The organism is Orenia metallireducens (assembly GCF_003001995.1).
Lineage (GTDB): Bacteria > Bacillota > Halanaerobiia > Halobacteroidales > Halobacteroidaceae > Orenia > Orenia metallireducens_B.
In genome coordinates, this window is record NZ_PVNB01000029.1 from 1 (window position 1) to 45,788 (window position 45,788).

Here is a 45,788-nt window from a genome sequence, read left to right on the forward strand (position 1 = left end):
TTGACTATATGACTCCTAATGAATATGAAAAACAATTATTAGCTGCTTAATTTGTTCAATTTTTTGTGTCCAAGATATTGACTTAAGTCCAATTCAAAAGTGTCGTAATATCTCTATATAACGTCATATTTCAATTTCATTCTAAAGTTTGGTGGCTATAATTTAAGTTGTTCGAGATTGATGATAATCAGACTATATTTACAATTAATTCCTTTATTAAAAAATTAAATTAAATTTTACATTATATTAATATGAAGTTAATAGTTGTTGAGTATAATTATCGATATACTTTTAAAGCAGAAGGATAATTTATTGATCTATAATGATTTATTGTATAATATCTTTGTTTGGTGATTTTTTATTCTAATCTATGATAAGTATTTAATTTTATAATAATTAAAGTGGATAAATTTCAGTCGATATGATTTCAAGGAATAAGTATATTTTTTTCCTTAACAAAAGGGAAAAAGCTTGAAAGAGAAAGTAGATTTTGTTATAATATCCATAAATAGATTTTATTTAGTAAAATAGGCTAGTATATATTACTGGCTTATAATTATATTTTTAAGTACATAACCTATAATGATTATTAGGGAAGGGTATAAGTTAATAAGAGTCTGCTTTATTTAATAAGTTCAATATAGTAATTATATTTATTAGCTTTTATAAGAGTTCTATTAGTTTTCTTATACACTAGACCCCTAATAGAGTGTCCTTGATGCACACTAAGAGACTTCTCCGGTGACACCTCCCTCAGGACGTAAATTAATCAAAGTTATTACCTATGAACTTTTATTTAAAAGACCAATCTATTAACTCCAAAGAAAAAGATTTTGTATTATTAATTATTTTTAAAATTTTAAAATTATGAACTTGATTTAAGATTTTACATCCTTCATTTTCCAGATGATTAAAAGATTGATATTATTTCTGTTAAGTAAAATTATAATAATTATAATAATAACATCTTATTAATATTAATAAGATGTTATCGAGAATTTTTGCATAGATTCTTCTGTTTTTGATATTTAAATTACTTGTTTAATAAAATTATCAAGTTAAAGAGTATCGCCAAATTTTTAATTATGAATCAATATGTAGAAATTCTTTTTGTTGAATCTTATTAGGAAAAATTATCAATTTAAGGATATGATAACCTAAAAGTAATCAAAGAAAGTTAAATTATCATGAGTTTTACTTTAGAGTTTTTTCTATTATGCTAGCTTAATTAAGGAGGAATTATAGTGACAGAAAAATTAAAAGTATTATTCGTATCTTCAGAGGTAGCTCCCTTTGCTAAAACAGGTGGTCTTGCTGATGTAGTAGGTTCTTTACCACAAGCTATTAAAGAATTAGGGCATGATGTAAGAGTGGTTATGCCTCAATATAGCAAGATAGATAGTAAATACCTAAGCCAAATAGAGCCTGTACTCTATTTTAGAACAAGAGTTGTTTGGAGAGATGACTATGTAGGAGTCAATAAATTAGAGAGGGATGGAATAATAAATTATTTTATAGACAATAAGAGTTATTTTGATCGAACGACCTTATATGAAAATGATGATAAGCATGTACAGTTTGCTTATTTTTGTCGGGCGGTTTTAGAGATGCTACCAAAGGTAGACTTTAAACCAGATATTATTCATTGTAATGATTGGCAGACAGGTCCTTTGAGCATTATGTTAAAAGAAGATTATCAGATTTATGATTTTTATAAAGATATTAAGACTGTCTATACAATTCATAATCTACGTTATCAAGGTGTCTTTGGTAAAGAGATTCTTGAGGATACTTTAGGACTGCCTTATAAATATTGGAATTGGGGAGTAGTCTGCCATGATGATTGTGTTAATTATATGAAGATGGGAATTGAAATGTCAGATATGATCACTACAGTAAGTAAGACCTATGCTGAGGAGATTAAAACTGCTGAATTTGGTGAGGGATTGGACTATGTAATGAGAATGAATGGTGATGATTTGTATGGTATTGTTAATGGAATCAGTTATAAGGACAATGATCCTGAGACTGATGAGAGAATTTATGCTAATTATAATTCAGGAGATTTAACAGGAAAGTCTGAGAATAAAAGAGGCTTACAAGAAGAGCTGGGGCTACCCCAAGCTGCTGAGATTCCTATGATTGGTCTGATTTCAAGGCTGGTAGATCAAAAAGGATTAGATTTGATTGCTAGTGTTATTGATGAATTGATGGAAGAAGAGGTCCAACTGGTTATATTAGGTACTGGAAATAATCAATATGAAAAACTTTTTAGAGAGATAGCAAGGCGTTATCCTCAGAAGGTATCTGCTAACATCAAATATGATGCTACTTTAGCCCAGAAGATATATGCAGGTAGTGATATCTTCTTAATGCCATCAAAATATGAGCCTTGTGGCTTAAGTCAGTTATTTAGCTTAAGGTATGGTACTATACCTATTGTTAGGGAGACTGGTGGCTTAAATGATACTATTCAATCCTATAATGAAGTAACTGGAGAAGGAAATGGGTTCAGCTTTACATATTATGATGCTCAGGATATGTTATATACAATTAAGAGGACAATTAGCTTTTATCAGCAGAAAGAGATATGGACTAAACTGGTCAAAAGAGGAATGGAAAGTGACTTTAGCTGGAAGAGTTCAGCAAAAGAGTATCTTAAATTATATTCTAAATTAGTAGATAAAAAGAGTAATTGAAATTAGAGGAGGGTAAATATGATAAATTATAAGGAAGAATATAATAAATGGTTAGAGAATAATTACTTTGACCAAGAAACCAAAGAAGAATTAAAGGCAATAGCTGGTGATGAGAAGGAGATTGAGGAGAGATTTTATACTAGCTTAGATTTTGGGACTGGTGGTTTGAGAGGTATTATTGGAGCAGGTACTAATAGAATCAATAAGTATACTATTAGAAAGGCTACTCAAGGTCTGGCCAACTATATCGAGAAGAATGGTGACAAATCTAAAGGTGTAGTGATTTCCCATGATTCTAGGCACAAATCAAGGGAGTTTTCAGTAGAGGCAGCTTTGGTCTTAGCAGCAAGTGGAATCAAAGCCTATTTATTTGATGATTTAAGACCTACTCCAGAGCTCTCTTTTGCGGTTAGAGAGTTGGGAGCAACTGCAGGAATTATGGTAACAGCAAGCCATAACCCACCAGAGTATAATGGTTACAAAGTGTATTGGGAAGATGGGGCCCAAGTTGTTCCGCCCCATGATAAAGGGATTATTGCAGAAGTTAATGCTATTGAAAGCTTTGACAATGTCAAGACTATCTCTGAAGAAGAGGCGCGTGAACAAGGTCTATTTGAAATTATCGATCCTGAAATGGATGACAAATATATCAAGATTTTAAAGGACTTATCTTTAAATCATGAGGCTATTAAAGAGGTGGCTGATGACTTACATATCGTTTATACCCCATTACATGGGACAGGAAATATGCCTGTACAGAGAGTTTTAGGTGAATTAGGATTTAAGAATTTACATGTAGTAGCTAAGCAAGAAAAACCTGATCCTAACTTCTCTACAGTATCTTATCCTAATCCAGAGGAGCCAGCAGTATTTGAGTTAGGGATTGAATTGGCTGAAGAGAAGGGTGCAGAATTGATTATGGCCAATGATCCTGATGCAGACCGTGTAGGTATTGCTGTTAAGGATACTAAGGGAGAATGGGTATTCTTAAATGGAAATCAAGTAGGAGTTCTATTAACTGAGTATATTGTTAACTCTTTAGCAGAGGTGCCTAAGAATGGTGTAGTTATTAAGACTGTTGTAACTACAGAGATGATTAAACCAATCGCTAAGAAGTATGGTTTTGATGTAATGGATACTTTAACTGGATTTAAGTATATTGGTGAGAAGATTAGAGAATTTGAAGAAGGAAAATATGATAAGGAGTATATCTTTGGATTTGAAGAGAGCTATGGATACTTATATGGAATCCATGCCCGTGATAAGGATGCAATAGTAGCTACTATGCTAATTGCAGAGATGGCAGCTTATTATAAGGCTAAAGAGAGCTCAATCTATGAGGAATTAATGAGAATGTATGAAGAGTATGGTTACTATAAAGCAGATATAGAAGCAATTAAGATGCCAGGAAAAGAAGGAAAAGAGAAGATTGCTGCCTTACTTAAATCTTTAAGAGAGGATAGTCCAACAGAGATTAATAAAGAGAAGGTAGTTGTTATCAAGGATTACTTAGTCAGTAAGGAATATAATGTGGCTAGTGGAGAAGAGCAGTCTATCGATTTACCAGAATCTAATGTGCTACAGTTTTTATTAGAGGATGATAGTTTAGTAACAGTAAGACCATCTGGAACAGAGCCAAAGGTTAAGTTTTATTTCTCAGTTACAGCAGAGAGTAATCAAGCAGCAGATGAGAAATTGGTTAAGTTAAAAGAAGCTGTAATGGAGTTAATTGATTAATATAGTTATTTATAATTATTTTATAATTAAATAATTTGACTGTACTTTAAATTTTATTCTGACGTTAGATGACTATTGGAAGGTGGTGATTTAGAAGAAATAAAGTTTATTTGTTTAGAGTTAAATTTATAAATAATTATATTAACTTTCAAATTATTAAGATAAACTAGGGGGGATTATTTGATGAAGACATTAGCATTAGTTTTAGCAGGTGGTAGAGGAACGAGATTGGATATTTTATCGGAGCATAGAGCAAAGCCAAGTGTTCCTTTTGGAGGAAAGTTTAGACTAATAGATTTTGCTTTAAGTAATTGTGTTAATTCAGGAATTTATAATGTAGGTGTTTTGACCCAGTATTTACCGCTATCATTAAATGACCATATAGGTATTGGAAAGCCATGGGATTTAGATAGAAGAATAGGTGGTGTAACCATACTGCAGCCTTATACTGGAAAGCAAGGTGGTTGGTATAAAGGGACTGCTCATGCCGTTTATCAGAATCTCTCTTATATTAAAAGTCATAATCCTAAGTATGTAGTTGTACTTTCTGGAGACCACGTTTATAAGATGAATTATGATGAGATGATTTCTCAACATATAGAAAAAGGGGCTGATTTAACTATTGCTACTCAGAGAGTAGCTTGGGAGGATGCTCATCAATTTGGAATTTTAGAGCCAAATGATAATATGCAGATTGTAGATTTTGTTGAAAAACCTGAAGAACCAAAAAGTAATTTAGCTTCAATGGGGATCTATGTCTTTACAGCTGATATTTTAATTGAAAAGCTAAAAGCTTTCTGTAATCAAGAGAACTCTGATTTTGGTCATCATATTATTCCAGAAATGATTGATAATAATAATGTTTTTGCTTATGAGTACGGCGGTTATTGGAGAGATGTGGGTACTCTTAAGGCTCTTTGGGAAGCGAACTTAGCTTTAACAGAGCCTTTGCCAGAGTTAAATCTGTATGATTCCAATTGGAATTTACACACTAGAAGTGAAGAGAAGCCACCAGTTAAATTTGGTGCAAAGGGTCAAGCAATAAAGAGTCTAGTTTCCAATGGTTGTATAATTAATGGTGTAGTAGAGAATTCTGTTCTTTCTCCTGGAGTAGTAATAGAAGAGGGAGCAGTAGTTAGAGATTCAGTTATTTTAAATAATACTATAATAAAGAAGGATTCTATAATCTGTAAATGCATAATTGATAAAGATACAGTTATTGGCACTAACTCTCATATTGGCTTTGGTAATGATATGACTCCTAATGATGAGAAGCCAGAACTGTTAGAGAATGGATTGAATGTAATCGGAAAAGGAGTTAGAGTACCAGATAATATTCAGATTGGTCGTAATTGTAGGATTCTGCCTGCTGTTGTAGAAGAGGATTTTGCAGATAAACATATCCCAAGTGGGAGTACTGTTAGATCACAAACAATTAGCTCTGAAGAGTATATAATGGACTTGGCTAGATAATAGTTAGTAAGCTTAGATATTTTACTGGCACAAAAGCTGAGACAACTGCATTAATAGATAGAATTACTGTTAATTGTGAAAGTTATTACTTTTGCTCTTCTATTTTAACCAAAAGAGCTTAGGGTAATATTTATAGATCAATGATGGGCTACTAGCTAGTGGAGAATAGTTAGTAGCCTTATTTATATGTGGGTTTACTATAAAAAGAATAGCAAGAAGAACCACTAAATAGAGGTTATAATCAACTTATAGGTTTAACATTATGGAGTTAATAGCATCTCAGAGATAAATTTGACAAAGACTAATCTAACCTATATAATTACTTCCAAAATGTTTATCTGATTTGTAAAGATCTAAATTATAAAGAATTCAGATGGTAATGATTTATAGAGAATATTTTTTGCTCACTGATCATTGAATTTAGGTAATATCACCATAAATAGGTGGTTAAACTATAAAAATAATATAAAAGAGGTGACTATTTATGAAAGGAATTATAACATTAGGGGAGGCATTGATTGATTTTATACCCTTGGATCAAAATAATATGAGTTTTAAGAAGAACCCAGGAGGAGCTCCAGCCAATGTGGCAGTAGGTCTTAGTAATTTAGGGGCAAAAACAACCTTTGTGGGTAAAGTAGGTAATGATCTATTAGGTCATTTCTTAAAAGAGACTCTGGATGAAAAAGGTGTCAATACAGAAAGTATGATTTTAACTGATGAAGCTAGAACAGGTCTAGTCTTTGTTACTTTAGATGAAAGTGGTGAGAGAAGTTTTAGCTTTTATATCAATCCTAGTGCTGATACTTTCTTAAGAAAAGAAGATATTGACAATGAAATATTTAAAGAGCATAAGATTTTACACTTTGGTTCTATCTCTTTAATTAATGAGCCAGCTTGTAGTGCTACTAAATATGCTGTACAACAGGCCAAAGAGCAGGGAATGCTAATCTCTTATGACCCTAACTTACGTCTGAATTTATGGAAAAGTAGTGAAGCTGCTAAAGAAGGCATTGTTTCTATGTTAGGTGAAGCAGATATACTTAAGATCTCTGATGAGGAGTTAGAGTTTATTACTGGAAATGATGATGTAGAATCAGGGGTCAAGCAATTAGAAGAAGAGTATAATATTTCATTAATTTATATTACCTTTGGTAGTAAAGGTTCTTATTATTATTACAAAGGTGAATTAGAATTTGTACCTGCTATTAAAGTTGAGACCGTTGATACAACAGGAGCAGGTGATGCTTTTGTCTCAGGAATTTTATATAATTTGAATGAAACAGATAAGCAGATAAATAAATTGGATAAGGAATTTTTAAATACTACTACTAAATTTGCTAGTGTTTCTGGAGCTTTAGCTGCTTCCCAAAAAGGTGCTATGTCTGCCTTACCTACCTTGGAGCAAGTTAAGGAGCTATTAAAAAATTCTTAGAAGAGTATTGACTTTCAGATCAATTTGAGGTATAATTTTTATAAGAAAACTTGGGAACGTTCCCAAGAAAAAGGGGTTTAATACTATGGGAATGACAATCAAAGAGATAGCTAAATTGGCTGGTGTTTCTAAATCTACAGTCTCAAGGGTGATCAATGATGCTGAACATGTCAGTGATAAAGCTAGAAAGAAGGTTCAGCAGGTGATAGAGGAGACGGGATATATACCCAACTCTATAGCTAAGGATTTAAAGAGAAATAGTACCAATAGTATTGGGGTGATAGTTCCTAGAATCAATACAAGTACTATCTCCTCAGCAGTAGAGGGTATAAGTAATATTATGTATGATAATGGCTACAACCTTCTATTAACAAATACTAGATTGGATATTAAAGAAGAGATTAAGTATTTAGAGCTCTTAAAGGAGAAGAGGGTAAGTGGTATCTTATTCTTTGCTACTGAACTTACATCAAAACACCTTGAGACCTTAAATAAGATTGATTTACCAGTAGTAGTATTAGGTCAAGATATTAGTGAGATTGTCGATTTCCCATGTGTAATTCATGATGATTTTAATTCAGCTAAAGATATAGCTAAGTATTTAGTTAAGCAAGGGCATCAGCGGATTGCCTATATTGGTGTCCAAGAGTATGATATAGCTGTTGGACAGTTAAGAAAGAAGGGTTATGCAGAAGCTTTAACAGAGAATAACCTTGAAGTTCCAGAAGAATATCTTTATAAAGGTGACTTTTCTATTAACTCAGGTTATGAGGGGATGAAAGAGATAATTGAGAGTTCTCGACAGCTACCAACAGCAGTATTTGCAGTAACTGATAGTTTAGCCCTTGGAGCAATTAAATATCTTAAAGAGCGAGACTATCAGGTACCAGAAGATATATCTGTAGTAGGAATTGGTAACTCTGATATAAGCTCTTGGATTACTCCAGAGTTGACAACAGTCGATTATGATCATCTTAAGGCTGGAGAAGAAGCATCTAAGATTCTATTAAAGTATATCACTGGAGATAAATTCAAAGGAAAATTACTGATGGATTACCATATAATAGAGAGAGAAAGTGTTAAAAAAATATAGGTATACTATGCTTATATTTTTTAGAACTTTTGGGAACGTTCCCAAAATATTTATAAGATAATTTTAGCTGTGGGGATATTCCTAAAAGCATAAATTAAGATAAGATTATAATTTATATAAGCTTTATTTTGTAATTGTTTGAATGCTTTGATTAAAGAAGAGGAGATAATAAGAGTAACTTTCTATAAGCTGATATTAATATAAGACTATAAGCTCCTCTTTCCTATTACTTCTGCTGATTTTTAGTATCTTAAAAACAGAATTAACTAAGGGGGAGAAAGAATGAATTATAGTGAAATAGCAAAACAGATTTTAGAAGCTATTGGTGGAGAAGAGAACATTGATAGTGCAGCACATTGTGCGACAAGATTACGTTTAGTATTAAAAGATAATGATAAGGCTGATAAAGCTAAGGTAGAGAGTATCTCTGCAGTAAAAGGAGCTTTTATCAATTCAGGGCAGTTTCAGATTATTATTGGGCAAGGGACAGTCAATAAAGTCTATGCAGAGTTGACTAAAGATAGTGGAGTTTCTGAGGTAAGTACTAGTGAAGCTAAAAAAGCAGCTATGCAGAATCTAAATCCATTACAGCGTTTTGCCAGAATGTTGTCAAATATCTTTGTACCAATTATTCCCGCTATTGTAGCTAGTGGATTATTAATGGGACTGTTGGGTATGGCTAACAGATTTAACTGGGTTGATTCTAGTAGTTCATTATATACTTTATTAGACATGTTCTCAAATGCAGCTTTTATCTTCTTACCGGTAATTATTGCTTTTAGTGCAGCTAAAGAGTTTGGAGCCAATCCTTACTTAGCGGCAGCCTTAGGTGGTATCTTAATTCACCCTGCATTACAGAATGCTTGGACGATGGCTGGGGGAATAGAGAAGACTTTAGACTTATTTGGGATGAAGGTAGGAATGGTCGGTTATCAAGGTACAGTCTTACCTATCTTAATGGCTGTCTGGGTAATGGGATACATTGAAAGAGGTTTAAGAAAAGTTGTACCAAATGCTTTAGATATTATTGTAACCCCTTTTATAACTATCTTAGTAACAGGCTTTGTATCCTTACTTGCTATAGGTCCAGTGATGAGATTTGTAGGAGATGGAATTTCAGCAGCTATCTTATTTACTTATGATACTGCTGGGATAGTGGCTGGTCTAATCTTTGGTGGATTATACTCTTCAATTGTAATTACTGGGATGCATCATAGTTTCCATGCTATTGAAGCAGGATTGTTATCAAAGTATGGAGCTAACTTCTTATTACCAATCTGGTCAATGGCTAACGTTGCTCAGGGTGGCGCTGCTTTAGCAGTATACTTTAAAACTAAGAATACGAAACTTAAGGCAATTGCTTTACCGGCAGCAACCTCTTGTTTCTTAGGAATTACCGAGGCTGCAATCTTTGGTGTCAACTTAAGATTGGTCAAACCTTTTATTGCTGCAGCTATTGGTGGTGCCTTAGGTGGAGGGTATATCGTATTGACTAAGGTGAGTATGGTTGGTTTAGGGGTAACAGGTATTCCAGGAATTACTATTGTAAAAGAAGGATCTATGATTAATTATATAATTGCTGGTGTAATTGCTTTTGGTGGTGCTTTTGCAGCAACTTTCCTTATTGGTTTTAAGGATGAAAAATAATCTAACTTAAAGAAGGGGAATTCCCCTTCTTTATCATTTAATTTAAGAATTTAATTTAAGAATTTAATTTAAGAATTTGAGTTTAAGGATGGAATTAAGATGATTATTTTAATTTCAACTTTAAGTTCAAATATAGGTTTCCAAGTCTAAAGTGAAACTTGATGGGGATATTGCGACACTTTTCACTTTGGTAGTTAGGGGTTGGGTGGTTAGGTAGTTCGATTTTCCTAACCCCTACCCACCTACCGCCTAAATCTCGTTTTTTCTCTATATAGACACATCTTTAAAGTTCATTATAAATTTGATTGATTACCTGTTTTACTTATCACTCGTTACTAATTATTGATTATAGAGAGGTGTAATTATGAATAAAGAGAAGGAAGATAAATTATTAGCTAAGGCTAAGCAAATTATTGAAGATAATAGAGAGAAAGTAGCAAAGGGTTATTATAGATTGAAGTATCATTTAATGGCTCCAGTAGGTTGGTTAAATGATCCCAATGGCTTTATCCAGTTTGATGGAGAGTATCATCTATGTTATCAATTCAATCCAGTCTATCCAGCAGATAAGCTGCTTTATTGGGGGCATTATAAGAGTAAGGATCTAGTAAGTTGGGAGGAACTACCGGTAGCTCTTGCTCCAAGTGAGTGGTATGAAACCCATGGCTGTTATTCAGGGAGTGCAGTTGATAATGATGGTACTCTGACCTTTATCTATACTGGCAATGTCAAGGATGAATGGGATAATAGAGAGACCTACCAATGTTTAGCAATAACAGAGGATGGGGTCAACTTTCAGAAGCTAGGACCAGTAATTGAAAATCAACCTGAAGGCTATACAAGGCACTTTAGAGATCCTAAAGTTTGGCAAAAAGATGGAAGTTGGTATATGGTGATTGGTACTCAGACTACTAAGTTAGAAGGAAGAGTCCTCTTATATAAATCTATGGACTTAAAAGAGTGGGAGTTAGTGGGAGAGGTAGCTGGGAGTAATTTTAACAATCTTGATGATTTTGGCTATATGTGGGAATGCCCTGATTTATTTGAGCTAGATGGCAAGGATGTTCTGCTTACTTTACCACAAGGTCTAGAGGCTCAAGGTTATCTCTATAATAATATCTACCAAGCAGGATATCTAGTAGGTAAACTGAATTATAAGACTGGCAGGATGGATCATGGTGAATTCAGGGAATTAGATAGAGGCTTTGATTTCTATGCTGCTCAGACTACTCTTGATGATAAAGGGCGAAGAATAATGATTGCTTGGATGGGATTACCAGAAGAGGATCAAAACTATGCTGAAAGAGATCAGGGGTGGATCCACTGTATGACTATTCCTAGAGAATTAAGGTTAAATGCTGAGAATAGATTGATTCAAAATCCAGTTGAAGAGTTAAAGCAATTACGAAGAGATTATCTAGAATATAGAGGTATTGAGATTAACAATCAAAAATTAGAGTTAGAGGGGATTTCAGGTGATGTTCTTGAATTGATTGTTGAATTTGAAGTGGGAGATGCAGAAGAATTTGGTATTAAGCTAAGGTGTTCTGCTGATGGAAAGGAAGAGACAATAATTAAGTATAAGACAGAAGATAAGATTTTATCTTTTGATAGAAACAAGGCTGGATTGGGCGGAGGGGGAGTACGCCATTGTTTAATAGAGAATGATGGTAGGCTCAAATTACACTTCTTTATCGATAAGTCTTCTATAGAGATGTTTGTTAATGATGGTCAAGAAGTATTCTCCGCTAGAATCTATCCAGGTCAAGATAGTAAGAGGATTAAATTTTTTGCTCAAGGTTCTAAAGTACTTATTAATAAAATTCAGAAGTGGAAGCTTAACTGATAATTTAATAAATTTAGTGATTATTAAGCAAAACTCTTCATTATTTAAATAAATATGAAGAGTTTTGCTATTTTTAAAAGAAGAGAGTTGATTATTTGAAGTGGCAGATAAAGTTAATCCTGTTTATTGACATTTATTTCATTTTATAATACAATTATTATAAATTACAACCCCCTATCCAAAATTTAACAAAGATTGCCCTTAGTTCTATGACTAAGAATTTATTTGAAAATTAACTTCTTATTTATAGGCATTCCTATCATTTAACCCTTCATAGATTTATTTTATAAATTCAAATGTCAGTTTGTGAGTAGATAATTTAGTTTGGATCTGCTTTTATAGAATGACATTACAACACTTTTTTTGATTAAAAATTGATATAATTTGTAGGGAACGGTCGTGACCGTTCTCTACTGACCATCTGACACGAAAGTGTCGCAATATACCCATTAAGATTCATTTTAAATTCACGGATATATAATATTACACCTATTAAATATAATAAGAGGTGGTGTAGCACAGTGAATAGAAGTATTCTTAAGATTAATAATTTATCCTCTAGTAATTCAGAAGGTTATAGTATCGAAAAGATAAATTTAGATTTAAATTATGGGGAGGTCCATAGTTTAGTAGTGGAAAATGAATCGATCAGTGAGCTCTTCATTAAGACCCTTGCTACTTACCTTAGAGGGGAATCTTTAGCAGAGATATTTGCTGAACTCCCATTAGAAGAGGTTGAAGGAGAATTGAATTTTAAAGGTAAGCTAATAAGTGAGGAGCATAAGCATAAGCTATCTGAAATAGGATTCTTATTAAAGAAATTTCCTCTTACAAACTCCTTTTCTATAGCAGAAAATCTCTTTGACTTAAATTATCCAACCACAAGGTGGTTTAACTTTATTGACTGGAAGGAGATCAATAAGCGAGCTAAAGCTATTTTAACAAGCTTCAACTTTGGCTTAGATCATAAAGCCAAAGTAAGCACCTTATCTACTGAAGAGAAGAAGCTAGTAGCTATTGCTAAGGTCTTCTTAACGGAGCCAGAAGTGCTTATTATAAATGAGATGACAGATAAGCTAGGTTCTGATTCTACCTCTAAAGTCTATGAAATTATACATAATTATAAAAAGTCTGGTGGAAGCATCCTTTATATCACTAAAAGCTGGGAAGAGGCTTTAAAGATTTCTGATAGAATCTCAATCCTATCTAATTCTAAAATTAAAGGGACTTTATCGGCTGCAGAAGCTAAAAAATGTCCCCAAAAGCTCTTGAATATGTTAGTTGATTATAACTACAGAGAGGTTGAGGCTAGTTCAAGCGATGAGCGAGAAGTCTTAGATGCTGTCTTTAAAGCAGCAGAATTTTTGACCTCTGAGTATGAGTTAAAAGATGTGCTCTTATTATTAGCTAAAGAGGTAAGTAAGGTGATGAATGCCGATGGTTGTATTATAAATTTAATTGATGAGAGTACTGGTACAGTAATAGATAGTTTAGAATTTAAAATAAAGAAGGATTTAGAAGCTACATTAAAGAAAAAATCTATTTTAAATATTTCTAAAGAGGATAATTTTTATTATTCTAATGCTAATGATAAGGAATTTTATTCCCTATTTAAAAAGATCAATCAGGTAAGAACAATTATCTGTATTCCACTTCTGATTAGGTCTCATGTTTCAGGAATTATTCAGATCTTTTATGAAGGTTTTTATTTACATTCTGAAGAGGAAGCTAAATATTTATCGGCTTTTGCTCGGCAAGCTGCATTGGCTATTGAAGATACTAGATTAATGGGCAGGTCTGCTTTACTACAAGAGAGCCACCACCGGATTAAGAATAATCTCCAAGCTATAGTTAATTTAATATCGTTGCAGAAGATTTTTATTAGTAAGAACTCAGATAAGTCCATCGATGATATTTTGGATAATATTATCCTACGGATTAAAAGTATAGCTACTGTACATGATATCTTATCTAAAGATAAATTCGGTAGAAGTATTACAAATCTTAAGACTTTAATTAAAATTATTGTAAGATTTATTAATTTAGATAAGAAGGTTGAGGTCAATCTAGAGCTGGATGATATCTTTATTGCTTATAATAAGGCCTCTTCGATTGCTCTAATCGTCAATGAACTGGTCAGTAACTCTATAGAACATGCCTTTGCTAATGGGGAGGCTTGTACTCTTGATATCAAATGCAAACGTCTAGAAGAAGTAATATTATTAGTAATTAAAGATAATGGAGTAGGGATACCTCAAGACTTTAATTTAGCTAAACTGAACAGTTTAGGGTTATCGATAGTTGATTCTATAATTAAAAATGAATTTAAAGGAGAGATTAAGTTTTCTAAGTTAGAGCCAGGAACTAAGGTGATAATAAAGTTACCAATTAAAAGTATCTCATTAGGAAGTTAGCGGTTACTGTCTTAATATCTCTATATTTTATCAAATATTCTAATAACACAAGTTGTAAAATTATATTAAAGATATATCTTCAATTTATTATTTATTAGGGGGGGATCTTATGCAAAAACCATTAAAGATTTTAGTAGCAGAAGATGAGTATTTATGTTTGATGGGTTTAAAGGCCAATTTAGAAAGGCTTGGCTATGAAGTAGTTGGAGAGGCAACAGATGGTGAAGAAGCCATCAAATTGGCTCTAGATAAAAAGCCTGATTTAATAATTATGGATATTAATATGCCCTCTGTAGATGGGATTGAGGCAATTAGAAGGATTAATAATAAGATATTTATTCCTAGTATAATAGTCAGTGGCTACCATGACCAAGAGTTAATAGAGAAGGCTAGTGGTGAAGATATTTTTGGCTATTTAGTTAAGCCTGTTGATGCTAATGATTTAAGTGCTGCTATCAAGGTGGCAATGTCTCGATATAAGGAATTTAAGAGGTTAGAAAGTGAATTAAAGGATACTAAAATCTCTCTAGAAAATCGCAAGTATATCGAGAGGGCAAAGGGGATTTTAATGGATAGAAAAGGATTGAAAGAAGCAGAGGCGATGAAAGAATTACAGCAGATGAGTAGGAATAATAATAAGAAGATGGTAGACTTAGCTAAAGATATAATCAAAGCAGATAGTCTGTTTAGTGTATAGGAGGATCTGTTGATTTGCTTAGAGTAAATTGTCAGTATAATCCTAGAAAGTTAATTATCAGTTAGTAAAAACTAAAATTAAGTAAAGATGAGATTTACAGAGGATAATGGAGTTAAAATCATATAATTGTTTGAGGCTGTATTTGATTGAATTTGATTGTTTCGGCATAAGAGTGTATAATAAATTTATCAAGTGAGAGAGTTAGAACTTTTTCTTTATGCTCATGGTCGGTGTGGAGAAAATTATTTCAAGAGAATATAAATGAACAATTTAAAATATAGAGTCTATGCCTATGGCTGGTGTAGATTACAGGGGTTATGGGTGCCCCATATATGTATACGTTAAATTATGTATGCATGTATGGGGCACCTGTTTTTATTTGTATGAGTTTATAACATATAATTCATAAGTAAAACAATCATATATAATCATATAAGAGAACATAATTAAGAATAAACTATAGCTTTTAATACTAAAAAATTTAATAGAGTGGGTATAACCTTTATAATAACTATTGACTATAATAGCCCATTTATATCAAAATCTTTGGTGGCTTTGATATAAATGGGCTATTATACTTAAAATAATAAGTTTTAGGTAATTAGAGTCATAAGTTTAATTACTTTAATAAGGACTCTTATTATAAATTGAGGGCTAAAGCCCTTTAAAAAGAGATTAAAGGGAAGGGGGATAGTTAATAAGTTAATTTAATAATTATTATAAGCGATTATTTTATTAGATTAAAATAATCATAAGTTGATCAGAGCCAATAAGTATGGTTGTTCTATAAGGGCTCTTATTATAAAGATGGGGCAGCAGCCCCATCTAAATAAAATGAGTTAAAAAATCAAAAAATCTATTGATTTAATTAAAATTGGGGGGATTTATTAATGTTTAATAAAAAAGGGATGGTATTAATTTTAGCAATGGTTTTAGTTTTTGCTTTAACAGTAAATGCAGGTGCATGGTGGATCTTTGGTGGAGATGATAAACAGGAGAAGAATACAACTGGTAAACCTCATGAAGGAATCAAGGTTGGAATTACGTTTATGACCACTGATAATCCATTCTTTAAAGCTATGGAGGATGCTGTTAGAGAAGAGGTAGAGGGTAATTTAAATGGAACTTTACTTGTTTCAAATGGTCAGCATGATGCTGCCAAGCAATTGGCTGATGTTGAAGATATGATCGTGCAAGGTATTGAGCTATTATTATTAAATCCTGTTGACTATGAAGCATCAGAAAGTATTGTTGCTGCTGCTAAAGAGGCTGGAATTCCAGTTGTCTGTGTTGATGGTGATTCTATTGGTGACCGTGATATCTTTATTGCATCTAATAACTATAAAGCTGGTGTGATTAATGCTGAATATGTTAATGAACGTTTGAATGGGAAAGGAAAGGTTGTTGTTATTAATGGTAATCCTGTATCTGCTGTAAGAAATAGATATAATGGATTTATGGAAACTATTAAGAAATATCCAGGAATTGAAGTTGTTGCAGAACAGAATGGTAATGGTAAGAAAGCTGATTCAATGGAAGTTATGGAGAATATCTTACAAGCTCAACCAAAAATTGATGCTGTCTTTGCTATCAATGATCCAAGTGCTTTAGGGGTAGTAGCTGCTGCTCAATCTGCTGGTCGTGCTGATGAATTCTTTGTGATGGGTGTAGATGGTGCTCCAAATGCAGTAGAGGTAATTGCTAATAATGAAACTGGAATGGGTATGGCTGCAACTGCTGCCCAAGAGCCTGCAAAGATTGGAAAATTGGGTGTTGAGTATGGATTGATGTTACTAGATGGGAAGGTTGTTCCTGATGAATTACCTGTACCAGTAAAATTAATCACTAGTGAGAATGCTGCTAGCTTTAGTTGGTAAGATACTTTATAGAGTAAGAGTTGAAGACAACTCTTACTCTAATTATTAGATTTAAACTCTAATAGAGGGGTGCCTATTATGGATAATATTTTAGAGATGAAGAATATCAATAAGTCTTTCTTTGGTGTTAGAGCACTAAAGAGTGTTAGTCTAGAAATTCGTAGAGGAGAAGTCCACTGCTTGATTGGGGAGAATGGAGCAGGAAAGTCTACGTTAATGAAGATTCTTTCAGGTGCTTATCAAAGAGATTCAGGTGAGATAGTATTTAATGGGAAGCCATTAGATACAAGTAGTACTTTACAGGTACAGCAAGAAGGGATTAGCATAATTTATCAAGAGTTTAATCTTGCTTCTGTGCTGAGTGTAGCTGAAAATATATTTATGGGTAGAGAGCCACTTAATAAATTTGGAATGATTGATAAAGAGAAGATGTATGCTGATACCCAAGAGATATTAGATAAATTAGGGGTAGAGGTTAGTCCTAAGGCTTTAGTTAATAAGTTGAGTGTTGCTGAGCAACAGTTTGTTGAAATTGCTAAAGCACTCTCCTTTGGAGCTAAATTGATTGTGATGGATGAGCCTTCAGCAACTTTAACACCTAAAGAGTTAGAACGTTTATTTGCAGTTATTTATGACTTAAAGATGAAAGGTGTTTCTATTATCTATATCTCTCATCATCTAGATGAATTGATTGAGATTGGAGATAGGGTAACGGTGCTGCGTGATGGGGAGAATGTGGCTACTGATGATGTAGATAAGATTGATAAAGATCAGATTATTCGTTGGATGGTTGGCAGGGATTTGACCAATAGTTATCCACCACGAACAGTAACACCAGGCGAGAAGGTATTAGAGGTTAAGAAACTGTCTAGTGAAGGGGTCTTAAAGGATATCAACTTCTCCTTATACAAAGGTGAAATTTTAGGAGTTGCAGGATTGGTAGGAGCTGGAAGAACAGAGCTGGTTAGAGCATTATATGGTGCTGATCCTAAGGATACAGGAGAGATCTATCTTAATAAACAATTAATCAATGTAGATTCTCCAAAGGATAGTATTGACCATGGGATTGGTCTGCTGCCAGAGGATAGAAAGCAGCAGGGGGTTGTCTTAGGTCAGTCGATTAAGAATAATATCACCCTAGCTAAGATAGATAAGATAACTAAAAAGATACTGATCGACAATGGGCAAGAGAGAAGAGAAGTACAGCAGTATATTGAGAGTTTAGGGGTTAAGACACCTTCTCAAGAGATGCTAGCTAGAAATTTAAGTGGAGGTAATCAGCAGAAGGTCGTCTTAGCTAAATGGATGTTTACCAACTCCAATATCCTAATCTTTGATGAGCCAACTAGAGGGATTGATGTTGGGGCTAAGTATGAAATCTATGAACTGATGAATAAATTGACTGAGCAAGGAAAATCAATTATTATGATCTCTTCTGAACTGCCAGAGATTATTGGGATGAGTGATAGGGTCTTAGTCATGCATAAAGGTAGAATTAGTAGTGTTTATGATCGTACAGAACTAAGTCAAGAAAAAATTATGAAGAGTGCTGCTGGGGAGGTAGGTTAAGATGGATTTAGAATTAACTCAAAAAATCAGTTCTTCTGACAAAAAGAATAGCTTTTTTGAAAAAATTAATAATAGTTATTATAAGCCTGAGATATATGCAGTTATCGGTTTAATCTTATTATCTATTGCTTTATCAATTGCTAGTCCTTATTTTTTTACATCTAGAAATATGATTAACTTGGCACGCCAAGTCTCTTTGAATGCTATTATTGCAACTGGTATGACCTTTGTAATCTTAACAGGTGGAATTGATCTATCAGTTGGTTCTATTGTAGCCTTTACAGGAACATTAATTGCAGGATTTATTGTAAATTCAGGGATGTCACCAGTATTGGCCAGTATTTTAGGTTTGGCTTTAGGAACCTCTTTTGGTGTCTTTAATGGTTTAGTAATCTCTAATACTAAGATACCACCAATTATTGTGACCTTAGGTACCATGTCAATGGCTAGAGGTGCTGCTTTATTATATACTGGTGGGAGTCCAATTGCGGGATTATCAGCTGGCTTTAAGTTTATCGGTAGAGGCTATTTAGGAGCAATTCCAGTACCAGTTTGGATTATGGTTCTTATTTTAGCTGTGGCTAGTGTAGTATTAAATAAGACCAAATTTGGTCGCCATGTATGTGCTCTTGGAGATAATGAAGAGACAGTTAGACTTTCGGGAATCAGTGTTAAAGCAATTAAAATGAAGATTTATATGATTACAGGATTTATGTCAGCAATTGCTGGTTTGATTTTGGCTGCTCGGTTAGGTTCTGGGCAACCTTTAGCAGGTGAAGGATGGGAATTGGATGCTATTGCTGCCACTGTAGTTGGAGGAACTGATATTATGGGTGGTAGAGGTACAATTATAGGAACTCTGATTGGAGCTTTTATTATTGGAATAATCAATAATGGATTGAATTTATTGAATGTATCTCCATATCTACAGCTAGTAGTAAAAGGGGCAGTTATTGTAGGCGCTGTATTTGTTAGATCAGGAGTTGTAAAGAGAAAATAGATTTTTAATATTGAAATTTATAAATTCTATGCATATTAAATTTTATTCTTAAAAACAGTCTGTAAAAACTACAGACTGTTTTTATAAGCCTTTTATCTCTAATTAATTCCATAGTATTAAGTTATAGTGTTGATACTTTTTGTAAAGGAGGGGAAAAATATTATATTTATCTCAAAAGAGAAGCATAGCTCATATTTTAGTAAATTTAAAGAGCTGTTATCTAGAATAACTATTGCTAAACAAGTACAGTGGGGTTTTTATGGACTATTTATAATTTTATTGATAACTGCAATGATAATCTTAGAGAATACTAATCAAATCTTAAATAAGATTGAGAATTTAGATAAAAATATAATTCCGATTGTTCAATCTAATGAAAGAATAACTAGAAATATGTTAAGAAGAGAGAAGAATATATATGGTTGGCAGTCAGGTATAGTTGCCTTAAAAGAAACAGGAGATATTATTTCCAAAGATATAAACTCTATTAAAAAGCATAGAATAGAGGTGGATATTTTAAAAGAGTTAGATCAGATTGATGGTCTAGCTGCTGAAATAGATGATAAAATCAATAAGTTATCAAAGTCAGAAGTTGATGGCATAGAGAGAAGGCTGCTATTTTCAGAGCTAACAGGAATAATATCTAAATTTAATCAGAAAAACTCATCTCTTGTCAGAGAGAATTGGGATGAGTTAAGTAAGAATATGAGTAGTATTGTAGATAGTGCTCTTAATATCAGAAAGAGGGCTATAATTATAACTACTATAAGCTTATTAGTATCTCTTCTTTTAGTGATCTTATCTAATAAAAGGATTACTAATGTTACAGATGATATAAAAGCGAAGACCTTTCAGGCTGCTACTAGAGGTGATAAGATAAATAGTTCTGCTCAAAAGATGAAGGATAGAGCAGATAATGTTGATCAGAGAATTAATCATAGCTTTCAAATTATTAAAAATTCAATTAAGGCAGATAAAGAAGTCTTTTTTACAATCTCTCAGATATCAAGTTCTATTAATGAAGTATCAACAGGAGCTAACTCTTTAAATACTCAAGCTGAAGAGATTTTAGATGCTGCTCAGCTGACATATGAGTCTATTGAAGAAGCTGATGATCAAATTACCTTAGCACATAAGATAATTTATGAAACAGTTGATATTATGGAAAAACTTAAATTAAGTCTTGCTAAGATAGATAAAATATCTGATAAGATTAGGGGGATTACTGATCAAACCAATTTATTAGCATTAAATGCATCGATAGAGGCAGCTAGATCAGGGGAAAACGGTAAGGGCTTTGCTGTGGTAGCAGATGAAATTAAAATTCTAGCAGATGAGAGTTTGCTTGCTACCAACTCTGTTAAAAGTATTATCAAAGAGATTGATGAGGTATCTGAGCAAGCAATTATTAATATGGTAGATAAAGATGATAGTATGAGTATTATTAATATCTTTTCAAAGGTCAATAGCCTCTCAAGAGGGATTGTTACTAAGATGGGCAAGGTAATTGGATCTGCTAAAGAGCAACTTCATTCAACTCAGCAGATAAATAGGGTAACCCAAGGGATTGCTGCTAGTAGTAGCAAGGTATCTACCCAAATAGAGTCTACTTTAGATAGAACTAATCAGTTGGAATATACAATGGAAGAGGTAGTTAATTTAAATAATGATCTGCTTGCGAGTATTGATAGTCAGAGTATTCAATATCAACAGCAGTTAAAACTGATAAATAATATAATAGTTGCTAATCAAAAATTAAAGAATAGATAAAGAGGTGAAATATAAATGAAAGGAATTATATCTTTGGGAGAAGCGTTGATTGACTTTACCCCTTTAGACGATAATAATATGAAATTTCAAAAGAGTCCAGGAGGAGCTCCAGCTAATGTGGCAGTAGGCTTAAGTAGACTAGGAGCAGAGTCTACCTTTGTAGGTAAGGTTGGTGATGATCTATTAGGTAGATTTATGAAAGAGATTTTGGAGATAAATAGTGTTAATACAGATAATATGCTCTTAACAGATCAGGCTAGAACAGGGTTGACCTTTGTTACTTTAGCTGAAGATGGAGATCGAAGTTTTAGCTTTTATATTAATCCTAGCGCTGATACTTTCTTGAGTCAAGATGATATTGATACTAAGATATTTAAAGAAAATAAAATCTTACACTTTGGTTCGATCTCTTTAATCCATGAGCCAGCCTGTAGTGCTACTAAATATGCTGTACAACAGGCTAAAGAGCAGGAAATGCTAATTTCTTATGACCCTAACTTACGTCTAAATCTTTGGGAGAGTAGTCAAGCAGCTAAAGAAGGAATTATCTCTATCTTAGATCAGGTTGATATTCTTAAGATTTCTGAAGAAGAGTTAGAATTTATTACTGGTGAAGTAGATGTAGAAAAGGGTGTTAAAATATTAAAACAGGAATATGATATTTCTTTAACTTATGTCACCTATGGTAGTAAAGGTTCTTATTATTACTATAATAATCTACTAACCTTTATAGAAGCAATGGAGGTAGAGACAGTGGATACTACAGGAGCAGGAGATGCTTTTGTCTCAGGTATCCTATACAACCTAAATAAGACAGACAAGAAGATAAGTGAGTTAGATAAGAAGTTTTTAGATAATACTATTAAGTTTGCTAGTATCTCTGGAGCCTTAGCAGCCTCCCAAAAAGGTGCTATGTCGGCTTTACCTACTTTGGAGCAAATTCAAGAGATTATGGGGTGAGGAAATCTTAATCTTGTCTTTGATAATATTATACATTAAAAGTTGTTTACAATAAGTTAAATAATAAAGGGATATTGTGATATCACAATATCCCTTTATTATTATATTTTAAATTGATATTAAATTCTTATCTTCTGATTATCAATAAGTTTATAGAATACCTCTTTAAATCTATCCTCCGAATCTAATATTTTTTGGGAATCAATTATGCTACTTTTAATCATCTTCTGACTTTCTTTTAAATAAAACGATCTATAAGCATAGCCATTATAACTGTATTTTTCCTTTAAATGTTCATAGATATTTTGATAACTCTCTGTAAAGGTCAACTCTGGATTATAGTAAATAGTATGCTCCCAAGCTCTGCTAATCATCTTTTCAATCTTCAAACCATCCATTCTATCAGCATCAGCAATAATCTTGCCATAAATAGAAAGGGGCTCTTCTTTTAAAGATGCTCTATGATCATGGCAAGCTTGAGCAATTAGCTCAAGCTCTTCTGGTTTAAATAACTTTTTTAACTTTCTATCCTGTTTAACTAGAATTTGTGAATATTTATGATGATCTTTACGGTTTTTAATAGGATTATCAGGATAATAGCCTAACCCAATATCATGATAAGCTGCTGCAGCATAGGTAATATCCAACCTTACTTTAAGTAAAGAAGCTAAGTGGAGAGACTTATTAATTACTATATTGACATGTCTTCTGCTATGGGCTTTGTCAAAGTTGTCATATAGAGGTATTATATTATTTTCAATATGATTTTTTAGATTAATGTTGATTTTATTTATTAAATTAGAATACATTAAATCACCTTTCTATAATATGACCTTTATTTATTCTATCATCTATATAAAGGATGTCAACTATTTAGATTATATACTCTAAACTTTAGGTTAGGGTCTTAGTTAACCTGAAAGTGCTAATATGATTTTTAAAATTATCCACTCTTTACTAAAGAATATCTTATTTAAGATGTGAAGGATAAATATGGTTATATCGAAATAAATAATTGTAGATAAGTATTTGATACCTGATCATTATAAAGAACTGGTCAGTTATCTTTATTTCAAGTCATTCTTAATATTATTTTACTCTACTCTTTTTAATAAAGACTAAGATTCCAATAAAAAGAACTATCAGGGAAGCAATTGCTGTACTGATGATATTGACAGTATTTAATACTGCTACTTTCAAATATATCCTCTGTTTTTTAGCAGGGATAAAGTTCCAGACTAAGGTTTTTCCTTGATTTTTAACAAGATCGGCATTATGCTCTAAAATTTTAACTGGCAGAGTCAATTTTATTCCTAAGTCAATCTTGTTTAGCACTGAAGGAGTTATTCCTGGGATTTTATTCTCTTTTCCAGTATAATTACTCAAATCAAGCTCTTGCTGGTAGGTATAATAAGTATAAACGAAGGATCTCTTAATATCTATATCAGGAGTAGTTAAGTTATCAGGATGAAACTTATCATTAGCATAATTCTTCTTAAAGGCTTCGATTAAGATAACAGGATTTTTAATCTTAGTTATATCATTAAAGCTCTGTTTTAATCTTATTCCAAGATATTCATTGCTCTTAAAATCACTGATAGTATAACCAGTCTTTTTGGCAGTTTTCTTAATTTTTATTAATTCCCCTGGATTTTCGGAGATTAGATGATAGATTGATGGAGGAGTTGCTAGAATATATTCAATATCTCCACTTCCATCTCTATTTAAAGATAGATTTACTCTAAGCTTCATACATCCTGACATAAAGAAGATAATACAAGTTAAGATAATAGTTAGTAAAATTAAATTAGTAGTCTTTTTCATCTGCAATCCTTTCTGTATAGAATTAACTTAATGAAGTTACTTTGTTTATTATATCTAAGTTGATTAATATTATTCTTTGATTTAAACTAGAGTATATAAAATAGCGGATTATGGGTATATTGCGACACTTTTTGAGTTTAAGTATAAGATTAAGTATAAGTCTAAGGATAGTTTAAGCAGTGTTTTTATGATTTACTCAAACTTAATCTTAGCCTTATACTTAGTTGCAAAGTATCGTAATATCTCTATATTATATTACTTTCTTTGCTACAACTAGCTATAGCTTTATAACTTTGAAACTTTATGAATAAATATAAAATTATTTGAATAAAAGTAGAAATTATGGTATGATGATAAAAAATAATTTTGTGCTGAGAGGAGTAATTAGATGATAGAGATACAAACGTTAGTGACCTTTATAATTTATTTTATCTTTTTAATGGGAGTAGGTATTTATTTTTATAAGAAGACTACCAATATTGAGGATTATTTACTCGGTGGAAGAGGAATGGGTAGCTGGGTAACAGCTTTATCTGCTCAAGCTAGTGATATGAGTGGATGGTTATTGATGGGATTACCAGGAGCAGTCTACTTAGGAGGGGGTAAGGAGTCTTGGATTGCTATTGGTCTATTTATCGGGACAGTATTAAATTGGAAGTTTGTAGCACCTAGATTAAGGGTATATACAGGCAAGACCAATTCTATGACTTTAGCCTCTTTTTTTGAAGATAGATTCCAAGATCCAACGGGATTGTTAAGAATTATTTCTGCGATTATTACTCTGATATTCTTTACAATTTATTCTTCTTCAGGTTTAGTAGCAGCAGGAAAGCTATTTGAGTCTATGTTTAGTATTAACTATACAGTAGCTGTAGTAGTTGGTGCTGTAGTGATAGTTCTGTATACGTTCTTAGGAGGATTCTTAGCAGTATGCTGGACAGATCTATTCCAAGGGATATTGATGTTTTTAGCTATTACTATAGTACCAATTCTAGCCTATAATCATGTGGGTGGGATGGAAGCGATTAATCAAGCAATGTCAGCTAAGAACATATCTTTAAGCTTAATTCCTGAACATAGTTTACCGTTGATGGTCATTATTTCTACTATGGCTTGGGGGTTAGGTTACTTTGGTCAGCCACATATTCTAGCTAGATTTATGAGTATTAAATCTATTAAGAAATTACCAGAAGCGATGACTATTGCTATTGTTTGGGTACTTATCTCTTTAGGGGGAGCAGTAATTGTAGGATTAATCTCCATTCCTATGTTCCCTGAGATTGCTGATGCTGAGCGTGTATTTATAGAGATGATTACTGAAATATTCAACCCTTGGATTGGTGGAGTATTATTAGCAGCTATTTTATCGGCTATTATGTCTACTATCGATTCACAGTTATTAGTGTCATCTTCAACATTGACAGAGGATTTCTATGATAAGATTATTAATAAAGATGCCAGTGAAGCTGAATTGATGCATGTAGGAAGAATCTGTGTATTAATTATCTCTGTGATAGCTTTATTTTTGGCTTTAAATCCAAATAATACAGTATTAGGCCTTGTTTCTTATGCTTGGGGAGGCTTTGGTGCAGCCTTTGGACCAGTAGTTTTATTTGCACTATTTTCAAAAAAGACCAGCTGGAAGAGTGCTTTGGCAGGTATGGTTATAGGAACTATAGTTTTAGTTGTTTGGAAGCAGGTTGGTTTAGGGGCTAAGATGTATGAGATAGTTCCAGGATTTATTGCTAATGCATTGACAATTATCGTGATGAACCTATTTTTTGCAGAGGATAATCAAAATATCTTAGATGAGTTTGATCAGGTAGTAGAGGTTGTAAAATCAGGAGATGTTTTGTAGAGTGGAATAAAAGTATAAGGTAAATTTAAAGATAATAAAATATAAGAGAGTAGAGAGGAGTGAGTAGGTAAATGGAAGCTTTAGTCCAATTTTTTAATACTTTAAGTGGTTATGTCTGGGGGCCAGTAGCTATTTGTTTATTGGTGGGTACAGGTGTTTATATTACATTAAGGCTCGGCTTTTTACAACTAACTAAATTTGCTCATGCAATTAAAATTCTTAAAGGTGATTATGATGACCCAGAGCATGAAGGAGAAATCAATCACTTTGAAGCCTTAAGTGCTGCTTTATCTGCAACTATTGGTACTGGTAATATTGCTGGTGTAGGTACTGCTATTGCTATGGGTGGTCCTGGGGCAGTGTTTTGGATGTGGATTACTGCCTTTTTTGGGATGGCTACTAAATATGCTAGTTGTTTACTAGGGCATAAGTATAGAGAAGTCGATGAGGATGGTCAAGTAAGTGGTGGACCAATGTATTATTTAGAAAAAGGATTGGGACAGAGATGGTTAGGTTTGTTATTTGCCTTTTTTGCAATGTTGGCTTCCTTTGGTATTGGAAATATGGCACAGGCAAATTCAGTAGCAGAGCCTGTAGCAGCTTACTTTGGCATTCCTAAACCAGTAACAGGGGTTGTATTGGCTGTATTGGTATGGCTAGTTATTGTTGGAGGAATTAAAAGAATTGGTCAAGTAGCAAGTAAGATAGTACCTTTTATGTCTATAATCTATGTTTTAGGGGCGTTGGGTGTTATCTTAGCTAATATTCAAGAGGTTCCAGCAGCCTTTGGAATTATCATTAATTCGGCTTTTAATCCAGCATCAGCGGTAGGTGGCTTTACTGGTGCAACAGTAGCCATGGCTTTACGCTTTGGTGTGGCACGAGGGGTGTTTTCTAATGAAGCAGGCTTAGGTAGTGCACCAATGGCTCATGCTGCTGCGAAAACTAATGAATCGGTTCGAGAAGGTTTAGTAGCAATGGTGGGACCCTTTATTGATACTTTGATTATCTGTACTATGACAGGATTGGTGATTGTAACTACTGGTGCTTGGCAAATGGTCGATCAAGTCACAGGTAAGGGGTTTATTGGAGCTGAATTGACAGCTAAAGGATTTAATTTAGGCTTACCTGGTCCTGGTGGTTTTGTTGTAGCTTTTAGTATTATCTTTTTTGCTTTTTCTACAGCAATTGCTTGGTCCTATTATGGTGACCGTTCAGTTAAGTACCTATTTGGTGATAAATATGTTAAGTATTATCATTGGGTTTATGTCTTGATTATTCCTATTGGAGCTAGTATGAAGATAAGTCTGGTATGGGCTATATCTGATGTAGCTAATGGTTTAATGGCATTACCTAACCTAATTGGCTTAATAGGATTATCTGGAGTAGTTGCTAAAGCAACTAAAGATTATTTTAGTAGGATTAAAAATAGTGTTGATATAGAAGAAGTAGCTTAAAATCAAATGAATATAAAAGATAAGGAGAGCCTTTACAAAGGCTCTCCTTATCTTTTATAGTGGCTATATCAAATTCTGAAATGATGAGTTAAGCTCTTTAATGTTTATTATTTCTCAATATTTTCAAGTAAAGGTAGATTTAAATTATACTTTAGAATTAGAAGTTGGGTTAAATTATTATTTAAAAAGTATAGACTAATTTTATTTTATGTATTTTAATGTTCAAAGGTTGAAATAATATAATAAATATAAAAAAACTATTGAATGAAAAAAATATTTATGATAACATATAATTACAGAAGATTAATGCAAACGGTTGCATTATAATTGAATAGTTGATTATATAAGTTATATAAGTCTTTGTATAGTAAATCTTCATCTATTTAAGATTTATCTATTTATCAGAGGTGGTAAATTTGGAAGGAATTACAATGAAGGATGTTGCCAAGTTAGCAGGTGTTTCAGCCTCCACAGTCTCTAGAGTGATATCCAATGACTCTAGAATCAGTAACAAGACTAAGAAGAAGGTTTTGAAGATAATGGAAGAACTCAATTATTATCCAAATACAATAGCTAGAAGTCTCGCAAATAATAAGACTGATACTATTGGGGTGATAATGCCTTCTTATAAAGAGGATATATTTATCAATCCTTTCTTCCAAAAGGCTTTAAAAGGGATAAGCCTAATAGCATCCCAACATTTTTTTGATATCTTAATAGTTACAAATCACAAAGAAGAAAGTGATGTAGATGTTCTTAAAAGAATAATCAAAGGAAAAAGGGTAGATGGATTGATCTTAACCCGCCCTAAGGAAGATGATGGAGGAATCAAGTTTTTAAAAGAGAATAATGTCCCCTTTGTGTTAATAGGAAGTTGTTTAGAGTATGATGATATACCATCAGTAGATAATGATAATGAACAGGCATCTTATGACTTAACTGCACTTCTGATAAAAAAGGGCAGAAATAAGATAACTTTTATAGGTGGGGAGTTAGATTCAGTAGTTATGAAAGATAGATATAAAGGCTATTTAAGAGCATTAAAGGATTATAATATTCCCTTTGATGAAGATTATTTTATATCTGATAAATTTCTTGAAAAAAGTGGCTATTATCTTACATCTAGATTGATGAGCTTACATAATAATCTTGATGCAATAATAGTTGCTGATGATTTAATGTCTTTAGGTGCATTAAAGAGATTAAAAGAGGGTGAGAAGCAAGTACCAGAAGATATAATGTTAGCCAGCTTTAATAACAGCATGTTAGCTAAATATGCAAATCCTTCTATAACTTCTATTGAGATAAACTCTATAGAATTGGGTAGAAGGGCTTGTCAGAAATTATTTGATATCTTTGAGGAAAAAAGTAGAGAGAATAAGGAAATCATAGATTATAAGATTATAGAACGCGAATCTACTTCTTTAAAAAAAGGTGTAAACTAATTAAATTAATTTATGTCTTTTTAAAGTTTTAAATTTTTAGCTTTATACAGCCGTTTGTATTCTTCTTATAAAACTATAAAGAGGTGATTTTTTTGAAGTTAAAAGGAAAATTATTATTAATCTTATCATTACTTATTGTATCTGCTTTAATGCTAGTAGGTTGTGGATCTAAGGAAAGCAAACAAGCTGCTGATCAAGTAACAGTAGATATATTTCAATTTAAAGTTGAAGCTAAAGATGCATTAGAGAGTGCTGTAGCAGAATATATGAAAGAAAATCCTAATGTCAAGATCAATGTTCAAACTGTTGGTGGTGGAGATGACTATGGTGCTGCTTTAAAATCTAAGTTTGCATCTGGACAAGAGCCAGCAATTATGAATATGGGTGGTATGCAAGATGTTAAGGATTGGATAGAGAAGTTAGAAGATTTATCAGATCAACCATGGGTTGACAAAGCATTTAATGGTACTTTAGAGGCAGTAACAGCAGATGGAAAGATTTATGGTATGCCTTTTGCTCAAGAGGGATATGGATTTATCTACAATAAGTCTATCTTTGAAAAAGCTGGTATAGATGCGGACTCTATTAAGAGCTTTGATGCTTTACAAGCTGCTGTGAAGAAATTAGATGCTAAAAAGGATGAATTAGGATTAAAAGCAGTAATCTCATTCCCTGCTAAAGAGACTTGGGTAACTGGATTACACTTATCAAATGCTGCTTTTGCAAATGAATTTTCTGATGTAGTTGAAGCTTTCAATGCTAAAACAATTGACTTTAAATATGCTGATGCTTTCAAAAAATTAATAGATTTACAAGCTAACTATGGTTATAAACCAGATGGAACTAAAGGTTCCTTAAATGCTGTTGATTATTCAACTCAAGTTGAAGAGTTATTTGCATTAGAACAAGTAGCAATTACTCAACAAGGTAACTGGGCATATGGTAGTATTGCAGGAATAGATGAAGAGGTAGCTAAGAATATTGGTTTCTTACCAATACCAGTAGTTGGTGCTAAAGAGGATTCTATCCCTGTAGGTATTCCAATGTATTGGGCAGTTAATAACGGTAAAGATGAATCTGTTAAAGATGCAGCTAAAGACTTCTTAAACTGGTTATATACTTCTGAAAAAGGTAAACAGATGATTATCCATGACTTCAAATTCATCCCACCATTTAAAGGGTATGAAGGAGAGAATTTAGAACCAACTGATCCATTGGCAAGAGATATCTTAAAATATTCTAACCAAGATAGAACTATGCCATGGGTATTCATGGGATATCCAACTGGATGGGGAATGGACAAATTAGGTGCAGATATTCAAAGCTATTTAGCTGGAGACCTTAGTTGGAATCAGTTAGTAGAAAATGCTAAAACAACTTGGGCAGAGTCTAGAAAATAATTTTTAGACTCTTGTCAGGTTGCTTACAATAAGAGAGCTATCAAATTGATAGCTCTCTTATTAAAAAAAACAGAATATAAAACCATAGATTATGGATAAGTTTATCATCTACTAAAAGGAGAGTTGAATATGAAAAGAAGTAAATTAGCATTTTGGGGATTTGTTGGACCATCCTTGTTTGCTTTTTCATTGGTAGTTATCATCCCATTATTAGTTGGAATTTACTATTCTTTCACTGATTGGAATGGAATTAGATCACAGGTTAACTTTGTCGGTTTGACTAATTACTTAGATATATTTAAAGATGAAGGTTTTGTACAGGCTTTTATATTTACTACTAAATTTACTATAGCTTCAGTAATAAGTATTAATATTATGGGCTTTTCTTTGGCTTTATTGGTTACTAGAAAATTAAAGATAAGTAATGCACTAAGAACAATCTTCTTTATGCCTAACTTAATAGGTGGACTAATTCTTGGCTTTATCTGGCAATTTATCTTTACTAAGGGCTTTGCAACTTTAGGAGAATTAACTGGTCAGCGCTGGTTATTAGGTTGGTTATCTAATCAAGAGACAGGATTTTGGGGTATGGTAATTTTAATGGCTTGGCAGATGTCTGGATATTTGATGGTTATTTATGTAGCTGCTATTCAGAATATTCCAAAAGAATTGGTTGAAGCTGCTCAAATTGATGGGGCTAATGCTTGGGAAAGAACTAAGCATATTATCTTTCCACTTGTAAGACCGGCTTTTACAGTAAGTTTATTTCTTACACTTTCTAATTCATTTAAGTTATATGACCAGAACTTGTCATTAACAGGTGGTGGACCTGCTAATTCGACTCAAATGATTGCTATGAATATTTATAATACAGCCTTTAAATTTAATGAAATGGGTGTAGCTCAAGCAAAAGCAGTAGTGTTCTTTTTAGTAATAGGTGTTATAACTATTAGTCAGGTTTATATCACTAAGAAGAGTGAGGTGGAGATGTAATGAATAAAGGCAATAAGGTTATTTTAAGAATAATAGGTATTTTGACAGGACTTTTATTTCTATCTCCTTTTTATATAGTAGTTATTAATGCATTTAAGACTAAAAAAGAGTTATTTATGGATACTTTAGGATTGCCTAATTCTTTTAGTTTTGATAACTTTGTAGAGGCTTGGAAGAGATTGGATTTTTTAAGTGTATTCTTTAATTCTTTAATTATAACTGTAGGGAGTATAGTCTTTATAATTATCTTTTCTTCTATGGCAGCATGGATGCTACAAAGAACTAAATCTAAATTAAGTAATTTAATTTTCTTTGGATATATTGCTGCAATGTTAATACCTTTTCAAGCAGTAATGCTTCCTTTAGTTAGAGTTATGGGTAATTTGAATTTATTAAACATTCCAGGATTAATGTTTATGTATGTGGGGTTTGGATCAAGTTTATCAATCTTTTTATATCATGGCTTTGTTAAAGGGATACCAACGGCTTTAGATGAAGCAGCTACTATAGACGGCTGTAATAGCTGGCAGACATTTTGGCACATTATCTTTCCAATCTTAAAGCCAATAACAATAACAGTTGCTATTTTGAATACTGTATGGATCTGGAATGACTTTCTATTACCATCACTTGTTATCAATAGACCAGGAACACGTACGATTCCTTTAGCAACCTTCTTCTTCTTTGGAGAGTATACTAAGCAATGGCATTTAGCTCTTGCAGGTCTTGGCTTAGCAATAATACCTGTAATAATCTTCTATTTCTTCGCTCAAAAGCATATTATTGAGAGTGTTACAGCAGGTAGTGTAAAATAAATTATTTACTTCGAAATTTTAATAGCTGATAATAATTTAGATAAAAAATACTATCAATAGCCTTATCTCTTAAGGCTATTGATAGTATTTTTATTATTTTGAATAAAAAGATAGGGTTATTGTCTTAATATCTCTATATTACACTAATTTTGAACCTATATTGATTATTAAGCTAAGAACAAATAAATTTATTTTTTAAGCTCTAGGGTATATAATGTAGATAGAGAGGAATAATAATTAATTTTAGAAAAAGTAACTGCTAGGGGGGCAAAGAGAAATGATTACAGAATTAAGTCACAATCTTGATCTAAAGCAGGAACAGCAGTTGGTAATGACCCCAAAGTTACAGCAGGCAATTGAACTCTTACAGTTATCAACCTTGGAGCTAAATGAGTATCTGCAAAAAGAGATGATGGAGAATCCTTTATTAAGCCTTGAAGGAGACTATAGTAATCAATCTGGTAGTTATTTGCCATCAGAGCAGAGTGAAGGGATAAATTATGAAAATTTTATCAGTAAAGAGCTGACCTTAGAGGAAAAGATGATGGGACAGCTAGGCTTAGTTTTTGATAATGACTTAGACAGGAATATAGGTAAGTATATAATTGCTAACCTTGATGAATCTGGGTTTTTTAATGATTTTCAGAGTGTTACGGACAACCTTAATGTTAGTAGAGCTAGTGTGGAAAGAGTATTAGATAAAATTCAAGGTTTAGAACCGATAGGTGTAGCTACAGCTGGAGTAAGAGAGTTTTTATATCTTCAGTTAGAAGAATTAAAAGGAGTAATTCAAGATAATAATATTATTTTAGCACAGCAGATTGTCTGTGAATATCTAGATCAGTTAAGTGCTAATAAGTTAAGGTTAATCTCTAAGGGTTTGAAGTTAGAGATTGCTTATGTACAGAAGTTAGTCGATTTAATTAGAAATTTAAAGACTACTCCTCGAGAAAGTTTTACTAATAATCACAAAAATAATTATTTAGACCCTGACATTATTATCAAGAAGATTGGCGATAGATTTGAGATTATCATGAATAAAGAGAGCTTTCCAGTCTTGAGAATCAATAAATATTATCAGAAGTTATTAAAAGAGAAGAATGATTCTAAATATAGATCATATATAGAGAAGAAGTTAAATTCAGCTTTGTGGCTGATAAAAAGTATTGAGCAACGCAGAGAGACTATTTATAGTATAGTCAAAGACATCGTAGACTTTCAGTTGGAATTTTTAAATAGTGGGATTAAATATCTAATACCAATGACGATGCAAGAGGTTGCTGATAGAGTTGAAGTTCATGAGTCGACTGTCAGTAGAGCTACAAAGAATAAGTATATTCAAACCCCTTATGGTCTATTTCCTTTAAAGTTCTTCTTTAATGAAGGTGTCAAGAGTAAAGATGGAAGAGTTTCAGCAATCGCTGTCAGAGAAGAGATCAAGGAGATAATTGCAGGCGAAGATAAGAATAAACCTTTAAGTGATCAAAAAATCAAAGAAATCTTAGAAAAAAAGGGAATTTATATTTCAAGAAGAACGATAGCAAAGTATAGAGCTGAACTTAAAATTCCTGCTTCAAGGATGAGAAAGCGTTATGATTAAAGAGATAAAGCAAATTGCTTTATCTCTTTTTTTAGAGGAATATAAGGTATAATTGTCTAATCTTAGAATTAGCAGTGCTTAAGACTTGATGATAAGTAAAATATAGAAGATTGGGGAGATTAAATTGTTAACTAAGAAAAGCTTCTACATACTTATATCTAATTTGATTATAATGATTGTTTTAACAAGTATAGGTGTAGTAAGTGCTAAACCCTTTGTTACCAATCAAGCGGGGATTAAGAGGGTGCAATATAACTTATTGATATTGGGTTATGGTATTGCTCTAACAGGGGAGGTTGATTCTCAAACCTATAAATCTTTAGTAGACTTCCAACAGAGAAATAAATTAAGGGCATCTGGTGAGATTGATATAGATACCTTCTTTAAGTTGGAGGACTTTGCAGGCTATATGAGCCATAAAGTAGTAGTAGGTGATACTTTAGAGAGTATAGCTAGAGGCTACGATGTTAGTGTTGATATGATTAAAAGATTAAATAAGTTAACCTCTTGGGAGTTGAAGGTAGGTGAGGAATTGATTATCCCCCAAAATGGTTTAGAGGAATTGGCTGAGTATAATTTAAATAAAGTAATAACCTATATTTTAAAACCTGAAGATAGTCTAGCTGAAATTGCTAGAAAATTTAACACCACTGTAGAAGTGTTACAGAGGGTCAATAATATAGAAGATATTAGAGGAATAGAGGCTTTGAGGATACCCATTAGCATAGTAAAGTCACAGTATAAGTCTAAAAATTTAACTAGGGATGAGATTCTTAATAATTTGATTGCTCCGACAGTAATTAGGGTTTCCTCTAAGTTTGGTTATAGAGAGCATCCTATTAAAAAAAAGAGGATACTCCATAAAGGGGTTGATTTAGCAGTTGTGACAGGTACTAAGGTTAAGGCAATATATAAGGGGACGGTCTTATATTCAGGATGGATTAGAGGATATGGTAAGACTGTGACTATCGATCATGGTAATGGAATAGTTAGCTTATATGCTCATAACTCTAAACTCCTAGTTTCAAAGGGGGAGAAGGTAAAAGCAGGAGAGATAATCACCCTCTCTGGTAATACAGGAAGGAGCACTGGTCCCCATTTGCACCTGGGGCTTTATATAAATAATGAAGCAGTAGATCCGTTAAGATATATAAAATAAAGGTATGGAGATATAGTTAATGAGACAATAGATAGATATTGCGACACTTTACAAATAACAAATAATAAATAATAGTGAATAAATAAAAATTTATCTTCCTAGAAGGTTTAAGGGTTTTGAACTTAACTATTATTTATGCTTTATTAATTATTCATTGGTTTAAAAATTGTCGCAATGTACCCATTATAAGACAAATAAAATTCAATTAGTAAAAAGGATAATGCTATGGAGGGATAATCATGTTGAAAATAGGTCATCGCGGAGCCTCAGGTGTAGCTCCAGAGAATAGCAAGGCTGCCTTTCTTAAGGCTATAGAGTTTGGACTGGATATGGTAGAGTTAGATATACAGTTGACTAAAGATAATAACTTAATTGTATTTCATGATTATGATTTAAAGAGAATTACAGGGTTAGATAGAAAGGTAGGTGAGATGACCTTAGCTGAGCTTAAGAAGCTTGATATTGGTAGTTGCTTCAGTAAAGAGTTTAGTGATGAGAGGATACTTACTCTAGCAGAGGTGATTGATCTGCTTAGAGGTAAGTTAAAGATCAATATTGAGATTAAGATTAATCAACAAAAAAGTGATGTTATTATTGAGAGTTTGTTTGATATATTGGAGGAGCAAGAGTATGAAGATGATGTGATTATCTCGTCCTTTGACCATAGAATACTTAAGGTAATTAAAAGGAAGAAGCCTTCTTTGAAGACGGCAGTTTTAATTGGTGCTATAGTAATGGAACCAATTAGATTAATTCAAGAAGCTTCTGCTGATGGAATTCACCCCCATTATTTGACGATAAGTAAAGAATTGGTAGAAGAGTTAAAGGATTATGGATATTTTATTAACACATGGACTGTTAATAGTAAAGAAGAGGTAGATAGACTAGTTGAAATAGGGGTTGATGGGATTATGAGTGATTATCCCATGCTGATAACAAAAGCAGTGAAGAGATAATTGAAGAAGTAGGATAACAGAATTTAATAATCCATAGTAAACTTTATTTGACAGATTATGATATAATATCAATAAAAGGTGAAATGAAAACGTTATCACAAAGGGAGGATCCTATGAACAAAATTTTAGTATCAGGTCTGATCAATATTGAAACAACTTTAAAGGTGGATGGATTTCCAGTGAAGTATTCTCCAGTCAACTATCCTTTTTGGGGAATCCGTTCTACAGTTTCTGGAGTGGCAATTAATATCTCAAAGGCTTTACATACTTTAGGGGTTGAGACCAATCTCTTGTCTTTTATTGGCGAGGATGGTGGTGGAAAGGAAGTCCTAGATGAATTAGCTTCTAATAATATTAAGACAGATTATATTGTTAAGGATATGGAGGAGACACCACAGTCAATCATCCTTTATGAGGAGAGTGGTAGAAGGCAGATTCATCTAGATTTGAAAGATGTGCAGAAAAGAGAATACCCTATAGAAGAATTCAAGAAGGCATTAGCAGAGAGCTCTATAGCTGTTTTAGCAAATATCAATTTCTCAAGACCATTTTTAGAGATAGCTAGATCAGCAGGTAAGTTAGTGGCTACCGATGTACATGTGTTATCTGATATCCATGATGAGTATAATAGGGATTTTATGAGATATTCGAACATTCTCTTTATGAGCGATGAAGGGATTGAAGGAGCTGTAGAGGATTTTGCTAAGAAGGTAGTTCAGGAATATCAGAATGATATTTTGGTGATTGGTATGGGCAAAGAGGGAGCCTTATTATATGTAAAAGAAGATGATTTTCTTGGTAAATTTGAAGCTGTAGATACAAGAGAGATAATCAATACAATTGGTGCAGGGGATGCCCTTTTTTCAAGCTTTATTTATTTTTATAATCAAACTCAAGATCCTTATATATCATTGAAAAAGGCCATCTTGTTTGCTTCTTATAAGATTGGAGAGAGAGGTGCAGCAGAAGGCTTCTTAGATGAGAAGAGTTTAAACGAATTATATTTAAATGTATATGGAGAATAATTTATTTAGAAAGATAAAGATAAAGCCTTGAAACTTAAGTTTCAAGGCTTTATCTTTTATAGGGTGATTTAATAGCTGAGTTTATTAGATTAATTGTAATAAATCTTAAATAAAAGCAAAATTTATAAAAAGATAATTGAAATTAAAGGTGTTATAATGTTACTATAACTTATATTAAGGTTTGATGTTAGTAGAAAAATGGTAGAATAAAGAGACAGTTTTTATATTGAAATTGAATTAATACAATACATCAATTAACATATTTTTAATACTTATAATCAAATAAGGAGGAGTAGGTAATGGAGCAGATAATATCTTATGTAATGGCTCTAATCTTATTAGTGATATCTCCAGTTGCAACAGTTGCTCAAAGAGATATAGATAAGCATATTGTTGCTTATTTCCCCAATTGGGCTACTTATAGCTCTCAGTATAAGAACTTTTCAGTAGGTGATATACCTTGGGATAAGGTAACTGTAATCAATCATGCTTTCTTTAAGATAAGTAATGATTTCCAGTTGGAATCTACTGATAAATTTGTTGATTTTAAAAAGGAGTTTGAGCACTCTGACTTCTGGAGATTTGATAGGCTTAAGGGTCACTTTGGAGAGTATAAATATTATAAGAGATTATACCCTGATGTAAAGGTGCTTATCTCTGTTGGTGGCTGGTCAGAGAGTGATAAGTTTCATCAGATGGCTCTAACGGCAGAGAATAGAAAGAAGTTTATAGATAGCTGTATAGAGTTTTTAAAGAAATATCCCTTTATAGATGGACTCGATCTTGATTGGGAGTATCCAGGTGTCAGTAGAGAGGGGGTAGCAGGAGGCCCTGAGGATAAAAAGAATTTTACAAAGTTGCTTAAGGAGATTAGAGTAGCTTATGATAGTAATAGAATGGGCGATAAGCTGTTGACTATAGCTATCCCAGCAGGTGAGGATAAGATTGTAGGAAGGCAGGAGCCTGACAGGTACCACCAATATTTAGATTTTATCAATTTGATGAGTTATGATATGCATGGTGCTTGGGAGAATAGGACAAATCATCACTCTCCAATCTACTCAAACCCTTATGATCAGGCAGGAAGTTATTCTAGAAGAATGAACCTTCATGCTGTAGTTAACTTCTATACAAGAAGGTATGGTATACCAGCAGAGAAGATTATAGTGGGAACTCCTTTCTATTCAAGAGGATGGCGGAATGTAGAAGATACAGGTGATGGGTTATATGCAAGAGCTTCTGGAGGAGCACCTAGTATTTTAGGAAATGGTGGAGAGAATCCTTATTGGAAGATGAAGGAATTGGAGGATAGCAGGGACTATATTAAGTACAGAGATAAGTACTCTAGGGTTCCTTATCTTTATAATAAAGAGTTAGGTTATTTTTATAGTTACGAAGATAAGGTTTCTTTGTCAGAGAGAGTTGATTATGTCAATAAATATAACTTGGGTGGGATAGTTATCTGGGAGATTACTGGTGATGATTTTGAGGGAACGATGATAAATACAATATATGAGAAGTTCAGTAATGAGTAATTAGTGAAGAGTAATGAGTATGAGAAATAGGCAGACATAGCCTGCCTATAATTTTAAGATGGTTTTAAACTTATTCCCACCAACTACTCACACTCACACTAAACTAACTTGGAATACAGATAGGAGTTCCAGCATCTAGCTTATTTATGTCTTTAATTTGAGGGTTAGCTACCTTTAACTCCTCTATAGGTACACTATACTTTTGAGCAATAGCATAGAAGGTATCTCCTGGTTCAACGACATAAATTGATCCTCCTGGGCAAGAAACAGGTCCGGCACCGGGAGCAGGTGGTAAACAGATTTCTTGTCCTGCTCTAAGTTGTTTAGGGTCTATCCCAGAGTTAACAACAAGCAGAGCATCGAGAGTATAACCAAATTTTTTAGCTATACTAACAAAAGTCTCACCTGCCTTGACTGTATAGAATTTACCTGGGCATGGCCTTACTGGGGGAGTTTGTGCTGGAATACAGATTTCTTGACCAATCTGCAATTTGCTAGGGTCAACATCTGGATTAGCTGCAGCCAAAGCTTCAGTAGAGGTGTTGAAACGACGAGCTATAGTAAAGAAAGTATCTCCTAAAACAACAGTGTAAAAAAAGCCACTTGCACAGGGACCAGAGATATCTTCAACTGGCATACAGATTTGTTGACCCACTTGTAAATTAGCAGGATCGATATTTGGATTGGCAGCTATTATTGAAGCTACAGTTATCTCAAAACGACCAGCTAAATTATATATTGAATCACCAGGTTGAATAGTATATAGGGTTCCATTAGGACAGTTTAGATTATTAGCCATTATTCAATAACCTCCTTTCAGATTTATTTTATATATATTATGCAGTATAGGAGGAAAGTGGGATTTTTAAGTTGAGTATAGTGTCGCACTATCTCTAAATTGTATTAATTCTTCTAATAGCATAGTTAAGATTAAATAATAAAAGAGTTAGGCTTGAATTCAAGCCTAACTCTTTTATTATTTATGCAGCAGGTTCTACAACTGTTTCATTTTCTTTAAGCACTCGATTATCAACTCTTGGATTGATGGTATCTTGAGCACGTAAGTATTCAATTACGATCTCTTTGATCTCTTTATAGCTATTAGTAAATTCAACCTCTTTGAAGGTAGAGAACTTGTCACCACCAACAGCTAAGAAGTTATTTGTTGCTACTTTATATTTCTTATCCAGTTGAAGTGGGGTACCATCAGCTAGTTGAACGCTAACTACTCTATTATATTCTCTTTTATTTGAGTCATAGATTACCTTCAATCCTGATAGTTGCATCATCCCTTTATCTAAGTTGAAGCTCTGTTCTAAGATCTCTATAATCTGCTGACCAGTCATCTTAGCTGTTACAGCAGTATTACCAAAGGGTAATAAGGAATAGATCTGTTCTACTTTGACTTTACCAGCTGGAATATCAACTCTTAAACCACCAGCATTCTGGAATACAATATCTGCTTGAGTATACTCTTTAACTGCATCAGTAACCAAGGCACCAATATTAGAGATGTCATTATACTTACGCTTTAAGGCTACCTTGGAAGTAGTTAAAATTTCACTCATAATCGGTTCAATTGCTTTTTGATACTTATCGACAATGGCTTGAGCCTTCTTATCTAAACTGATATTAAGCTTAGTTTTTCTAACAGCATGAGTAGTAGGTTTAATAGCTACAACCTCATTAGTATCTGTATTTACAAAGTAGCTTAGATGTCCAATCCTACGACCATGTTTGTAAGCTTCTACCACAGGAATACCATTGATAGTAGCTGTGACGGTATCATGGCTATGTCCACCAATCATTCCATTGATATCTTTAACCTTTTTAGCCACCTCAATTAATTCACCGCTAACTTCACCAGTAGACCAATCTGTATTACCTGGCATATGACTTAGTACGATGATTAAGTTTGCTCCTGCTGATTTCACTTGTGGAGCAATTTTATTGATGATTGTAGCAGGATCTCTAAATTCTAGATTTGCAATGTGAGTTGGCATGGTAGAAGTTAGAGTATCTGGGGTTGAAATTCCTATTATTCCAACTTTAACTCCATTTACTTCAGTGATAATATATGGCTTTGCATAATCAACTACTTGATTAGTATTTTTGTTATACAAGTTAGCAGCTACAAATTTATAATCTGCTTGTTGAGTTATTTCTGCTAAAACATCTTGTCCCCAGTCAAATTCATGGTTGCCGATCGCACTGGCTGTATAGCCAAGGTAGTTGAACAACTCGATAACTGGTGCTCCATGATTTAAGGTAGAAACTGGAGTGCCTTGGTAGCTATCGCCACCACTTACTAAGATAGTACCTTTAGGATTCTGTTTTTTATAATAATTTATTACCGCTGCAAATTTAGCAGCTCCTGCTTCATAACCACCTCGTAGATTGCCATGAAAGTCATTAGTAGAGAGGATATCTATCTTTTTATATTTATTTAAAGTAGCTTGAACCTCTGGATCATTGATATTGATGCTTTTAGCATTCCAAGAACGATTCTTAGCAGGAATTTCTATAATACCTGCATTGATAAGCTCAATAACCTGATCTCTTTGTGGGTGCGCTAAATCAGCACCGATAATCTTCCAGTTATTATCTACAGCTGGGTTAATTGTTTTGTTTTCTCTAATATAGTCGATAATATATTGTTGAATTGTCTTTTCAGATTTAAAGCTGGGATCATTGTGGAGAATTCCTGATGCCTTTAAGCCACCATAACGGTAGTTATTTAAGGCAAGGGTAAAGGTCTGATTATCCTTAACTGGCTTACCTTTGAAGGTTAAGTCAGTAATTCTTTCTCCAGCAGGCTTAGAGATATTAATCTTGTAGTTAATACCTGCAAACATATCATAGTTATACCCACGAATTTCTGGATCGAAGCTGATCGTTAAATCTCCTTGTCTATAGGTATTGAAGTAAGCGGCAGTCCACTCCATATAATCCTTCAACTCTTTACCACTAATTTCTACAGTATAGAGAGTGTTGGGATACTTGTAAATTAAAGCAGTATCTTTAATAGAGACAGGACCAGCTTTAATAGTAGCATTACTATCAAATAATGCAGCTGCAGAGATATCAGCCCCTGTAGCTTCTAATTGTATTCGATTGATCAAGTCAACTAATGGGGTATCTTGAATCTGTGCTGCTGGTATTCCTTTAATCTCATCTTGAGGTGTAAAGTCTCCAACAGCTTCTCCAATAGGAGTTCTTACATAATTGACAGTCTCTTGGTGATAATCCTTAGCTAATTCTAATACTTCAGAAGCTGCTTCAACATTTTTGGTCTCTAGGTGAGTTCCTTTTTTATTAACGACTGTCCAGTTGCCATCTTTTTTAGCAATTGTTAAGTCAACTCTTGAAACCTGATGCCCCTTATCTTCAGGAGCAATTATCAACACTCCATTGATAGTTTGATTTACAAGTTCATGATTGTGACCAGCAAAGATAGCAGTGATCTCTGGGTTCTCTGCGGCTACTTTTCTGACCTTATCTCCACCAGTCTTATGTCCTTCTCCCTCTAATCCTGCATGGGCAAGGGCGATAATAATATCTGCTCCCTTTTGATTCATTTCTGGAATATATCTTTTAGCAGTAGCAGACATATCTTCAAATTCAAGAGTAGCCACTTTATCCCCATCCCAACGAGGGATATTAGGGGTGGTCAAGCCTAAGATAGCGACTTTGATTCCATCTATGTCTTTGATTGTATATGGCTTTACAAATAACTTATCTTCATTTTTATAATGGATATTAGCTGATAACACAGGAAAATCAGCATCGGCAATGATATTTTCTAAAGTATTCAATCCAAAGTTGAACTCATGGTTGCCTAGCACCCAAGCATCATAGCCCATTAGGTTCATTACATTCATCATTGGATGCTTGACATCATCTCTATCTTTGAAGATATTTGTTAAGGTAGTTCCTTGAATCATATCTCCAGAATCGACAAGAAGAGTATTGCCATTGTCTTCTCTGACATCTTTAACAATAGTGTAGACTTTGGCTAATCCTATATTATCATCTTTTTGATCAGTCTTATAGGCCCACGGATAAATATTACCGTGGATATCACTGGTTTGCAGGATAGTAATTGTCTTACTATTCTCTTCAACAGGTCTTGATGACATAGCATTAACTCCAATCGCAAATAGAGTCAATACTAACACTAAGATTAAAGCTCTTCCAATCAAACTTTTCTTATACATCTTTTGCCCCCTTATTATTTTTATTTTAACCAGACTATAATGTTGATAGTAATGATAGCCCAGTTAAAAGCAGACTAAAATTAAAGCTCTCTATAATATTTTACATAAGAAGTTCTTTAATTTCAATCTTCCTATTAAAATCAAAAAAATTAAGGTTATAATAACAATCTATTAATAAGATAATAACAGCATCTTAAACCTAAAAAAGCTATATCAATTAGGAATATACCTAGATTGGCTATAGCTATTTAAAATTATCAAATTTAAAATATTCCTTTAAAGAGTTTAATTAGGAAGAGGGGTTAGTTATATGATTAATTTCTTGAAGATTAGGAATTATTCTATTAACTTCTCTAGTCTCTGTATTAATTAAAAAACGTAAATGTCCCAAGTGATTAGTATTTATTACAGGAACGCCGTGTACAGTAGTTGCTAAAGGTTGATCTTTATTGTTACCTATAATACCATCTACATCTTGAATTTGCTTAGTGATCTCGATTAATTTTTGATTAGATTGTTCGGTCATGTAATTTTCTTCTTCTAAATTATGTGTAATCAGAATAATTAAATCAGCTCCCTCTGCTCTAATTTGAGAAATAAGTCTATTGATTATTATCACAGGGTCTTTAATTACTAGCTTATTGGTTTCTCTTATAATAGCAGAAGGAATAAGGGCACCAATTACTCCTATCTTAATTCCATTAACCTCTTGAATTAGATAAGGCTTTAGATATTCAACGAGTTTGTCTTTATCCTTATTGTAGAGATTAGCAGCCAGGAATTGATGCTCTGTTTTTTCTACAATATTTTGTACTTTATCACTACTTGAGTAAATCCCATTAGGGATTGTATAGTTTAAATAATTGGTCAAATCTATACTCTGCTTGAAGGAAGGTTTAAAATTCTCTTGATAATTATCAGTAGTACTTAAGAGAAGGGTTCCTTCAGGATTTTGATTAAGGTAATGGTCAATAAATTTAGTATACTCATTGGGATTATCCTCAGGATTAGTATAGAATCCCTTGGTTGATATAATATCGACCTGTTTGTAGTTGGTATTTACTCTAGTAGACTTTGCTGACATGGCATCGATGCTTTTGTTCTCTTCTGGAATTAAAGAGTTTATCAAAAAGGATAGTAAAATTAGTGAGAGAACAAAAATAAATACTCTAGATTTCTTAACGGACATTGCTTACCTCCTCAATAGTAATTATAAAATTGTCTTTCTGGTGAATTAATTTAGGTATTATCTTTTTATGGGGACATTGTGACAGTTTAGTAATCAGTAACGAGTGGATAGAAAAAATACCCAAGTGGATTTTTCCTATCCACTCGTTACTGTCGTAATATTATTTAATTATATTAATTTTCCTCATCTAAATATATAATTTATATATTTAAATTTATAATCCTCTTGAAAATAAAGTGTATTATTGTAAAAAGATATTAATAATTAATTAATATAGTAAAATTATTGATGGATTCTTAATATAATTATCTGGTTTTAGAATTAAATATATATTAATCAAATTATTAATAAGAATAACAGAATAAATTAAAAAGATTATGAATATGTTTTTCTTGAAATTCATTAAAAGTATCTATATAATATACATATGTGTTTAAATGACAGACATAAGTAATGTAGGAGGAGAGAAGATGATAAAAAAATTAGGTTTATTGCCAAAGTTAGTTATCGGAATTATAGTAGGTTTAATCTTAGGGGCTTTCTGTTTGAAAGCAGGGTTAGAATGGCCAATCTCTTTATTAAAAACATTTAATGGGATTTTCGGTAGTTTATTGAGTTATATTATTCCATTTATTATTATTGCTTTTGTAGCTCCAGGGATTGCGGAGCTAGGTAAAGGGGCTAGTAAATTATTAGGAATTGCAACAGCAATAGCTTATTTATCCACAATTATTGCAGGAACTTTAGCTTTCATCTTAGGAAAGGCATTATTACCAGTCTTATTAAATGGAAATACAGACTTAAATACAATTGATAATACTGTTAAGGCTTTCTTTAATATCGATATTCCACCGATGATGGGGGTAATGACAGCCTTGGTAACTGCATTTATGGTCGGTTTAGGGATGGCTAATATTAAAGGAAAGAGCCTTTATAATGTAATTAAAGACTTTCAAAATATAGTCCAACAGGTTATTAAAGTAGTGATCATCCCATTATTGCCTATTCATATTGCGGGTATTATAGCTAATATGAGCTATGCTGGCAAGGTTGCTTCTATCATGTCTTCTTTTGGTAAGGTATTTATACTTATCATTGGATTACAGACTACTTATGTAGTTATCCAGTACTTAATTGCTTGTCAAATAGCCAAGAGAAATCCAATTACATCTATTAAAAATATGCTACCAGCATACTTTACTGCAATAGGAACTCAATCTTCAGCAGCTACTATTCCAGTAACAGTGCGCTCAGTATTAAGTAATGATGTAGAAGAGGATATTGCTGATTTTGTAGTTCCTTTAGGTGCAACCATCCACTTAGCAGGTGATACTATCACTCTAACTTTAGCTTCAATGGCTGTAATGATGTTAAGTGGTCAAGCAGTAAGCTTTGCAGCAATGTTTCCATTTATTTTGATGTTAGGGGTGACGATGGTAGCAGCCCCTGGAATTCCTGGAGGGGGGGTAATGGCCTCTTTAGGACTTTTAGAAGGAATGCTAGGTTTTGGAGGAATGCAGAAATCTTTAATGATTGCCTTACATTTAGCCCAAGATAGCTTCGGTACAGCATCTAATGTAATGGGTGATGGTGCTATTGCTATTATTATGAACAGTTTATCTAGGAGTGAGAAATTATAATAGAATTAAGATAGATTCTATTAATAAAAATCATATAAATTCCAATAAAGAAGCTCAGCTGTTAACAGCTGAGCTTCTCTATTACTAAGGATAGATTTATGATTTTATAGTGAAAATTAAGTGGCTCTTTATAGAGATAATGCGACACTTTTGTTTGAGTTTATAGTATACGGTGTACAGTTGAGAGTTAAGGTTTTTAAAGGTGAAAAGAATTATTGTTTGAACGGAGCAAAAATTGAGATAGAATTTAAAGTGCAATTAGGTTTTAATTAGAGAGATAATAATTGATAATATTTATTATTTTGATTGCGTAGTAAGTTTTAATTCTTTTCTAGACCTTTTGGTTACTTTTAGGGCAATGCTAAAAGTCAACTATCTAAAAGTTTTATTTAAAAAGCTTAAAATAGAGTGAATTAATTCACAAATCAATATACTTTAATTTGCTTTTTGATTAGTCT

The 45,788-nt window shown here is 32.9% G+C and carries 31 protein-coding genes; 26 read left to right on the forward strand and 5 right to left on the reverse strand.

Annotated elements, in window-relative coordinates; translation table 11 throughout:
* Positions 1-1,244 precede the first annotated feature (1,244 nt).
* From glgA to BX659_RS15560, 14 genes are all read left to right on the forward strand, one after another.
* A complete protein-coding gene (gene glgA, locus BX659_RS15495) occupies positions 1,245-2,699 on the forward strand; it encodes a glycogen synthase GlgA (protein ID WP_097019232.1) in 1,455 nt (484 codons plus the stop codon).
* A gap of 18 nt (positions 2,700-2,717) precedes the next feature.
* Positions 2,718-4,436, forward strand: coding sequence for a phospho-sugar mutase (locus BX659_RS15500; RefSeq protein WP_301178933.1), 1,719 nt, complete (start codon positions 2,718-2,720; stop codon positions 4,434-4,436).
* Between the two features lie 183 nt (positions 4,437-4,619).
* Positions 4,620-5,909 carry a glucose-1-phosphate adenylyltransferase gene (locus BX659_RS15505; protein ID WP_097019233.1) on the forward strand — a complete coding sequence of 430 codons (1,290 nt, stop codon included), beginning with the start codon at positions 4,620-4,622 and terminating at the stop codon, positions 5,907-5,909.
* A gap of 484 nt (positions 5,910-6,393) precedes the next feature.
* Entirely contained in the window at positions 6,394-7,344 is a 951-nt protein-coding gene (locus tag BX659_RS15510) for an aminoimidazole riboside kinase (protein WP_097019234.1), read from the forward strand.
* 85 nt (positions 7,345-7,429) lie between these two features.
* Entirely contained in the window at positions 7,430-8,437 is a 1,008-nt protein-coding gene (locus BX659_RS15515) for a LacI family DNA-binding transcriptional regulator (RefSeq protein WP_097019235.1), read from the forward strand.
* Positions 8,438-8,719: 282 nt separating this feature from the next.
* Positions 8,720-10,084 carry a sucrose-specific PTS transporter subunit IIBC gene (locus BX659_RS15520; protein ID WP_097019236.1) on the forward strand — a complete coding sequence of 455 codons (1,365 nt, stop codon included), beginning with the start codon at positions 8,720-8,722 and terminating at the stop codon, positions 10,082-10,084.
* 364 nt (positions 10,085-10,448) lie between these two features.
* A complete protein-coding gene (locus BX659_RS15525; RefSeq protein WP_097019237.1) occupies positions 10,449-11,930 on the forward strand; it encodes a glycoside hydrolase family 32 protein in 1,482 nt (493 codons plus the stop codon).
* A gap of 521 nt (positions 11,931-12,451) precedes the next feature.
* Positions 12,452-14,344 carry a histidine kinase dimerization/phosphoacceptor domain -containing protein gene (locus BX659_RS15530; protein ID WP_097019238.1) on the forward strand — a complete coding sequence of 631 codons (1,893 nt, stop codon included), beginning with the start codon at positions 12,452-12,454 and terminating at the stop codon, positions 14,342-14,344.
* A 109-nt stretch (positions 14,345-14,453) separates the two neighbouring features.
* Positions 14,454-15,041 (forward strand): ANTAR domain-containing response regulator, encoded by a 588-nt coding sequence (locus BX659_RS15535; protein WP_097019239.1) that lies wholly within the window; start codon positions 14,454-14,456, stop codon positions 15,039-15,041.
* Positions 15,042-15,931: 890 nt separating this feature from the next.
* Positions 15,932-16,918, forward strand: coding sequence for a substrate-binding domain-containing protein (locus BX659_RS15540; RefSeq protein ID WP_097019240.1), 987 nt, complete (start codon positions 15,932-15,934; stop codon positions 16,916-16,918).
* Positions 16,919-16,996: 78 nt separating this feature from the next.
* Positions 16,997-18,487, forward strand: coding sequence for a sugar ABC transporter ATP-binding protein (locus BX659_RS15545; RefSeq protein WP_097019241.1), 1,491 nt, complete (start codon positions 16,997-16,999; stop codon positions 18,485-18,487).
* Position 18,488: 1 nt separating this feature from the next.
* Positions 18,489-19,487: an ABC transporter permease gene (locus BX659_RS15550; protein WP_097019242.1), complete on the forward strand. Its 999-nt coding sequence runs from the start codon at positions 18,489-18,491 to the stop codon at positions 19,485-19,487.
* A gap of 126 nt (positions 19,488-19,613) precedes the next feature.
* Positions 19,614-21,257 carry a methyl-accepting chemotaxis protein gene (locus BX659_RS15555; RefSeq protein ID WP_097019243.1) on the forward strand — a complete coding sequence of 548 codons (1,644 nt, stop codon included), beginning with the start codon at positions 19,614-19,616 and terminating at the stop codon, positions 21,255-21,257.
* A 15-nt stretch (positions 21,258-21,272) separates the two neighbouring features.
* On the forward strand, positions 21,273-22,217 hold the full coding sequence (locus tag BX659_RS15560; RefSeq protein WP_097019244.1) for an aminoimidazole riboside kinase: 945 nt from the start codon (positions 21,273-21,275) through the stop codon (positions 22,215-22,217).
* 119 nt (positions 22,218-22,336) lie between these two features.
* Here the strand turns inward: BX659_RS15560 and BX659_RS15565 are convergent, their stop codons facing one another.
* On the reverse strand, positions 22,337-23,026 hold the full coding sequence (locus BX659_RS15565; RefSeq protein WP_097019245.1) for an HD domain-containing protein: 690 nt from the start codon (positions 23,024-23,026) through the stop codon (positions 22,337-22,339).
* A 280-nt stretch (positions 23,027-23,306) separates the two neighbouring features.
* Entirely contained in the window at positions 23,307-24,041 is a 735-nt protein-coding gene (locus BX659_RS15570; protein ID WP_097019246.1) for a DUF3153 domain-containing protein, read from the reverse strand.
* Between the two features lie 388 nt (positions 24,042-24,429).
* Here BX659_RS15570 and putP point away from each other — a divergent pair, with 388 nt between their 5' ends.
* The 11 genes from putP to BX659_RS15625 all read left to right on the forward strand — a co-directional run bounded on the left by putP (position 24,430) and on the right by BX659_RS15625 (position 38,284).
* Complete coding sequence (gene putP / locus BX659_RS15575; protein ID WP_097019247.1) at positions 24,430-25,899, forward strand: sodium/proline symporter PutP; 1,470 nt, start codon at positions 24,430-24,432, stop codon at positions 25,897-25,899.
* 71 nt (positions 25,900-25,970) lie between these two features.
* Complete coding sequence (locus tag BX659_RS15580; RefSeq protein ID WP_097019248.1) at positions 25,971-27,356, forward strand: alanine/glycine:cation symporter family protein; 1,386 nt, start codon at positions 25,971-25,973, stop codon at positions 27,354-27,356.
* A gap of 416 nt (positions 27,357-27,772) precedes the next feature.
* Positions 27,773-28,801, forward strand: a complete 1,029-nt coding sequence (locus BX659_RS15585) for a LacI family DNA-binding transcriptional regulator (protein ID WP_097019249.1) — start codon at positions 27,773-27,775, stop codon at positions 28,799-28,801.
* Positions 28,802-28,893: 92 nt separating this feature from the next.
* Positions 28,894-30,201: an ABC transporter substrate-binding protein gene (locus BX659_RS15590; protein ID WP_097019250.1), complete on the forward strand. Its 1,308-nt coding sequence runs from the start codon at positions 28,894-28,896 to the stop codon at positions 30,199-30,201.
* Positions 30,202-30,330: 129 nt separating this feature from the next.
* Positions 30,331-31,194, forward strand: a complete 864-nt coding sequence (locus tag BX659_RS15595; RefSeq protein WP_097019251.1) for a carbohydrate ABC transporter permease — start codon at positions 30,331-30,333, stop codon at positions 31,192-31,194.
* Positions 31,194-32,009, forward strand: a complete 816-nt coding sequence (locus BX659_RS15600) for a carbohydrate ABC transporter permease (protein WP_097019252.1) — start codon at positions 31,194-31,196, stop codon at positions 32,007-32,009. The genes BX659_RS15595 and BX659_RS15600 overlap by 1 nt, the downstream gene beginning before the upstream one ends.
* Positions 32,010-32,286: 277 nt before the next feature.
* Positions 32,287-33,609, forward strand: coding sequence for an RNA polymerase factor sigma-54 (gene rpoN, locus BX659_RS15605; RefSeq protein WP_097019253.1), 1,323 nt, complete (start codon positions 32,287-32,289; stop codon positions 33,607-33,609).
* A 172-nt stretch (positions 33,610-33,781) separates the two neighbouring features.
* Entirely contained in the window at positions 33,782-34,768 is a 987-nt protein-coding gene (locus BX659_RS15610) for a M23 family metallopeptidase (RefSeq protein ID WP_181186450.1), read from the forward strand.
* A 239-nt stretch (positions 34,769-35,007) separates the two neighbouring features.
* The gene (locus BX659_RS15615) at positions 35,008-35,724 is read left to right on the forward strand and encodes a glycerophosphodiester phosphodiesterase (protein WP_097019255.1); all 717 of its coding nucleotides are present in this window, start codon (positions 35,008-35,010) and stop codon (positions 35,722-35,724) included.
* Between the two features lie 113 nt (positions 35,725-35,837).
* Complete coding sequence (locus BX659_RS15620; RefSeq protein WP_097019256.1) at positions 35,838-36,749, forward strand: carbohydrate kinase family protein; 912 nt, start codon at positions 35,838-35,840, stop codon at positions 36,747-36,749.
* Between the two features lie 299 nt (positions 36,750-37,048).
* Complete coding sequence (locus tag BX659_RS15625) at positions 37,049-38,284, forward strand: glycoside hydrolase family 18 protein (protein WP_097019257.1); 1,236 nt, start codon at positions 37,049-37,051, stop codon at positions 38,282-38,284.
* A 103-nt stretch (positions 38,285-38,387) separates the two neighbouring features.
* Here BX659_RS15625 and BX659_RS15630 read toward each other — a convergent pair whose 3' ends face one another.
* The 3 genes from BX659_RS15630 to BX659_RS15640 form a co-directional block, all read right to left on the reverse strand.
* Entirely contained in the window at positions 38,388-39,083 is a 696-nt protein-coding gene (locus BX659_RS15630) for a muramidase family protein (RefSeq protein ID WP_097019258.1), read from the reverse strand.
* Positions 39,084-39,264: 181 nt separating this feature from the next.
* Complete coding sequence (locus BX659_RS15635) at positions 39,265-42,501, reverse strand: 5'-nucleotidase C-terminal domain-containing protein (protein WP_097019259.1); 3,237 nt, start codon at positions 42,499-42,501, stop codon at positions 39,265-39,267.
* A 289-nt stretch (positions 42,502-42,790) separates the two neighbouring features.
* Positions 42,791-43,690: a hypothetical protein gene (locus tag BX659_RS15640; protein ID WP_097019260.1), complete on the reverse strand. Its 900-nt coding sequence runs from the start codon at positions 43,688-43,690 to the stop codon at positions 42,791-42,793.
* Between the two features lie 473 nt (positions 43,691-44,163).
* Between BX659_RS15640 and BX659_RS15645 the strand changes: the two genes are divergently transcribed.
* The gene (locus BX659_RS15645) at positions 44,164-45,330 is read left to right on the forward strand and encodes a dicarboxylate/amino acid:cation symporter (protein WP_097019262.1); all 1,167 of its coding nucleotides are present in this window, start codon (positions 44,164-44,166) and stop codon (positions 45,328-45,330) included.
* Positions 45,331-45,788 lie beyond the last annotated feature (458 nt).

Coding starts and splice junctions, on each gene's coding strand:
- BX659_RS15565 (WP_097019245.1), bottom strand. CDS start 23,026: ATGTATTCTAATTTAATAAATAAAATCAACATTAATCTAAAAAATCAT.
- BX659_RS15570 (WP_097019246.1), bottom strand. CDS start 24,041: ATGAAAAAGACTACTAATTTAATTTTACTAACTATTATCTTAACTTGT.
- rpoN (WP_097019253.1), top strand. CDS start 32,287: ATGATTACAGAATTAAGTCACAATCTTGATCTAAAGCAGGAACAGCAG.
- BX659_RS15545 (WP_097019241.1), top strand. CDS start 16,997: ATGGATAATATTTTAGAGATGAAGAATATCAATAAGTCTTTCTTTGGT.
- BX659_RS15610 (WP_181186450.1), top strand. CDS start 33,782: ATGATTGTTTTAACAAGTATAGGTGTAGTAAGTGCTAAACCCTTTGTT.
- BX659_RS15560 (WP_097019244.1), top strand. CDS start 21,273: ATGAAAGGAATTATATCTTTGGGAGAAGCGTTGATTGACTTTACCCCT.
- BX659_RS15515 (WP_097019235.1), top strand. CDS start 7,430: ATGGGAATGACAATCAAAGAGATAGCTAAATTGGCTGGTGTTTCTAAA.
- BX659_RS15540 (WP_097019240.1), top strand. CDS start 15,932: ATGTTTAATAAAAAAGGGATGGTATTAATTTTAGCAATGGTTTTAGTT.
- BX659_RS15520 (WP_097019236.1), top strand. CDS start 8,720: ATGAATTATAGTGAAATAGCAAAACAGATTTTAGAAGCTATTGGTGGA.
- BX659_RS15635 (WP_097019259.1), bottom strand. CDS start 42,501: ATGTATAAGAAAAGTTTGATTGGAAGAGCTTTAATCTTAGTGTTAGTA.
- BX659_RS15640 (WP_097019260.1), bottom strand. CDS start 43,690: ATGTCCGTTAAGAAATCTAGAGTATTTATTTTTGTTCTCTCACTAATT.
- BX659_RS15630 (WP_097019258.1), bottom strand. CDS start 39,083: ATGGCTAATAATCTAAACTGTCCTAATGGAACCCTATATACTATTCAA.
- BX659_RS15600 (WP_097019252.1), top strand. CDS start 31,194: ATGAATAAAGGCAATAAGGTTATTTTAAGAATAATAGGTATTTTGACA.
- BX659_RS15550 (WP_097019242.1), top strand. CDS start 18,489: ATGGATTTAGAATTAACTCAAAAAATCAGTTCTTCTGACAAAAAGAAT.
- BX659_RS15625 (WP_097019257.1), top strand. CDS start 37,049: ATGGAGCAGATAATATCTTATGTAATGGCTCTAATCTTATTAGTGATA.
- BX659_RS15525 (WP_097019237.1), top strand. CDS start 10,449: ATGAATAAAGAGAAGGAAGATAAATTATTAGCTAAGGCTAAGCAAATT.
- BX659_RS15615 (WP_097019255.1), top strand. CDS start 35,008: ATGTTGAAAATAGGTCATCGCGGAGCCTCAGGTGTAGCTCCAGAGAAT.
- BX659_RS15620 (WP_097019256.1), top strand. CDS start 35,838: ATGAACAAAATTTTAGTATCAGGTCTGATCAATATTGAAACAACTTTA.
- BX659_RS15510 (WP_097019234.1), top strand. CDS start 6,394: ATGAAAGGAATTATAACATTAGGGGAGGCATTGATTGATTTTATACCC.
- BX659_RS15595 (WP_097019251.1), top strand. CDS start 30,331: ATGAAAAGAAGTAAATTAGCATTTTGGGGATTTGTTGGACCATCCTTG.
- BX659_RS15500 (WP_301178933.1), top strand. CDS start 2,718: ATGATAAATTATAAGGAAGAATATAATAAATGGTTAGAGAATAATTAC.
- putP (WP_097019247.1), top strand. CDS start 24,430: ATGATAGAGATACAAACGTTAGTGACCTTTATAATTTATTTTATCTTT.
- BX659_RS15535 (WP_097019239.1), top strand. CDS start 14,454: ATGCAAAAACCATTAAAGATTTTAGTAGCAGAAGATGAGTATTTATGT.
- BX659_RS15505 (WP_097019233.1), top strand. CDS start 4,620: ATGAAGACATTAGCATTAGTTTTAGCAGGTGGTAGAGGAACGAGATTG.
- BX659_RS15580 (WP_097019248.1), top strand. CDS start 25,971: ATGGAAGCTTTAGTCCAATTTTTTAATACTTTAAGTGGTTATGTCTGG.